Source organism: Pseudomonas sp. GW821-FHT09E04 (assembly GCF_059416185.1).
Genome location: NZ_JBWKOR010000001.1, coordinates 1,023,888 through 1,080,970, shown reverse-complemented (window position 1 = coordinate 1,080,970; position 57,083 = coordinate 1,023,888). Strand labels below are relative to the sequence as shown.

50 protein-coding genes (1 of these 50 only partly in view) are annotated in these 57,083 nt (G+C 61.2%); 24 read left to right on the top strand and 26 right to left on the bottom strand.

Annotated features, from left to right (window positions below; all coding sequences use genetic code 11):
- Together AC07N4_RS04890 and AC07N4_RS04885 are read left to right on the top strand one after the other, a co-directional pair.
- Positions 1–1,492: the 3' portion of an MFS transporter gene (locus AC07N4_RS04890; RefSeq protein WP_096822549.1), read on the top strand. Its footprint begins 164 nt before the window's first position; the window shows 1,492 of its 1,656 coding nt (coding positions 165–1,656); the start codon falls outside the window, past its left edge; its stop codon occupies positions 1,490–1,492.
- Complete coding sequence (locus AC07N4_RS04885) at positions 1,489–2,631, top strand: HlyD family secretion protein (protein ID WP_102621988.1); 1,143 nt, start codon at positions 1,489–1,491, stop codon at positions 2,629–2,631. Before AC07N4_RS04890 ends, AC07N4_RS04885 begins: the two co-directional genes overlap by 4 nt.
- A gap of 2 nt (positions 2,632–2,633) precedes the next feature.
- Here the strand turns inward: AC07N4_RS04885 and copD are convergent, their stop codons facing one another.
- Both copD and copC read right to left on the bottom strand, forming a co-directional pair.
- Positions 2,634–3,491 (bottom strand): copper homeostasis membrane protein CopD, encoded by an 858-nt coding sequence (copD, locus tag AC07N4_RS04880; RefSeq protein WP_493065079.1) that lies wholly within the window; start codon positions 3,489–3,491, stop codon positions 2,634–2,636.
- 3 nt (positions 3,492–3,494) lie between these two features.
- Positions 3,495–3,857, bottom strand: coding sequence for a copper homeostasis periplasmic binding protein CopC (gene copC / locus AC07N4_RS04875; protein WP_096822546.1), 363 nt, complete (start codon positions 3,855–3,857; stop codon positions 3,495–3,497).
- Between the two features lie 194 nt (positions 3,858–4,051).
- On the opposite strand from copC, the gene AC07N4_RS04870 reads away from it, so the two are divergent.
- Positions 4,052–4,672, top strand: a complete 621-nt coding sequence (locus AC07N4_RS04870; protein WP_007952885.1) for a TetR/AcrR family transcriptional regulator — start codon at positions 4,052–4,054, stop codon at positions 4,670–4,672.
- 249 nt (positions 4,673–4,921) lie between these two features.
- Here AC07N4_RS04870 and preA read toward each other — a convergent pair whose 3' ends face one another.
- The 3 genes from preA to hydA form a co-directional block, all read right to left on the bottom strand.
- Positions 4,922–6,196, bottom strand: coding sequence for an NAD-dependent dihydropyrimidine dehydrogenase subunit PreA (gene preA, locus AC07N4_RS04865; RefSeq protein WP_493065078.1), 1,275 nt, complete (start codon positions 6,194–6,196; stop codon positions 4,922–4,924).
- Positions 6,197–7,564 (bottom strand): NAD(P)-dependent oxidoreductase, encoded by a 1,368-nt coding sequence (locus AC07N4_RS04860; protein WP_493065077.1) that lies wholly within the window; start codon positions 7,562–7,564, stop codon positions 6,197–6,199.
- Between the two features lie 181 nt (positions 7,565–7,745).
- The gene (gene hydA, locus AC07N4_RS04855; protein ID WP_493065076.1) at positions 7,746–9,185 is read right to left on the bottom strand and encodes a dihydropyrimidinase; all 1,440 of its coding nucleotides are present in this window, start codon (positions 9,183–9,185) and stop codon (positions 7,746–7,748) included.
- Between the two features lie 621 nt (positions 9,186–9,806).
- Between hydA and AC07N4_RS04850 the strand changes: the two genes are divergently transcribed.
- The 3 genes from AC07N4_RS04850 (at position 9,807) to AC07N4_RS04840 (ending at position 13,597) form a co-directional block, all read left to right on the top strand.
- Positions 9,807–11,291, top strand: coding sequence for an NCS1 family nucleobase:cation symporter-1 (locus AC07N4_RS04850; RefSeq protein ID WP_096822542.1), 1,485 nt, complete (start codon positions 9,807–9,809; stop codon positions 11,289–11,291).
- A 30-nt stretch (positions 11,292–11,321) separates the two neighbouring features.
- Positions 11,322–12,605, top strand: coding sequence for a Zn-dependent hydrolase (locus AC07N4_RS04845; protein ID WP_493065075.1), 1,284 nt, complete (start codon positions 11,322–11,324; stop codon positions 12,603–12,605).
- Positions 12,606–12,676: 71 nt separating this feature from the next.
- Positions 12,677–13,597, top strand: a complete 921-nt coding sequence (locus tag AC07N4_RS04840) for a DHH family phosphoesterase (protein WP_493065205.1) — start codon at positions 12,677–12,679, stop codon at positions 13,595–13,597.
- Positions 13,598–13,602: 5 nt separating this feature from the next.
- Here AC07N4_RS04840 and AC07N4_RS04835 read toward each other — a convergent pair whose 3' ends face one another.
- A complete protein-coding gene (locus AC07N4_RS04835; protein ID WP_096822539.1) occupies positions 13,603–13,812 on the bottom strand; it encodes a hypothetical protein in 210 nt (69 codons plus the stop codon).
- A 420-nt stretch (positions 13,813–14,232) separates the two neighbouring features.
- On the opposite strand from AC07N4_RS04835, the gene AC07N4_RS04830 reads away from it, so the two are divergent.
- From AC07N4_RS04830 to AC07N4_RS04820, 3 genes are all read left to right on the top strand, one after another.
- On the top strand, positions 14,233–15,723 hold the full coding sequence (locus tag AC07N4_RS04830; RefSeq protein WP_493065074.1) for a helix-turn-helix transcriptional regulator: 1,491 nt from the start codon (positions 14,233–14,235) through the stop codon (positions 15,721–15,723).
- A 178-nt stretch (positions 15,724–15,901) separates the two neighbouring features.
- A complete protein-coding gene (locus tag AC07N4_RS04825; RefSeq protein WP_192558318.1) occupies positions 15,902–16,144 on the top strand; it encodes a DUF1652 domain-containing protein in 243 nt (80 codons plus the stop codon).
- Positions 16,145–17,079: 935 nt separating this feature from the next.
- Entirely contained in the window at positions 17,080–17,676 is a 597-nt protein-coding gene (locus AC07N4_RS04820; protein ID WP_256581051.1) for a trimeric intracellular cation channel family protein, read from the top strand.
- 44 nt (positions 17,677–17,720) lie between these two features.
- Here AC07N4_RS04820 and AC07N4_RS04815 read toward each other — a convergent pair whose 3' ends face one another.
- Together AC07N4_RS04815 and AC07N4_RS04810 are read right to left on the bottom strand one after the other, a co-directional pair.
- Positions 17,721–18,488 carry an SDR family oxidoreductase gene (locus AC07N4_RS04815; RefSeq protein WP_085687598.1) on the bottom strand — a complete coding sequence of 256 codons (768 nt, stop codon included), beginning with the start codon at positions 18,486–18,488 and terminating at the stop codon, positions 17,721–17,723.
- Positions 18,489–18,526: 38 nt separating this feature from the next.
- Positions 18,527–19,594, bottom strand: coding sequence for a phosphotransferase family protein (locus AC07N4_RS04810; protein WP_102622091.1), 1,068 nt, complete (start codon positions 19,592–19,594; stop codon positions 18,527–18,529).
- Between the two features lie 190 nt (positions 19,595–19,784).
- Here AC07N4_RS04810 and AC07N4_RS04805 point away from each other — a divergent pair, with 190 nt between their 5' ends.
- The gene (locus AC07N4_RS04805) at positions 19,785–20,180 is read left to right on the top strand and encodes a DUF4280 domain-containing protein (protein ID WP_085732036.1); all 396 of its coding nucleotides are present in this window, start codon (positions 19,785–19,787) and stop codon (positions 20,178–20,180) included.
- Positions 20,181–20,397: 217 nt separating this feature from the next.
- Here AC07N4_RS04805 and AC07N4_RS04800 read toward each other — a convergent pair whose 3' ends face one another.
- From AC07N4_RS04800 to tssB, 11 genes are all read right to left on the bottom strand, one after another.
- The gene (locus tag AC07N4_RS04800; RefSeq protein WP_493065073.1) at positions 20,398–20,940 is read right to left on the bottom strand and encodes a toxin-antitoxin system YwqK family antitoxin; all 543 of its coding nucleotides are present in this window, start codon (positions 20,938–20,940) and stop codon (positions 20,398–20,400) included.
- Positions 20,941–20,952: 12 nt separating this feature from the next.
- Positions 20,953–22,962 carry a type VI secretion system tip protein TssI/VgrG gene (tssI, locus tag AC07N4_RS04795; protein WP_493065072.1) on the bottom strand — a complete coding sequence of 670 codons (2,010 nt, stop codon included), beginning with the start codon at positions 22,960–22,962 and terminating at the stop codon, positions 20,953–20,955.
- An 11-nt stretch (positions 22,963–22,973) separates the two neighbouring features.
- On the bottom strand, positions 22,974–23,543 hold the full coding sequence (locus tag AC07N4_RS04790) for a hypothetical protein (RefSeq protein WP_192558316.1): 570 nt from the start codon (positions 23,541–23,543) through the stop codon (positions 22,974–22,976).
- Positions 23,544–23,640: 97 nt separating this feature from the next.
- Positions 23,641–24,303 carry a hypothetical protein gene (locus AC07N4_RS04785; protein WP_493065071.1) on the bottom strand — a complete coding sequence of 221 codons (663 nt, stop codon included), beginning with the start codon at positions 24,301–24,303 and terminating at the stop codon, positions 23,641–23,643.
- Between the two features lie 77 nt (positions 24,304–24,380).
- Positions 24,381–26,921, bottom strand: coding sequence for a type VI secretion system ATPase TssH (gene tssH / locus AC07N4_RS04780; protein WP_096820217.1), 2,541 nt, complete (start codon positions 26,919–26,921; stop codon positions 24,381–24,383).
- A gap of 1 nt (position 26,922) precedes the next feature.
- Positions 26,923–27,948, bottom strand: a complete 1,026-nt coding sequence (gene tssG, locus AC07N4_RS04775; protein ID WP_102622086.1) for a type VI secretion system baseplate subunit TssG — start codon at positions 27,946–27,948, stop codon at positions 26,923–26,925.
- Positions 27,912–29,705 (bottom strand): type VI secretion system baseplate subunit TssF, encoded by a 1,794-nt coding sequence (gene tssF / locus AC07N4_RS04770; RefSeq protein WP_493065070.1) that lies wholly within the window; start codon positions 29,703–29,705, stop codon positions 27,912–27,914. The genes tssG and tssF overlap by 37 nt, the downstream gene beginning before the upstream one ends.
- Positions 29,689–30,132 carry a type VI secretion system baseplate subunit TssE gene (tssE, locus tag AC07N4_RS04765; RefSeq protein ID WP_102622084.1) on the bottom strand — a complete coding sequence of 148 codons (444 nt, stop codon included), beginning with the start codon at positions 30,130–30,132 and terminating at the stop codon, positions 29,689–29,691. Before tssE ends, tssF begins: the two co-directional genes overlap by 17 nt.
- Before the next feature lie 15 nt (positions 30,133–30,147).
- Positions 30,148–30,645, bottom strand: coding sequence for an Hcp family type VI secretion system effector (locus tag AC07N4_RS04760; RefSeq protein ID WP_102622083.1), 498 nt, complete (start codon positions 30,643–30,645; stop codon positions 30,148–30,150).
- Between the two features lie 77 nt (positions 30,646–30,722).
- On the bottom strand, positions 30,723–32,207 hold the full coding sequence (gene tssC, locus AC07N4_RS04755; RefSeq protein ID WP_039767165.1) for a type VI secretion system contractile sheath large subunit: 1,485 nt from the start codon (positions 32,205–32,207) through the stop codon (positions 30,723–30,725).
- Between the two features lie 29 nt (positions 32,208–32,236).
- Positions 32,237–32,779 (bottom strand): type VI secretion system contractile sheath small subunit, encoded by a 543-nt coding sequence (tssB, locus tag AC07N4_RS04750; protein WP_064117633.1) that lies wholly within the window; start codon positions 32,777–32,779, stop codon positions 32,237–32,239.
- Between the two features lie 228 nt (positions 32,780–33,007).
- Between tssB and AC07N4_RS04745 the strand changes: the two genes are divergently transcribed.
- The 5 genes from AC07N4_RS04745 to tssA are packed head-to-tail and all read left to right on the top strand — an operon-like array spanning position 33,008 to position 40,512.
- The gene (locus tag AC07N4_RS04745) at positions 33,008–33,454 is read left to right on the top strand and encodes a type VI secretion protein (protein ID WP_493065069.1); all 447 of its coding nucleotides are present in this window, start codon (positions 33,008–33,010) and stop codon (positions 33,452–33,454) included.
- Between the two features lie 46 nt (positions 33,455–33,500).
- Positions 33,501–34,832 (top strand): type VI secretion system baseplate subunit TssK, encoded by a 1,332-nt coding sequence (gene tssK, locus AC07N4_RS04740; RefSeq protein WP_273535360.1) that lies wholly within the window; start codon positions 33,501–33,503, stop codon positions 34,830–34,832.
- Positions 34,833–34,850: 18 nt separating this feature from the next.
- Positions 34,851–35,615, top strand: coding sequence for a DotU/TssL family secretion system protein (locus AC07N4_RS04735; protein ID WP_192558310.1), 765 nt, complete (start codon positions 34,851–34,853; stop codon positions 35,613–35,615).
- Positions 35,612–39,433 carry a type VI secretion system protein gene (locus AC07N4_RS04730; protein WP_493065068.1) on the top strand — a complete coding sequence of 1,274 codons (3,822 nt, stop codon included), beginning with the start codon at positions 35,612–35,614 and terminating at the stop codon, positions 39,431–39,433. The genes AC07N4_RS04735 and AC07N4_RS04730 overlap by 4 nt, the downstream gene beginning before the upstream one ends.
- On the top strand, positions 39,430–40,512 hold the full coding sequence (gene tssA, locus AC07N4_RS04725) for a type VI secretion system protein TssA (protein ID WP_102622080.1): 1,083 nt from the start codon (positions 39,430–39,432) through the stop codon (positions 40,510–40,512). Before AC07N4_RS04730 ends, tssA begins: the two co-directional genes overlap by 4 nt.
- Here the strand turns inward: tssA and AC07N4_RS04720 are convergent.
- The 3 genes from AC07N4_RS04720 to AC07N4_RS04710 all read right to left on the bottom strand — a co-directional run bounded on the left by AC07N4_RS04720 (position 40,509) and on the right by AC07N4_RS04710 (position 42,744).
- Entirely contained in the window at positions 40,509–41,477 is a 969-nt protein-coding gene (locus AC07N4_RS04720; protein ID WP_493065067.1) for a 2-hydroxyacid dehydrogenase, read from the bottom strand. The two genes, tssA and AC07N4_RS04720, sit on opposite strands and share 4 nt — an antisense overlap.
- Positions 41,478–41,616: 139 nt before the next feature.
- Positions 41,617–42,141 (bottom strand): cysteine hydrolase family protein, encoded by a 525-nt coding sequence (locus tag AC07N4_RS04715; protein ID WP_493065066.1) that lies wholly within the window; start codon positions 42,139–42,141, stop codon positions 41,617–41,619.
- A gap of 219 nt (positions 42,142–42,360) precedes the next feature.
- Positions 42,361–42,744 carry a tautomerase family protein gene (locus tag AC07N4_RS04710; protein ID WP_096820206.1) on the bottom strand — a complete coding sequence of 128 codons (384 nt, stop codon included), beginning with the start codon at positions 42,742–42,744 and terminating at the stop codon, positions 42,361–42,363.
- A 272-nt stretch (positions 42,745–43,016) separates the two neighbouring features.
- On the opposite strand from AC07N4_RS04710, the gene AC07N4_RS04705 reads away from it, so the two are divergent.
- The 5 genes from AC07N4_RS04705 (at position 43,017) to AC07N4_RS04685 (ending at position 47,365) form a co-directional block, all read left to right on the top strand.
- On the top strand, positions 43,017–43,211 hold the full coding sequence (locus tag AC07N4_RS04705; RefSeq protein ID WP_096820205.1) for a hypothetical protein: 195 nt from the start codon (positions 43,017–43,019) through the stop codon (positions 43,209–43,211).
- A 47-nt stretch (positions 43,212–43,258) separates the two neighbouring features.
- On the top strand, positions 43,259–43,429 hold the full coding sequence (locus AC07N4_RS04700; protein ID WP_176504838.1) for a hypothetical protein: 171 nt from the start codon (positions 43,259–43,261) through the stop codon (positions 43,427–43,429).
- A gap of 254 nt (positions 43,430–43,683) precedes the next feature.
- A complete protein-coding gene (locus tag AC07N4_RS04695) occupies positions 43,684–44,964 on the top strand; it encodes an HAAAP family serine/threonine permease (protein WP_493065065.1) in 1,281 nt (426 codons plus the stop codon).
- 135 nt (positions 44,965–45,099) lie between these two features.
- Positions 45,100–45,717 carry a ParB-like protein gene (locus AC07N4_RS04690; RefSeq protein ID WP_102622077.1) on the top strand — a complete coding sequence of 206 codons (618 nt, stop codon included), beginning with the start codon at positions 45,100–45,102 and terminating at the stop codon, positions 45,715–45,717.
- The gene (locus AC07N4_RS04685) at positions 45,707–47,365 is read left to right on the top strand and encodes a SulP family inorganic anion transporter (RefSeq protein WP_493065064.1); all 1,659 of its coding nucleotides are present in this window, start codon (positions 45,707–45,709) and stop codon (positions 47,363–47,365) included. Before AC07N4_RS04690 ends, AC07N4_RS04685 begins: the two co-directional genes overlap by 11 nt.
- Before the next feature lie 66 nt (positions 47,366–47,431).
- Here the strand turns inward: AC07N4_RS04685 and acnB are convergent, their stop codons facing one another.
- Entirely contained in the window at positions 47,432–50,041 is a 2,610-nt protein-coding gene (acnB, locus tag AC07N4_RS04680; protein WP_096820202.1) for a bifunctional aconitate hydratase 2/2-methylisocitrate dehydratase, read from the bottom strand.
- Positions 50,042–50,510: 469 nt separating this feature from the next.
- On the opposite strand from acnB, the gene AC07N4_RS04675 reads away from it, so the two are divergent.
- Positions 50,511–50,981, top strand: a complete 471-nt coding sequence (locus AC07N4_RS04675) for a DUF1289 domain-containing protein (protein ID WP_085711613.1) — start codon at positions 50,511–50,513, stop codon at positions 50,979–50,981.
- A gap of 45 nt (positions 50,982–51,026) precedes the next feature.
- Here the strand turns inward: AC07N4_RS04675 and AC07N4_RS04670 are convergent, their stop codons facing one another.
- Positions 51,027–51,890 carry a universal stress protein gene (locus AC07N4_RS04670; RefSeq protein ID WP_096820201.1) on the bottom strand — a complete coding sequence of 288 codons (864 nt, stop codon included), beginning with the start codon at positions 51,888–51,890 and terminating at the stop codon, positions 51,027–51,029.
- 159 nt (positions 51,891–52,049) lie between these two features.
- On the opposite strand from AC07N4_RS04670, the gene AC07N4_RS04665 reads away from it, so the two are divergent.
- The 3 genes from AC07N4_RS04665 (at position 52,050) to AC07N4_RS04655 (ending at position 54,792) form a co-directional block, all read left to right on the top strand.
- Positions 52,050–52,658, top strand: coding sequence for a MiaE family protein (locus AC07N4_RS04665; protein ID WP_085610660.1), 609 nt, complete (start codon positions 52,050–52,052; stop codon positions 52,656–52,658).
- A gap of 139 nt (positions 52,659–52,797) precedes the next feature.
- A complete protein-coding gene (locus AC07N4_RS04660) occupies positions 52,798–53,505 on the top strand; it encodes a response regulator (protein ID WP_273535347.1) in 708 nt (235 codons plus the stop codon).
- Positions 53,506–54,792 carry an ATP-binding protein gene (locus tag AC07N4_RS04655; RefSeq protein WP_096820199.1) on the top strand — a complete coding sequence of 429 codons (1,287 nt, stop codon included), beginning with the start codon at positions 53,506–53,508 and terminating at the stop codon, positions 54,790–54,792.
- 27 nt (positions 54,793–54,819) lie between these two features.
- Here the strand turns inward: AC07N4_RS04655 and AC07N4_RS04650 are convergent, their stop codons facing one another.
- Together AC07N4_RS04650 and moaA are read right to left on the bottom strand one after the other, a co-directional pair.
- The gene (locus AC07N4_RS04650) at positions 54,820–55,719 is read right to left on the bottom strand and encodes a bestrophin family protein (protein ID WP_102622076.1); all 900 of its coding nucleotides are present in this window, start codon (positions 55,717–55,719) and stop codon (positions 54,820–54,822) included.
- Between the two features lie 28 nt (positions 55,720–55,747).
- Complete coding sequence (gene moaA / locus AC07N4_RS04645; protein WP_102622075.1) at positions 55,748–56,746, bottom strand: GTP 3',8-cyclase MoaA; 999 nt, start codon at positions 56,744–56,746, stop codon at positions 55,748–55,750.
- Between the last annotated feature and the right edge of the window lie 337 nt (positions 56,747–57,083).

The window sequence follows — 57,083 nt, the reverse complement described above, 5'->3', positions numbered from 1 at the left end:
CCTGCCTTACCTGCAAGGGGCGATTGGGGCGACGACGGCTGAAATGGCCTGGTTGCCGGCGGCGTATGTAATGACCAACGTGTCGATGAACCTGCTGCTGGTGAAGTTTCGCCAGCAGTTCGGTTTGCGGGCGTTCACCGAGGTGTTTCTGGTTTTGTATGCGCTGGTGACCTTCGGCCATTTGTTCGTCAATGACCTGAGCTCGGCGATTGCGGTGCGTGCCGCTCACGGCATGGTCGGCGCGGCGTTGAGCTCGCTGGGCCTGTATTACATGGTGCAGGCGTTCCCGGCCAAATGGCGGATGAAGGCGCTGGTGCTGGGGCTTGGCACTTCGCAATTGGCGTTGCCGCTGGCGCGATTGTTCTCCGAAGACTTGCTGCAGATCGCCGAATGGCGCGGCCTGTACCTGTTCGAATTGGGCATGGCGCTGCTGTCGCTCGGCTGCGTGTTGATGCTCAAGCTGCCGCCGGGTGACCGCTTCAAGACTTTCGAACCCCTCGACTTTCTCACCTTCGCCATCCTCGCCAGTGGCGTGGCCTTGCTGTGCGCGGTGCTGTCCCTAGGGCGGATCGACTGGTGGCTCGAAGCACAATGGATCGGCATCGCCCTTGCCGCATCGATTGCCTTGATCCTCGCGGGGCTGGCCATCGAACACAACCGCAGCAACCCGATGCTGATGACCCGCTGGCTCGGCAGCGGGGTGATGATCCGCCTCGCGCTGGCGGTGATCCTGATTCGCATGGTGACCTCGGAGCAATCCACCGGCGCAGTGGGTTTCATGCAGAACCTGAACATGAGCAGCCAGCAGTTGCACAGCCTCTACGTGGTGATGCTGATCGGCAGCGTCGCCGGGCTGCTGACCAGTGCGCTGACCATCGACCCGAAACACCTGCTGATGCCGCTGATCGTGTCGCTGGCGTTGATGGCCACCGGTTCGATCATCGACAGCTCTTCAAACAACCTGACCCGCCCCGAAAACCTCTATTTCAGCCAGTTCCTGCTGGCGTTCGGCAGCACATTCTTCCTCGGCCCGACCATGGTCCTCGGCACGCGCAACGTGCTGACCAATCCGCGTAATCTGGTGAGTTTTTCGGTGTTGTTCGGGATCTGCAACAACCTCGGCGGCCTGATCGGCGCAGCGTTGCTGGGGACGTTCCAGATCGTGCGCGAGAAATTTCATTCCAGCCATATCGTCGAGCAACTGGTGCTGTCCGATCCGTTGGTGGCCGCCCGGGTACAGAGCGGCGGTTCGGCGGTCGGCTCCCTGATTGCGGACCCGAGCCTGCGCAACCTGCAAGGCATTCGCAGCCTGGCCAACGCCGCCACCCGGGAAGCCAACGTGCTGGCCTACAACGATGTGTTCATGCTGATTGCGGTGATCGCGATCTTGACCATGATCTGGATTTCCCTCCGTGCGCTGTGGCTGATCAGCACCACCAAAGCCGTCGCCCCGACACCTTCCGTACCTTCCAGCGGTGCCACTTCTTCATGACCGAACCGACCACCACGACCACCAATGCCATCGCCGCCACTCCCGAGGGAGAGGCGCCGCCGTCATCACCGAACACTGAACCGCGCTCGTTGCGGGTGCGGATCATCTCGTCGCTGGGCTTTGCCGCGATTGCCATCGTCGGTGTGCTGATCGTGCTTTACGCCTGGCAGTTGCCGCCGTTCAGCAGCGCGGTCGAGACCACTGAAAACGCCTTGGTGCGGGGGCAGGTGACGATCATCGGTCCGCAGCTCAGTGGTTATGTGTTTGAAGTACCGGTGCAGGACTTCCAGTTTGTGAAGGAAGGCGATTTGCTGGTGCGTCTCGATGACCGCATTTATCAGCAGCGTCTCGATCAGTCGCTGGCGCAACTGGCGGTACAGAAGGCTGCGCTGGCCAACGTCGTCCAGCAGCGCAACAGCGCCGAAGCGACGATCAAGTTGCGGCAGGCGGTGGTGGCTGATAGCGAGGCGCAGTTACGCAAAAGCGAGGCTGACTTGCGACGCAACACGGCGTTGGTCAATGACGGCTCCGTCTCCAAGCGTGAGATGGACGTGGCGCTGGCCGCCAATGCGCAGGGCATTGCGTCGGTGGCGCAGGCCAAGGCCAATCTGGAAATCGCCCGGCAGGATCTGCAAACGGTGATCGTCAATCGCGGCTCGCTGGAAGCCGCGGTGGCCAGCGCCGAGGCGGCGGTGCAACTGGCGCGGATCGATCTGTCCAACACCCGGATCATCGCCCCGCGCGACGGCCAGCTCGGGCAGATCGGCGTGCGCCTCGGTGCCTACGTCAATTCCGGGGCACAGTTGATGGCACTGGTGCCGGATCAGAAATGGGTGATCGCCAACATGAAGGAAACCCAGATGGACAACGTGCGGGTCGGGCAACCGGTGACCTTCACCGTGGATGGCCTGAACCACCGCAAGTTCACGGGTCATGTGCAGCACATTTCGCCGGGCACCGGTTCCGAATTCGCCTTATTGCAGGCCGACAACGCCACCGGCAACTTCGTGAAAATCGCTCAGCGGGTGCCGGTGCGTATCACCATCGATCCGGGGCAGCAGGAGAGCGAACGGCTGCGACCGGGGATGTCGGTGGTGGTCAGCATCGATACGGCGGCGGGTGATACCCAGAAGCACTGACTTCAGGCGGCGATCATCGGGGGCAGGGTGCCGAGCACAGACACGGCCGCCACGGCACCGATCCCCAGCAACCACTCGAGCATCACGCTGTGCTTGAGGGTGTCGATCCGTTGTTCGCAATCACTGATGCGCAAGCGGTTGAACAGCGCCAGTGCGAGCATGCCGAACACCAGCAATGCCTTGATCAACAGAATCAGGGCAAATCCCGAGAACAACGGCGTCGGCCACCATTGGCCGGTGAGGACGCGCACGTTGATCAGCCCGGTGATCAGCAGGCCGGCGACCAACACGTAGCCGAGCCCGCTGAACCGCTGCAGGACCTCACGAACCGTTTCGCCGGACTGGCGCAGGATCATCACCAGCATCAGCAACCCACCGAGCCAGGCGCCGACGCACGTCAGGTGAACCACCTGATTGAGGATCAGCATCTGGCCGCTGAAGCCGTCGAGCATGGCCCCGTGACCGACCGGGGCGAGGGTCATCAGCAGCAACGCGCTCAGGCCCAGCCGCAATGGTTGGCTCGATCGCCACGGGGTAAACAGCAACGCCAATAGCAGTGCATTGATCAGCAGATGCCAGCGCCACACCTGACCGAAAAACGTATGGCCCAGCACTAGCTCAATGGTGTCCGGATCGAACGCTGCAGCGGCCGAACCGGCCATGCTCGCGGTGATCAGCAACGCCCAGGCAACGCCGCTGACCAGCGCAATCGCCGCCAGCCAACGGGCCAGCCGCGCCAGGTGTCGATCCAGCGCCGGCGCTTCACCCTTGAGCAGCAGCGGCCGGAACAGCCAGGCCCCGAACAGCATCAACACCACGATGAAATGCAGGAACCGGCACAACACCAACGCTTCACTCATGAATTACTGGCCAACCTTGAACTGATAGGCGCCTTCGCTCTTGTGCGTATCGACCGACACCGCGTGCCATTCGACCTTGTATTCGCCAGCGGTCAATGGTGCTTCGGGCGTGACGATCAGGGTTTTCTTGTCGCCTTCGGTGGTCAGCGGCTTGACCTTCACCGGCGCGCCATCGTGGGTCACGATGACTTTGGTGAAGCTGGCTTCGACGCCTTCGGAAAACACCAGGCGCAGATCCGCAGGCGCGGCGACGGTGCTGTCGGCGGCCGGGGTCTGGCTTTTCAGATGTGCGTGGGCGAACGCCTGGGAAGTGACGACCAGCGAGGCGAGCAGCGCGCCGGCGGTGAACAGGTTTTTCAGCTTCATGGGCAATCCCTTTTCAGTGAGTGACGGCGGACAGTATAGGGTGTGCCGTGCACGTTGCCTTGAGGTGAGACAAGGAGGCGGGTGGCGATCCTAAACCAGAAAAATGCCCGGGTGTGTGAAGAATCGTTCTCGGCTGTCGCCCCTTGCCCAGAGCGGATGCTAGTCTTCAACAACGTTGTCTTCAGGGAGCCCTCATGGGCAATCACAAGATCGAAATCCGCCGCACCAATGTCGACAAGATCCTGCTGGCGGCGGAAAAGGTATTCGCCGAAAAAGGCTTCGGTGGCACCGCCATGGCCGACATCGCCGCCGAAGTGCAATTGCCGCGTTCCAACCTGCATTACTACTTCTCGACCAAGAGCGAGCTGTACAGCGCGGTGCTGTTCGACCTGCTGGAAGTGTGGAAGCAGGACGCCCTGTGCTTCGAGATGTTCGATGATCCGCGGGTGGTGCTCAGCAGCTACATCCGCGCCAAGATGAACCACTCGCGCAGCCGGCCTTACGGCTCGAAAGTCTGGGCCAACGAAATCATCCACGGAGCGCCGACCCTGGGCGAGGCGCTGGATGTCAGCCTGTACGACTGGGCGAAGATGAAAGAGGCGAAGATTCGTCAGTGGGTGGAGGACAAGCGGATTCTGCCGGTGGAGCCGTCGAGCCTGCTGTACATGATCTGGGCGTCGACCCAGCACTATGCCGACTTCGATCACCAGGTGAACATTCTGAATGAGCATCAGCCGTTGTCGGACATGCAGTTCGAGCGGGCGGTGCAGACGGTGACGAGTGTGATTTTGCGGGGGATAGGTTTAGAACCCTGAAAAAAGTCAAAAGCTAACCCTCACCCCAGCCCTCTCCCGGAGGGAGAGGGGGCCGACTGAGGTGTCTTGCGAGCTACATCGACCTGCAAGACCGGGTCGATTATGGATTCACAGTGGAGTTCCAGCTGTTTCGGTTATGGATTCAACGCAGGATTTTCACGTCGGTGTAATTCGTCAATATCCCCCAATCAGTCCCCTCTCCCAGGGGGAGAGGGCTAGGGTGAGGGGACTTCTGGATCAGCAGGCAATCTAGACCGTAACGTGATACGGATTGCGCGGATCATGATTCCAGTCCAGAAACGGCTTGCCCGTCTCCATCGGCACCATCTCGATGCAGTCCGCCACCGGGCAGGTGATCTGGCACAGATTGCACCCCACACACTCATCATCGATCACTTCATATGTGTGCGTGCCATCGGCCTGTTTCAGGCTGCTGATTGCCTGGTGTGATGTGTCTTCGCAGGCAATGTGGCACCGCCCGCAACCGATGCACGCTTCCTGATCGATCTTCGCGATGACCTGATAGTTGATGTCCAGGTACTTCCAGTCGGTCGTATTGCCCACCGCACGCCCGGAGAACTCGGCGATGCTGGCGTAGCCCTGACTATCCATCCACCGCGACAAGCCATCCTTCATTTCATCGACAATCCGGAAACCGTGGAGCATCGCCGCCGTGCACACCTGCACCGCACCGCTGCCCAGTGCAATGAACTCCGCCGCATCGCGCCAACTGCCGATGCCACCAATGCCGCAGATCGGCAGGCCTTGAGTCTGCGGATCACGGGCGATTTCCGCGACCATGTTCAGCGCTATCGGTTTGACCGCCGAGCCGCAATAACCGCCGTGAGTGCTTTTGCTGCCGACGGTGGGCAGGGCGACCATGTGTTCGAGGTCGACGCTGGTGATCGAATTGATGGTGTTGATCAGCGACACCGCATCGGCGCCGCCCCGGTATGCGGCGCGGGCGGCGACGCGGATGTCGGTGATGTTCGGTGTGAGTTTGACGATCACCGGCAGCGAGCAATAGGTCTTGCACCAGCGCGTGACCTGCTCGACGTACTCCGGCACCTGACCGACTGCCGCGCCCATGCCGCGTTCGGGCATGCCGTGGGGGCAGCCGAAGTTCAGCTCGATGCCGTCGGCGCCGGTGGCTTCCACCAGCGGCAGGATGTTTTTCCACGACTCTTCGACGCAGGGCACCATCAGTGACACGATCAACGCGCGATCCGGCCAGTCTTTTTTAACCTGGGTGATTTCCCGCAGGTTGATTTCCAGCGAGCGGTCGGTGATCAGTTCGATGTTGTTGATGCCCAGCACTTCGCGGTTGGCGCCGTAATGCGCCGAATAACGCGACGACACGTTGACCGCCGCCGGGTCTTCACCCAGGGTTTTCCAGACCACGCCGCCCCAGCCGGCCTCGAAGGCGCGCACCACGTTGTAGGCCTTGTCGGTCGGAGGCGCGGAGGCCAGCCAGAACGGGTTGGGGGCTTTGATACCGGCGAAGACAATCGAGAGATCGGCCATTTACGCAGCCTCCACGTTGAGCATCAGTTGAGCGTTGATCGCCTCGGCGGCGCGCTTGCCGTGTTGCACCGCTTGCACGGTCAGATCCTGATCGAGGCTGGTGCAGTCGCCGCCGGCGTACACGCCGGGGATGCTGGTACGCAGGTTTTCATCGACCTGGATGCGTTCGCCCTGACGCTTCAGCTCGCGGGCCAGCGGGTCGGCGAGGGCGCTGCTGTCGAAGGCCTGGCCGATGGCTTTGAAGATCGCATCGGCGGCCAGCTCGAACGTCTCGCCAGTGGTTTGCAGGCGACCTTCCACCAGATGCGTACGGGCGAAGCGCATGCCGCGCACCTTGCCCTGAGCGTCGAGCAGCACTTCGTCCGGTTGCGCCCAGGTCAGCAGCCGCACCTGATTGGCCTTGGCAATGTCCTGCTCGTGGCCGGTGGCGCCCATGTCTGCCGCGCCACGGCGATAGACCAGGTTGACGTCGCGGGCGCCGAGGCGGGCCATTTGCACGGCCATATCGATGGCGGTGTTGCCGGCGCCGAGGACGATGCAGTGTTCAGCCAGCGGTAGTTGCGACAGGTCATCGACCTGGCGTAGTTCGCGGATGTAGTCGGTGGCAGCGAGCAGGCCGGGCGCGTCTTCGTGGGCCAGGCCGAGTTGCTTGCTGGCGTTCAGACCGAGGCCGAGGAACACCGCGTCGAACTGCTGATGCAGTTCGCTCAAGGTCAGGTTGTCGCCGAGTTTCTGCCCGTGGCGGATTTCGATGCCGCCGATCTGCAGGAGGAAATCCAGTTCCTTCTGTGCGTAGTCGTCGACCAGTTTGTATTTGGCGATTCCGTATTCGTTGAGCCCGCCAGCCTTCTCCCGCGCTTCGAAAATCACCACGTCATGCCCATGCATGGCGCTGCGATGCGCGCAGGACAAACCCGCCGGGCCGGCACCGACCACCGCAATGCGTTTACCGGTGGCGGCGGCGCGCTGGAACGGGTGCTCGGTGAAGTGCGCGTTATCCACGGCGTAGCGTTGCAGCAGGCCGATCAGCACCGGCGCGCATTCATGGGCGTTGTTGCGCACGCAGGCTTGCTGGCAGAGGATCTCGGTCGGACAGACCCGTGCGCAACTGCCGCCGAGGATGTTCGCCGAGAGGATTTTCTGCGCGGCGCCCGGCACGTTGTCCTGATGGATATTGCGGATGAACGACGGGATGTCGATCTCGCTCGGGCACGCATTCACGCACGGCGCGTCGTAGCAATACAGGCAGCGCGAGGCTTCCAGATGCGCCTGACGGTCGTTGAGCGGCGGCGCCAGATCGGTGAAATGGCCGGCGAGGGCGGCCGCACTTTCGTGCGGGTGCGGGAGATGGTTCAGGGTCTCGATCACGGTTTTTTGCCTCACGGTTATTTGAGGTTTTCTGCCTCTGTCGGGCAGTGGTTTTTTGTTGTCGATCGTTCCCACGCTCTGCGTGGGAATGCCTCAAGGGACGCTCCGCGTCCAGTGACGCGGAGCGTCACGGGCTGCATTCCCACGCAGAGCGTGGGAACGATCATCGGTAATCAGGGAATCAGCGTTTGACGGCCACAGGTCTGTGCAACTCAGCCCGCTTGCTCAACAAGTCAAACACCGCCGGATACGCCGGCCGCTCGATGTACCGGCCCGCCCCGCGCTCGGCGCGCAGGTCGCCGTCGGCCCAGACCAACCGGCCCTGGCTGACGGTATGGCTCGGCACACCGGTCACGGTCTTTCCTTCGAAGATGTTGAAGTCCACCTGCTGATGGTGGGTCTTGGCGGAGATGGTGCGGGTGCCTTGCGGGTCCCACAGCACCAGGTCGGCATCGGCGCCGACGCGGATTGCGCCCTTGCGCGGATAGAGATTGAAGATTTTCGCGGTGTTGGTGGAGGTGAGGGCGACGAAGTCCTGCATCGACAACCGTCCCGAGTTCACCCCTTCATCCCACAACACCGCCATGCGGTCTTCGATGCCGGCGGTGCCGTTGGGGATCTTGCTGAAGTCGTCGCGGCCGGCGGCTTTCTGCTCGGCGCAGAAGCAGCAATGATCGGTGGCGGTGGTGTGCAGATTGCCGCTCTGCAAGCCATGCCACAGCGCCTCCTGATGCCCGCGCGGGCGGAACGGCGGGCTCATCACGTAACCGGCGGCGGTCTGCCAGTCCGGGTGCTGGTAGACGCTGTCGTCCAGCAGCAGATGCCCGGCCAGCACTTCGCCGTAGACCGGTTGACCCTTGCTGCGGGCGTAGGTGATTTCGTCGAGGGCCTCCTTGGTCGAGACGTGTACCAGGTACAGCGGCGTGCCGATGGTTTCAGCGATGCGGATCGCCCGGCTCGCGGCTTCACCTTCGACCTGCGAGGGCCGCGACAGCGGGTGCGCTTCCGGCCCGGTGATGCCCTGGGCCATCAACTTGCGCTGCAGGTGATAGACCAGTTCGCCGTTTTCCGCGTGCACGGTCGGCACGGCGCCGAGTTCCAGGCAGCGCTCGAAACTCGCCACCAGCGTGTCGTCGGCGGCCATGATCGCGTTCTTGTAAGCCATGAAATGCTTGAAGCTGTTGATCCCGTGCTGGCTGACCAGTTCGGCCATTTCCTCGCGGACCTGCTCGCTCCACCAGGTGATCGCGACGTGGAAACCGTAGTCGGAGGCGGACTTCTCCGCCCAGCCACGCCACTGATGAAACGCTTCGAGCAGCGACTGCTGCGGATTGGGAATCACGAAATCGATGATCGAGGTGGTGCCACCGGCCAGGCCTGCGGCGGTGCCGCTGTAGAAGTCTTCGCTGGCCACGGTGCCCATGAACGGGAGTTGCATGTGAGTGTGTGGATCGATGCCGCCGGGCATCAGGTATTGGCCGCTGCCGTCGAGCACTTCGGCGCCGGCGGGAATATCCAGGTTTTCACCAATGGCTTTGATCACGCCGTCAGCGCAATAGACATCGGCGCGGTAACTTTCATCATGGGTAACAACGGTGGCGCCACGGATCAACAGAGACATTCCGAGTTCCTCGCAGGCATGACCGACTTGTGCCGGTTCTAGATGTTTTATTGTTTGCAGCGCCAATGCGTAATCTTGTCAGCGCTGTCAGGAATAGACGCTAGTCGCAGTTTTACAATTGAGCAAGAATATTTTTTATAAGCTTATATCTGTTTTAAGTTACTGATAAATAAAGATAAAAATACAAAATCACCAAAATGGTGAGGTGCTTCACCATTTTGACGCACTTGACAGGTTGGAAATATGAGCAAGATTTCCTATGTGAAATCAGCCGCTTGAAGTTGAGCTGCGGTTGATCGCCCACGACGAAAAAAAGTGCAGTGCACCAGATTGAGTCCTGACAGTTCGGACAACTTGCCTGGCATTTAGCCTGAGTGTTCAGTCAAGTTTTCGCGGCCTCATAAGGTGAATAATTAAAACTGATAAACATCAGTTGGTTACGCAAAGTTGAAAGCAAGGCCCGATGCGAAAGCGGGGCACCCGGCACGTTTATTGATGCCGCCGCTGACACCGTGGCCGGTGCAAGAAAGTTGTCAGTTCCTCCGGCCATCGTCCGGCTTGCACCCGCGTGTGCAGCCGCCTGATGAGCAAAAAAATAATCAGAAGAACAGTGGAGCGGCCATGCAACAGAACAGATCACAAGTGATCGAGCGCGACGGCTTGTTCGAGCTCGAAGCCGGCAGCGACGTCCTCGACAGTCCCCGTTACAACCACGACATGGCACCGACCAAGGTGCGCGAACGAACCTGGAACAAATGGCACATCACCGCGCTGTGGATCGGCATGTCGATCTGCGTGCCGACCTACACCCTCGGCGGGGTGCTCACCGCGTACTTTGGCCTGACCGTTGGCGAGGCCTTGCTGGCAATTCTGTTTGCCAACGTCATCGTCCTGATTCCTCTCACGCTCAACGCGTTTCCCGGCACCAAGTACGGGATTCCGTTTCCCGTGCTGCTGCGTTCGTCGTTCGGGATTCTCGGCTCCAACGTGCCGTGCCTGATCCGGGCGCTGGTGGCGTGCGGCTGGTTCGGCATCCAGACCATGTTCGGCGGGCTGGCGATTCACCTGTTTCTCGGCTCGGTGTTTGAGGGCTGGAAATCCCTCGGCGGGACGGGGGAGGTGATCGGTTTCATGATTTTCTGGGCGCTGAACCTGTGGGTGGTGATTCGGGGAGCCGAGTCGATCAAGTGGCTGGAAACCCTGTCGGCACCGTTGCTGGTGGCGGTCGGCATCGGGTTGCTGGTGTGGGCCATGCCCAATGTGTCGATGACTGAACTGCTGGCGATTCCGCCGAAGCGTCCCGAAGGTGCGAGCGTGGTCAGTTACTTCGCCGCCGGGCTGACAGCGATGGTCGGTTTCTGGGCCACCCTGTCGCTGAACATTCCCGATTTCAGCCGATATGCCCGCAGCCAGAAGGATCAGATCCTCGGGCAGATTTTCGGCCTGCCGCTGACCATGTTCCTGTTCGCCGCACTGGGCGTGGTGATGACCGCCGCGTCGGTGAAACTGGTGGGCGTCAGCGTCTCCGATCCGGTGACCCTGATCGGCCATATCCAGAGCCCGGTGTGGGTCGCGGTGGCCATGGCGCTGATTATCATCGCCACGCTGTCGACCAACACCGCCGCCAACATCGTCTCGCCAACCAACGATTTCCAGAACATCGCGCCCAAGGTGATCAACCGCACCAAAGCGGTGATCCTCACTGGTTTCGTCGGTCTGGCGCTGATGGGCCATGAGCTGCTGAAAAAGCTCGGATGGATCGTCTCCGATGTCAGCCTGGAAACCGTGTATTCGAACTGGCTGCTGGGTTATTCCAGCCTGCTCGGGCCGATCGCCGGGATCATGGTGGTGGACTATTTCCTGATCAAGAAACAGCAACTGGACCTGGCCGGCCTGTACCGCGACGACGTGTACCCGGCGTGGAACTGGGCCGGGTTCATCGCGTTCGGCGTGCCGGTGGTGCTGACCCTGCTGTCGCTGGGCAGCAGCGCATTCAGCTGGTTTTACAGCTACGGCTGGTTCACCGGCTCGGCGCTGGGCGGGTTGATCTATTACGGGTTGTGCGCGATGCGGACCAGCCCGGTGGTCGTCAAATCGCCGTTGTAATTCCCATAAGAACTGCCTGAGGAGATCCCCATGAACGCAGCCGTAGACGTTCTGCAATCGACCCATCAGCACATCAACCGCGACCGCTTGTGGGCGTCGCTCATGGAACTCGCCAAACTCGGCGCCACGGTCAAGGGCGGGGTCTGTCGCCTGGCCCTGACCGACCTCGACCGCCAGGCCCGCGACCTGTTCGTGCAGTGGTGCAAGGATGCCGGTTGCAGCGTCACGGTCGATGAAGTCGGCAACATCTTCGCCCGCCGCCCTGGCCGTAACCCGAACCTGCCCCCGGTGATGACCGGCAGCCACATCGACACTCAGCCCACCGGCGGCAAGTTCGACGGCTGCTTCGGCGTGCTGGCCGGGGTCGAAGTGCTGCGCACCCTCAATGACCTGGGCGTGGAAACCGAGGCGCCGCTGGAAGTGGTGGTCTGGACCAACGAAGAAGGCTCGCGCTTCGCCCCGTGCATGATGGGCTCCGGCGTGTTCGCGGAAAAATTCACCCTCGAAGAAACCCTGGCCAAAGTCGATGCCGACGGCGTTACGGTCGGCGAAGCACTGAACGCCATCGGCTACGCCGGGCCACGCAAGGTCAGCGGGCATAAGGTCGGCGCCTACTTCGAAGCACACATCGAACAAGGACCAATCCTTGAAGACGAACAGAAAACCATCGGCGTAGTACTCGGCGCGCTGGGCCAGAAGTGGTTCGACCTGAAACTGCGCGGCGTCGAAGCCCACGCCGGCCCGACCCCGATGCACCTGCGCAAGGATGCTCTGGTCGGCGCTTCGGTGATCGTCGGCGCGGTCAATCGCGCGGCCCTCGGTCACCAACCCCACGCCTGCGGCACGGTCGGTTGCCTGCAAGCCTATCCGGGCTCGCGCAACGTCATTCCCGGCGAAGTGCGCATGACCCTCGACTTCCGGCATCTGGAGCCGGCACGCCTTGACTCGATGATCAGCGAGGTAAAACAAGTCATCGAAGCGACCTGCGAAGAACACGGCCTGACCTACGAGTTGACCCCGACCGCCGACTTCCCGCCGCTGTACTTCGAAAAAGGCTGCGTTGAAGCCGTGCGTGGCGCCGCCAAAGGTCTGGGCCTGTCGCACATGGACATCGTCAGCGGCGCCGGACACGACGCAATCTTCCTCGCCGAACTCGGCCCGGCCGGGATGATCTTCGTGCCGTGCGAAGGCGGCATCAGCCACAACGAAATCGAAAACGCCGCGCCGGACGATCTGGCGGCCGGCTGTGCGGTGTTGCTGCGGGCGATGCTGGCGGCTTCGGCGGCGGTGGCGGGAGGGCAGCGCGCCGCCTGACTTGAAACTGTCATCTGTACGTGCGACGTTGCCGCCCCTGAAATGGAAGCCAGGGACGCGCAATGTCGCCCATCAAAGTCATCACCTCAGGCTCGGCGTATCTGGACATCGACGCCTACGCCTGCTGCATCGCCTACGCAGAACTGCTCAACCTGCAAGGCATTCCCGCCCGCGCCGTCAGCAGCGCAAAACCCAATGCCAGTGTTTCGAACACCGTGCTCGGCTGGGGCGCGGTGCTGCACGATTACCGCCCGACCTCCAACGATGAGTTCATTCTGGTCGACGTCTCCGATTACCACCATTTCGACCCGATGGTCGCGCTCGATCGGGTGGTGGAAGTCATCGACCATCATCCGGGCTTCGAAGACCATTGGGCACAGACACTTGGATCGGCCGCCGACATCCGCCCGATCGGCGCGGCAGCGACTCAGGTTTTTCAGCGCTGGAAAGCCGCAGGCTTGGTGCCAAGGATCAGCGAACAAAGCGCCGCGCTGCTGGCCACGGCGATTCTGGACAACACGCTGAATTTCACCGGGCAGATGACCACAACGGCGGACATCGATGCCTACGCCGAACTCGCGCCACACGGGAAACTCACGGCGGACTGGCCCGGGCAATACTTCCTCGAGTGTCAGGCCGCCATCGAATCAGACATGTCGGCTGCATTGGCCGCCGATCTCAAACGCATGAAACCCGAAAGCCGGTTGCCTGAGTTTTTTGCGCAGATGACCGTATGGGATGCCGACGCGCTGATCGAGAAGTATCGCAGCGAGATTTGCCGCTGGATGGACGGGCAGGGTGATGACTGGTTGCTGAACGTCATCTGCATCAGCCAGCACAAGAGTTGTTTGCTGGCCGAACCCGTGGTCAGCCAGCAGAAGTTGAGTCGTTTGCTGCCGATGGAATGGCAGGCTGGGTTGGCGGTTCTAAAACCCTCGATCTTGCGCAAGGAACTACTGAGCCTGGGGCTGAACGCAAACTCAGGCGGGTGAAGTGATTACCCGGGATTGTCGGTTTTACTCGCCGCGCCTTTTCGTCGTTCAACGCCATTCGGGTTGCCAACGTCCAGCAATCGTCTTTCCACCAGCACGTTCTCGAGCGCCTGGCGTTCGGCTGGCGCCATCTGGTGTTCGCGCTTTTTCAGCTCCAGCAGGATGGGGCTGGACCAGGTGCGATAGGTCTGTTCGATGAGGCGGTTGGATGTCATCAGTCTCTCCTTGATCAAGAGCCCGGTGTAGCTGGCAGGGGCTCAATCCGATGAGGTACTAACGTTAGTCGAGAAAGCCGAAAGTCGCGAACGCCGCCGGTGGGAGCTGACGAGACCAATCGTCGCACCGTCGCAGACGTCCGGGCCGAGCCATTCGTGTTTCGCGTCGGCTATGACGACCCGCAGCTGCGCAATGAATTGCTGATCCACGAGCCGATCCATGTGGTGATGCCGGCGGATCACCCGTTGGCCCGGCGCGACGTATCGGGCGGACGATGCCTCGCCGGTGCTCAAGCTGTTTCTGGATACGCTGCGGGAACTGGTCGATCACACATCGCGATAATCAGGGACAAAGTTGCCCGGCACGATCACAACGGCCTGCGGTCGTAAACTTCACATGCGTGCATTTGTGGAGAGCCAATGAGCCGGGACGTCCTGACCACCGAAACCAATCGCCGTCAGTTGCAGCAGATCATTGCCGGCCTGTCCGACGGGGTGATTCTGCTGGAACTCGACCAGACGATTCTCTGGGCCAACGAGGCGGCGCTGGCGATGCATGGCGTCAGTCGCATCGGCGAGTTGGGCAACAACGCCGGGGAATATGTCGAGCGTTTCAATCTGCGTTATCGCAACAACCATACACTGACGCTGGAGCAGTACCCGATCAGCCGTGTAGCCGCCGGCGAAACCTTCAGCGACGTGCTGGTCGAAGTCACCCCGCGCAGCGATGAGGAGCGCACCTGGGTGCACAGCGTGCGCAGCATGGTGTTGACCGACCGCGACGGCGAGACCGAGTCGTTGGTGCTGATCATGAGTGACGTCACCGATTGGGCCAACGCCGAGCAGCGCTTCGAAAAAACCTTCAATGCCAACCCGGCACCGGCAGTGATCTGCCGCCTCAGCGATCTGCGTTACATCAAGGTCAATCCGGGGTTCCTGGAAATGACCGGCTACACCCGCGATCAGGTGATCGGCGCCTCGACCTACGAACTGGATATTCTCGAACAGGCCGAGCGCAAGGACCTGGCGATCCAGCGCCTGCGCGATGTCGCGACCATTCCGCAGATGCAGGCTGAATTGCGTCTGCCGGACGGTGGCAGCAAGCAGGTGATCGTGGCGGGGCAGCCGCTGGTGCTCAATGACGAGGACTGCATGCTGTTTTCGTTCGTCGACATGGAGCCTCGGCACAAGGCCGAAGTCGCCTTGCGCCAAAGTGAAGAGCGGTTCGCCAAGGCCTTTCGCCTGACCCCGGTGCCGATCCTGATTTGCAGTGCCGACGAGCAGCGGCTGATCGACGTCAATCAGACCTTTCTCGATACCCTGGCTTACGAGAGCGACGACGTGCTCGGCAAGACCGTCGCGCAACTGGAATTCATCGATGAACCGGCGGAACGCGCCCGGTTGCTGGCGGCGCTGGAGAAGACCGGCCGGGTTGATCGCGTCGATATGCGGATCCGCAGGAAAGACGCCGAATTGCTGGAGTGCGCGGTGTCCGCCGACACCGTCAACATTCAGGACACGGTGTGCTATCTGCTGGTGCTGATGGACATCACCGAACGCAAGCGCACCGAGCTTGAGTTGGTGGCGGCGATTGAAGAGGTGATGAAGGACGCTTCGTGGTTCAGCCGTACGCTGATCGAAAAACTGGCGAATGTGAAGAAGGTCAATTCGCCGCAACTGCCGAGTGTGTCGTTCACCGATCTCACCGCCCGCGAGCGCGATGTGCTGGGGCTGATCTGTGAGGGACTGGCGGACAAGGAGATTGCTGCGCGGTTGAAACTGGCGCCGAACACGGTGCGCAATCATGTGGCGACGGTGTATTCGAAGCTCGATGTGCACAGTCGCAGTGAGGCGATTGTCTGGGCTCGGGAGCGTGGGTTGTTTTCGGGGGGCGGCCGGGGGCAGCGGTAAGGTGCAAATGCACTAGTTCATGGGGTGCAAATTCGGGTGTTTGATCGGGCGGGGTGTTCTTAGTCTGGTGAGGTGCGATGCATTTTTTGGTGATCGTGTCTCTTTGGAACCTGCTAATGGATCAGCCCTTTATGAATGTGTTGTTTGTTGTTGAGTCTGGTTGTGTGGAGCTGGCGCGATGATTTATCTGGCGCAGTTGCGGGCTCGGCTTGAGCGTAGTTTTTCGCCGTTGGCTTGTGAGTGTGTGGTGGATGGGGATCATTCGCTTACGGTGAAGTTGTATGAGCCGGTTTCGGGGCGGGTGGATCTGGTGATCAGTGGGTTGAGTCTGGATGCGTTGCGCACGGATGAGGCGGTGGATGGTTTGGTTGATGAGTTGCGGTATGAGCTTGAGAGTAATTCTTTGCGGTCGCCCGGGTGAGCTTGGCGGCCTTTGGGCCGACCATGCTCTGGGTGGGTTTGGGTGAATATCCGTTTCTTCGGGTGTTGCGGCTGGCGGTTCCGCTCTTACAGCGGGTCACTTTTGACAAACGCCTCAAAAGTAACCAAAAAGTCTTTACCCTGACGTTCGGCCCTCGCTGTGGCTCGGGTTCCTTCGCTCCGGGATTGATCCGGGGGCATCGCCTACGGTTTGCTTCGCTGCACCTCCTCTCGATGTGTTTGGCTTCGCCAAACGGTCGCTGCGCTCCCACCCCCGGATCAATCCCTCCACTCAGCCTGCCGACGGGCCCTGCGATCAAAAGCGGTACTCGAGCTAACGCTCATCGTGTTGAGTGGTGAGGAGCGCGAAGCCGACTTGTGTGCTCTTTGATCGTTCCCACGCTCCGCGTGGGAATGCAGCCCGGGACGCTCTGCGTCCCAATCTGACATTCACCTGTTGGCACTGGCTTGTCAGTGGTGGCGACGGATCAGTCGACTCGTTCAATTGATAGCTACTCATCCCAAAAATCGACAGCAAATCCCACCAGTTCAAGCCATTTCACTGGCACTCGCAGCCCACTGGTCTATAAGGAATGAGTGGTTCGGTTTCCATAACCGGGCATTTGTACGCTCGGCGACGGGAGTTTGTCTTCCATTCATCGCGGGTCATCCTATGAACAATCCTGGGAAACGCGTGTGTTCATCGTTGTTGTCGGCTTTCGGTCTGGTGCTGCTCAGTGGCTGCGCCAGTCCTCCACCCCCTCCGCCGGCCGCGCCGCCTCCGCCACCGGAGCGTACCTGTCAGGTGATCGAAAATACCGAGGTCGCCGGTGATGCGTATGCCGACGGTCAAGTGACTCGACATATCTCAACGACCCGTTGCGTCACTCAATAGCCCGGGCGCCTGTGAAGGCGCGGGTAGAGTGGATTGTGCTGGTGGCCGATCTGGTCGGCACGGCGGTGTTTGCGGTTGAAGGCGCGATTGCGGCGATGCGCAGTCAGCTCGATCTGCTCGGGGTGATGGTGATTGCCTTTATCGTCGCACTCGGCGGCGGGGTGACCCGTGATCTGTTGATCGGCGCTACACCGCCCAAGGCTGTGGCTGACTGGCGTTATCCGGCGCTGGCGTTTGCCATGGGCGGGGTGGCGTTTGTTTTTCATGAGCAGGTGCTGGGCTGGTCCGGTTCGACCTTGATCGTGCTGGACGCGGCGGGGTTGGCGCTGTTTGCCGTGGCCGGGGCGCAGAAGGCGTTGAATTTCGGGATCTCGCCGTTTGTGTCCATGCTGATGGGCACGATTACCGGCGTCGGTGGCGGGGTGCTGCGTGACATCGTGCTGGCGCGGGTGCCGGTGGTGTTGCAGGCGGATTTGTATGCCAGTTCGGCGTTTGTCGGCGCAGCGGTGTTGATCATCGGGCGCAGGCTGGGGGTTCCGCCAGTGGCGGCGGCGTTGCTGGCGGGGGCCGCGTGTTTGTTGTTGAGGTTGTTGTCGGTGCATTTCGGCTGGCAGTTGCCGAAGGTTCTGGAGGCATGAAAAAGGCAGCCCTAGGGCTGCCTTTCGTTTGCGTCAGAAGTGGATCAGGACAGGAAACCGCCGTCCACGTTCAGCGACACACCCGTGGTGTAGCTCGACGCATCACTTGCCAGGTACAGCACGGCGCCGGCCATTTCGCTCGGGTCGGCTACGCGCTTGAGCGGGATCTGCGTCAGGGCCTGTTTCAGGATCGCGTCGTTCTTCACCAGGGCCGAGGCGAATTTGGTGTCGGTCAGGCCCGGCAGCAGGGCGTTGCAGCGGATGCCGAACTGCGCACATTCCTTGGCGAAGACTTTGGTCATGTTGATCACGGCGGCTTTGGTCACCGAGTAGATGCCCTGGAAGATCCCCGGCGAAATGCCGTTGATCGACGCCACGTTGATGATGCTGCCGCCACCGTTTTCGCGCATCAGCTTGCCGGCTTCCACCGACATGAAGAAGTAGCCGCGGATGTTCACGTCGACGGTTTTCTGGAAGGCGCCGAGGTCGGTGTCCAGCACGTTGCAGAACTGTGGGTTGGTCGCGGCGTTGTTGACCAGAATGTCGAGGCGCCCGAACTGTTCCTTGATCCCGGCGAAGACCTGGCTGATCTGTTCCATTTCGCCGATGTGGCAGGCGACCGCTGTGGCCTTGCCGCCGGCGGCGATGATGGCGTCGGCCACGTGTTGGCAGCCTTCGAGTTTGCGGCTCGAAACGATCACATGGGCGCCTTGCTGGGCCAGCAGTTTGGCGATGGCTTCACCGATGCCACGGCTGGCGCCGGAGACGAAAGCGATCTTGCCGTCGAGGTCGAACAACTGAGTCTTGGACATGGGATTCCCTTGTAGTAAGCCTTGTTATAACGCCGTCATCAGAGGCTGGATTTGGCAATGACCTGCAGGCTCATGTGCTCCAGCAGTTTGTTCATGTGAATGAACTGCGCGAAGCGTTTGTCCTGGGTCTGGCCATGGAAGAAGCGGTAGTAGATCTGCTGCACGATGCCGGCCAGACGGAACAGGCCGTAGGTGTAGTAGAAGTCGAAATTGTCGATCTGGATGCCCGAACGCTCGGCGTAGTAGTCGACGAATTCGCGGCGGGTCAGCATGCCCGGGGCGTGGCTCGGCTGGCGGCGCATCAGTTGCACCGGTGCCGGGTCGTCGGCCTGGATCCAGTAGGCGAGGGTGTTGCCCAGGTCCATCAGTGGATCGCCGAGGGTGGTCAGTTCCCAGTCGAGCACGCCGATGATCTGCATCGGGTTGTTCGGGTCGAGGATGACGTTGTCGAAGCGATAGTCGTTGTGCACGATGCTGGAAGTCGGGTGATCGGCCGGCATCTTGTCGTTGAGCCAGGCTTTGACTTTCTCCCAGTGCGGTGCGTCCGGGGTCAGGGCTTTTTCGTAGCGTTCGCTCCAGCCTTTGATCTGGCGGGCGACGTAGCCTTCAGGCTTGCCCAGATCGCCGAGGCCGCAGGCGTTGTAATCGACCCGGTGCAGTTCGACGAAACGGTCGATGAAGCTCTTGCACAGGGCTTCGGTTTTCGCCGAATCCAGGCCCAGTTCCGGTGGCAGATCCGAGCGCAGGATGATCCCCTTGACCCGTTCCATCACGTAGAACTCGGCGCCGATCACCGATTCGTCGGTGCAGTGCACGTAGGCTTTCGGGCAATACGGGAAGCCGTCGCGCAACTGGTTGAGGATGCGAAATTCGCGGCCCATGTCGTGGGCGGACTTGGCCTTGTGGCCGAACGGCGGACGGCGCAGGACGAATTCCTGATCCGGGTATTCCAGCAGGTAGGTCAGGTTCGACGCGCCGCCGGGAAACTGGCTGATCTGCGGCGTGCCGGTCAGGCCCGGAATGTGCGCCTTGAGGTACGGATCGATCAGGCTGGCATCGAGTTCTTCGCCAGAGCGGATACGGGTGGACTGGTCAGTAAGCGCCATGCTTATCCCTTCTGCTTATTTTGGAGGCCAGACATCATTGGCTAATCTAATGGCGCGCTCGGGCGGTCACAAGCGCGGTTCGGTCTTATAGGTTAGCGTGTTGCACGATAATCACCTTTGGGAATGTGCGCGGCGGGCCGCAGGCGACTAAGGTTTAGCGCGAATGCCTTGTTCAGAAAGGAGCTTTGAAATGGGCTGCCCGCAAGTCTGTGCCAGCGCCACCCTGCAATGCAGTTTCGGCGCCGCGCCGGCGGTGCTCAACGTGCTGCCGGTCAACCGCACGCTGACCGGCGGAATGCCGGCGGCGAACATCATGGATCATATTCCGCTGGTCAACGTCACCACCTTCGGCATGTGCATGAGCATGGCCAACCCGATGGTTGCCGCCGCCACGGCTGCCGCGTTGGGTGTGCTGACGCCGATGCCGTGCATTCCCGCCACCGCCTCGCCGTGGATCCCCGGCGGCGCGCCGACCTTGCTGTTGGGCGGGATGCCGGCGATCGATGCCAACAGCACGTTGATGTGCAACTGGGCGGGGGTGATCAAGATCGTGATGCCGGGGCAGATGCAGATGTTGATTCCCTGAGTTTTGTATTTGGCGCGAAATCCAAACCCCTCACCCCAGCCCTCTCCCGGAGGGAGAGGGAGTCGACCGAGGTGTCTTTCGTTGTACATCGACCTGAAATACCTAGTCGATTATGGATTCACAGCAGACCGTTCACGTCGGTGTAATTCGCAAATATTCCCGGATCGGTTCCCTCTCCCTCTGGGAGAGGGCTAGGGTGAGGGGCTCTTCTGGGGTTTCAGGCCTGCGCCGGATCCGTCCACTTGCGATACCACCAGCGCACCCGGGAAATCGGCGTGCCATCGGCATCCAGCGGCCGCCCGTCCTCGGCGAACCCTTGCTCTGGCTCCATCAACTGCCCATTCAGATAACGCGCATCCACCGCCGGTTTGCCGTTCGGGTGAAAGCGCTGATAGCGACCCTCACGCACGCCGTCGCGATAGAACTCGGCCTCCGCCACTTGCCCGTCGGGAAAGTAATTGAACGCCTCGCCATGCAATAACCCGCGCCGGTAGGTGGCCTTGCGCTGCAACCAGCCCTCGGGCGCGTAGAAACTGGCGATGCCCTGCAGTTTGTCGCGCACGAACGGCATCTGCGCCGAGACCTTGCCGTTGGGGTGATAGAGCAGGGACGTGCCCTGCAATTCGCCCTGGCTGTAATTCAGGTCTGCCTGTTGGCGACCGTCATCCTTGATGCTCAACGGGCCATCGAGTTGCCCGTCCTGCAGACGCCCCTTGAGGTGTTTGTCATCCTGCTGCAAATCCAGCGGTGTGATCGCCATGGTGACTCCTTGTCAGTTGACCTGCACCAGCCCGCCCTTGATGGTCAGCATGCCGCCGCCGTCCACGGTCTGTGAGGCCGCGCCCTTGTTGGTCAGGCTGATGCCTGCGTCGTTGGTCAATGTTGTCCCGGCCTTGTTGTCCAGCGAGGTGCCGGCCTGGTTGGTCATGGCGGTGCCGGCCTTCTGGGTGATCGAAGTGCTGGCGGAGGTCGCCAGATCCGCGCCGCTCTTGATCGTGAAACTGCCGCCGCTTTGCAGGGTGAGGGTGCCGCTGACCTTGATTGTCAGGTTGCCGTCCACCGTCAGGCTGTAATCGCCCGTGACCTTGTCGGTGTAGTTGCCGCCGGTGCTGTGGGTCTGGTCGGCGCCGACCTTCACGGTGCGACTGTCCTTCACATCGAGGCTGTCGCTGCCGGTCTGGATGGTCACGCTGCGTTTGCCTTTCTCAAGCGTCACGGTTTCGTCGCCTTCCTTGACCGTGCGGGTGCGGGCGTTCTGCACCGTGAGGGTTTCGTCGTGGCCGACGGTGGCGGTGGTGTCGTTGAGCACGTTGATCTTCAGGTCTTTCTGCGCTTGCAGGAACACCTCTTCGGCATCCTTCTTGTCCTCGAAACGCAGCTCGTTGAAACCGCCGCCGCCCTTGGACGACTGGGTCTTGATCCCCGATTGAGTCTGGTTGGCGGGCAAGGCATAGGGCAGGGCGTTGTCGCCGTTGTAGACGCATCCGGTGACCAGCGGCCGGTCCGGGTCGCCGTCGATAAAGGTCACGATGACTTCCTGGCCGATGCGCGGCACGAACTGCATGCCGAAACCCTTGCCGCTCCACGGCAACACCACGCGCACCCAGCAGGAACTGGTTTCATCGTTCTTGCCGTCGCGATCCCAGGGGAACTGCAACTTGATCCGGCCGTACTCGTCGGTCCAGATTTCCTCGCCGGACTTGCCGACCACGAGGGCGGTCTGCGGATGCATGCGCGGTTTCGGTGTGGTGCGTTGCGGGCGAAAGGGCGTGGCTTTGGGGATTGCTTCGAAGCGGTTGCGATAGCTTTCGTGGCTGGCGTCGTGGGTGACGTGCGTGACCACCCAATCGATATTCAGGCTCGCATCGTCATGGCCGTCGAGGGTGAACCAGTGCCCCGGTATCAACCAGCGGCAGTCGCTTTCGCCGACAAAACGTTTCTCTTCACTGCGCAAACCGTCGACCCGTTGTTTGGTCAATGCATCGCCCCGAGCCTTGGCGTTGTAACCACCGGGATGCTCGTAGATCGAACGCGGCCCGGCCACGGCCTCCGCCTGGCCATAGAGCGAGGTGGTCGGCGTGGTGAACTCGTAATCCGTCGCTCGATACACGCCCGCGACAGCCTGCACGCACACCTGGCCGGAGCGGATGCCGTGCAGCTCACGTTCACCCATTTGCTGACCCAGATACTTGACCTTCGGACCGTTGGGGATCTGTACAAAGGCGTCATTGCTATCACCCAGCACCAGCGTGTGCTTGCCGTCTTCGTGGGTGAAAAACCAGAAGATGCCTTCCTCTTCCAGCAGTCGCGAGACGAAGGCGAAATCGGTTTCGCCGTACTGCACGCAGTATTCGCGTGGCGTGTAACTGCCGGTCAGCGACAGTTTGAAATCGCTGAAACCGTGAGCCTTGAAGATCGTGGTGACGATGTCCGACGTGGCGAGGTTCTGGAACACCCGGTTGTTGCTGGCCAGGGTCAGCCACCAGAGCCACGGGCGCAATACGAGTTGATAGCGCTCGGCGGTGGCGTCGGCAGGGAGTTGGCGGATTTCGGCGACCAGTGCGTCGAAGGGACGGAGTTGGGCGTCGTTGTGCAGGGTGGTGGTGACGTGAGTGGCGACAGCGCTGGTCAGGGTGAGGGCGGTGCCGTCGTTGAGGCCGTTGAGGGTTTGCGAGCCGAGTGAGTTGAGCGATTCGTCACCGGCCAGCGAATCGGGGTAAAGCGCCGACAGCGAGGGGGCGGTGAGGGAGAGCGTGGTATTGCTGTCGGTGGAGCGGGGCATCAAATGGCCTGCTATTGATAGTTCAACTCACGAACGACAGTACTGGCATTGCCATCCTGATAGTAGAAGTGCCACTTTGAGGTGAACGGCCAGTATCGGGCCACGTATTCACCCCAGATGACAGCATCTGTCCATGGGCCAAAATGCGTATAGGAAGTCGCGTTGTTCAGAGTAGCCGCGTTGTACTTGTCCGCCGGCAATAACCAGGAAATGTTAGTGCCGTATCTGGCCAGATCATCACGGGAGAAGACCGGTTTGTGATCGTCCTCAGTCGCCAGGTTGTAATGACGAACCCTGATAAAACCACCGTAATTCTGAATGCCTACGCAACAGCCCGTGAGATTTGCCGTAAGAAAAACAATCGGGTCGGTTCCGGTGGGGGCGGCAGGCAGGTCAATAAACAGTCCGCTGTCCTCACGCCACGCCAGATAGTAGGCCCGATAAGGCCCACCGGAATTGACCAGCATGTATTGCGGACCGGAAGACGGACGTTCCAGGTCGAAGTCAACTGTTCCTGAATGAGTTGTGTCTATGTTCATCATCAGGTGTGTTTTTGTTCTTTCGAGAATACTTTTCAACATGATGACTTTTCCTTATGTCTACCACGTGCTGCCTCATCGACTCCCGTTTGATTCTCTGGAGCTGTTCTCTTGCCGTCCGGTTTGCTTTTACCAGGCGTCAGTCCAGGAACGTGCCCAGTAAAGGCTCGTTCTTGTTAAGCCACGTGTAGTCAGATCCCCACATCAATACGGTACAGCGGTAAACCGACCAGCCGGCATCGGTTTTTACCGAGACAACCGTGTGTTCAAACCAGGTCTTCACAAACTTGTTAATGTCCTTCGCGCCTTCCTCGGCAGCCTGTTTGGCTTTGACGATAAATGCGCTGAGGTCGGTGGAGTCGCTTCCGGAAAAGTGTGCATCTGTGCGGCGAAACTTGGGGAGGGGCTCAACACCTTCAGGTAACGGATCGGGCATGTGTTTGCCGTCGGCATCATGAAAGAAGCGGTTGCCGGTTGCCGTTCCATGAACGGACAGCGCACAACCGTTCATTGAACACGTCACAACCAGCGTGCCTGTGTCCTGCCCTTTTGGGACCTCGATAGAACCTGCGTCAAAGTTTTTATAGGGGATATACCAATCGATGCCCGCCGCCGTGACGTTCAATTGCAATACACTTTTATTGCCCGTCGAGACGGGTGAAACACTGCAGTCCGGGGTGGCGGAGCCGCCTCGCACAATCAGGGCATGGCTGCCGAAAAAGGCTTCAGGGTTTGTGCGCAGCAATGACAGCAATGCTTCAGGCTGATCGGCCTTTTTTGAGTTTGATGAGGTATTGCCCATGGTTGAACGCCTTTTGAATAAATAAGCAGCGAATGACGAATAGCTCGGCCCGTTTGATTCCTTGCAAATGAAGGGTGCTATTCCAGCACCCATTCCGCTAACTTCCCGGTCACCTGCGTCATCAACACGTTCTCGACATCACGCGCCCCGGCCGCGCTGCATTTGGCGAGTACTGCTTTGACGATTCCTGCATCAAACTCGAACTGTTTGCCGGTCGCCGCCTTGTAGCGCCCGCGCAATTTCTCCAGCTTCGCCAACACAATTCCTTCCAGCGTCGCCTCATCCAGCGGCCGGTACGCAACCACCGTCATGCGTGCCAGAAACGCCGGGCGGAAGGCTTGCAAAAGGACTTTGTGCAGCGCCTCGTTGAAGGCTTCAGAGCCGATCTGTGACACGGGCGTATCGAGCAACAGTTCAGCGCCGACGTTGCTGGTGGCGAGCATCACGGTGTTCTTGAAGTCCACCACCAGGCCGGTGCCGTCCTCCATCAAGCCCTTGTCGAAGACGTTGTAGAACGCTTCCAGCACATCCGGATGTGCCTTCTCGATTTCGTCCAGTAACACCACCGAATACGGTTTGCGCCGTACCGCTTCCGTCAGCACGCCGCCACTGCCATAACCGACGTAACCCGGAGGGGCGCCCTTGAGTTGGCTGACGGTGTGGGCTTCCTGATATTCCGAGAGGTTGATACTGATCAGATTGCGTTCGCCGCCGTACAAGGCATCGGCCAGCGCATACGCGGTTTCGGTTTTGCCAACGCCCGTGGGCCCGACCAGCAAGAACACACCGACCGGTTTTTGCGGATCGGTGAGCCCTGCGCGGTAGGCCTGCAAGCGCTGGGCGATGGTCGCGAGTGCCGTTTTCTGGCCCATCACGCGCAAGCCCATGCGCTGTCCGAGGGTGCGCACGGCATGGGCTTCGTCGGCAAGCATTTTGCCGACGGGGATGCCGGTCCAGCCTGCGATCACGGCAGCGACGGTTTTGCTGTCGACCTGTTCGGGCACCAGCGGGTCGTCCTGGCGAATCGCATCGAGGCCTGCCTCAAGCCGCAACAATTCGGCTGCCAGATGATCAATGCGACTGTCGGTGGCTTCGTCGGGCTTGTCGCTGTCGGCGCGTTCACTGAGGTCGAGCAATTCGCGGCGGGTGTCGAGCAGTTCGCGAACGGCGACGCGCTCTTCGCTCCAGCGGGTTTCCAGTTCGCGGATCGCCTGGACGTTGGTCTTCGATTCACTTTCCAGCAAGGTGATGCGTTCGCGGTGATCGAGCCCTGTGGCTTGTTCGCGGCGCAGACGTTCGACTTCTTCTTTCAGGCTTTGCTGGCGATGGCGCAGGCTTTCCAGCGGTGGCGGCACGTCGTGCTGACCGAGGGCGACGCGGGCACACGCGGTGTCGAGAACGCTGATGGCTTTGTCCGGCAACTGACGGCCGGAGATGTAGCGGTGCGAGAGTTTCACCGCTTCATGGATCGCCGCATCCAGAACCTGCACGCCGTGGTGCTGTTCGAGTTTGGCGGCCACGCCACGGAGCATTTCCACGGCGGTGATTTCATCCGGTTCTTCGACCTGCACAAGCTGGAAGCGGCGGGCGAGGGCCGGGTCTTTCTCGAAGTATTTCTTGTACTCCATCCAGGTCGTGGCGGCGAGGGTGCGCAATTCGCCTCGGGCCAACGCTGGTTTCAGCAGGTTGGCCGCATCGCTGCCGCCCTCGGCACCGCCAGCGCCGATCAAGGTGTGGGCTTCGTCGATGAACAGGATGATTGGCTTGTCGGCGCTGCGAACCGCGTCGATCACACCTTTGAGCCGTTGTTCGAATTCACCTTTGACCCCGGCCCCGGCCTGCAACAGACCGAGATCGAGCACCCGCAGGCTGACTTCCTGCAAGGAGGGCGGCACGTCCCCGGCAGCGATGCGCAGTGCCAGGCCTTCGACCACGGCGGTTTTGCCCACGCCCGGTGCGCCGACCAGAATCGGGTTGTTTTGCCGGCGCCTCAAAAGAATGTCGATGCACTGACGAATCTCGCCGTCGCGACCAACGATGGGGTCGATGCGCCCGGCGTGAGCGTCAGCGGTGAGGTCCTGGGTGTACTGATCGAGCACCGAGTCCTGCCGTGGCGCAGGGTTTCCAGAGGCGACAGAGCGCGGGCCTGCGTGCTCGCGGGAGTTCTCCGTCCACTCCAGCAGGTTCGCGCGCAAGGCTTCTTTCGGAATTCGCAGCAGTGACGAAGCACTGTTGAGCAACAGACTGCGGCGCTCATCGCGATCGATCAATGCCAGCAACAGCAGCCCGGAACGAATGCTGTCGATGCCCAGCACACTGGCCTGCACCACCGCATCTTCCAGCAATCCCAGCGTGTGCGAAGACAGCGCCGGCGTGCGGGTGCTGCCAGCCTTGAACAGGTCCAGCGCCTTGTTGATTTCAGCCGTCAATGCATCCCGTTCCAGTCCGAAACGCGGCAGCAGAAAGGCAAAGTCTCCGCCCTCGATGTCGAGCAACTCCAGCAACAAATGCTCGATCTCGACAAAGTGATGCCCGCGTTGCAGGCATCGTTGCGCGGCGCGTTCGAGGGCGCGACGGTTGTCCGGGTTGAGGCGTCCGATCAGGCTGGCCAGTTCCATTTCAGGTGATCTCCAGCTGACGAAGACGGGTTTCGATCCGTTGTACTGCAAGGCTGGCCTGCCGTTGCAAACCGCCGTTCCAGCTCAACAACGCCGGGGTCTGGCGACCGAGTTTCATCGGTCCGGCGCCGCGTACCAGCATCACCAGTTTCACGTCCAGATCCGGGCCGAAATACAGCGCTGCCAGGCTGGCCAGTGCCGGGTGCGCCTCGCCGTCCGGCAAAAAGCGCCCGGCCTGCGCCGAGGATAAGGGGCCGAGCGTCAGGCGAATTCCGGCGTGTTCATCCCAGACCCGAGTGCCGGCGACCGCAGTGCGACCGAGTTGCAGATTGCGTCCGCCGGCCTTCATGACGCTGCGGCTGGCGGCCGGAATCTCACGCCATGCGCCTTCATAGGCGCTCAGCTCCACCGGCACGGCAAATTGCTCGCGGACAATGGCTGCGAACCCCGCCAGCGACCGGCGGCCATCGGCGTACAACGCCGTGCAGGCCAGAACGGCGCAGTCGGGAATCGCCTGGCGTTCCTGCAACGACTTGGGCAGCAACCCGGTCAGCGCCCGCAATTGCGCCTGCACCGGCGAAGCGCCGGGCGTGGTAAAGCCGAGGGCGATCCGGTGTTTGCGCATCACCTTGTAGAGCAGGCTGAGCAACCGATGCTGGAACAGGTCGAGGAACTCGGCGGGCGCGTGATCCTTGGCCCGGGCCCGTTGTTGCAGCCATTCCTGATAGGCGTAAGGCAACGGGCCGTCGGGGCCGCCGAGGCCGAACATCGGTGTGTTCAGGGTCAGCGGTTCGCCCGGTTTTTCCTCAAGGCTTTCGATCTGGCTGGCGGCGAACACGGGCGTCAACGGACCGCGCAATTTCAACGCTTCGGCCTGCGGCGACGTACCGGAACCCAGGGAGTCGGCCTGCGGCTGTTCGCGCTCCAGCAACAGCAACGCCTGCAACCATTCGAAGGCCTGCGGATCGCGGCGCAGTCGCTGACCGAGTGTCAGAGCGACAGGGGCATGCCGGCTTGGGGTTGCCATGCCTTGACCTCCTTGTCAGCCTGCATGAGCACCGTGCGCACAAAGCGATTGGCCGTGGCGTACACCGAAAAGAATTGCGCGAGCACCGCCGAGAACAGCACTGCGCTGCTGCCGACGAAATGCTGCGGATCAAGCTGCAACTGCACTTCAAGTCCGTTGCGCCAGCCGCGCCAGGCATCGGCACCGACGTGGCCGATCACCCGTTCGCAAGCGAGGCTCAGCAAGCCTTCGATCTGGCGCAGGGCGCTGGCTTCATCGCGCAGGTTATGCAGATGAAGAATTTCCTTCAGTGCGTCCAGCGCCTGTGGCCCTTCGACCAGCGACAGGTGATTGAGGGTCAGTTGCGACACCAGCCGCCAGCGCGAATCGCCGTCCAGTCGCGGCAAACTCTGCGGGCTCGGCGGATTGCGCAGGCGTGCCCACGCCACCGGGCCCGGCCGTTCGAATCCCAGTGGCGTACCGGCCGGCAGACTCTGGGCCAGATGCCGGTTGGTGCACAGCAGTTCGGCCGTGAGGCTGTAGTCGGGCAGATCGGTTTGTGGTTCAAAACGGGTGTCGACGACGCTGACCAACAGATCGCTGCCGAGCCGGTTCGGCGACTGGCCACTGACTCGCCGCGCATGCCAGTAACGCTGTTGATCGCCGCCGCTGTGCTGGCTGCCGTAATAGGCGGGCAGGCGTTGCACACCGGCGCTGGAGCTGGCGCGCATGCCTCGGATGCTGTGGATCTCGACGCTGTTTTCCCGGTGGCTGTCGGCGACCAGTCGGTACTCGCTGCGGGTGCCGTCGGGGCGCAACGGCTCGGAGGTTCGCGGGAACAGATTGATCACCGGCGCACAGCCCAGTGCGATGTCGCTGGCCTGCAAGTGCAGTCGGCCGGCCGGCGCACGGTCGAAAACGATGTAGAGGTAGAGCGTCTGGCTGTCGCTGGAAACGCCGCCGAGTGGCAGGTCGAAGAAGTGGAATTTTTCCGGGAAGGCAAAGTATTCCGCCAACAGACGCATGCCCGGGTGTACACCGTCTTCATCCGGCAGCAGCACTTCGTCGTCAGCGAACCCGACGATCTGCGGCAGTCCCTTCACCTTCGCCGGAATACTCCCCGGTGAGCCTGCAAGTACCTGCACCGCATGGGCGCCGAGCAGGTCATAGAGACCGGCATTGATCACGGGCGAGGCGGCCAGGTGAATGCGTAAACTGTCGATTTCCAGCTCGGACCATTGGCTTTCGCCCAGGCAACGCAGGCTCAGGCGCAAGGCCGAACGGGACTGCGCCACGCCGGTCAGCGCCTGGGCTTCGTCGCTGCCAAGCAGCAGCGCTTCAGTCACTTCGATCGGCCACAGCCGCACGGCGGCACTGGTGCGAAAGTGAATGCTTTCGCCCTTGCTGGTGGTGACGAACAGCGGCGTGTCCCGGGGCAGGGGATAGCCGCCGTCGAGTTTGCCTTTGCTCGGGTCCGGCTCGAACTGCACGATGGCGCAGGACGGCAGCGGGCGCACGGCCAAGGGATAGAGCTGCTCCAGCAACGCATCGCTGAACTCGGCGTAGTCGTCATCCAGACGCCGTTGCAGGCGCGCCGCGAGCAGGGCGAAGCCTTCGAGCAATCGCTCGACGTGCGGATCCGGGCATTCACCGGGCGACAGTTCCAGCCGCCGCGCGACTTTCGGATAGCGTTCGGCAAACTGGCTGCCGGCGTGGCGCAACCAGGTCAGTTCGCGTTGGTAATAGTCGAGCAGTTGCGGGTCAATCGAGTCGCTCATGGCGCACCTCCAGCCCTTCGTTGCCGGGCTCGATGACAAAGGCCACCGGCCAATGCTGCGAGCCGCTGCGCAATTCGCCGAGCAGACGGATGCTCAATCGCTGTGGCTGATCGGGGAGGGGATTGACCTGAACCTCGCCCAGCAGCAGGCGCGGTTCGAAATGGGTGATGGCCTCACGAATGTCCCGCGCCAGACGACGGCGGTCATCGCTGCGCTGCTGTTGCAGAGCGCTCCAGTCGGCGATGCCGTAGTCGATCACGCTGGGGGGCACCGTCAATGTGCGCGGGCCACGGCGGGTGTTGAACAGGCGCCCGAGCTCGGTGTGCACCGAGTCGAGCAAATCCTGCCGATCGAACTCCGGCGGCTCGTCGGCCTCGCTCCAGGCGAGGCGTTCGAACAGCGGTGCGCGTATGCCGGTGCCAGCCATGGCGAGGGCGTCCGGTTACTTGCTGGCCTTGTTGGCCGCCAGGTCCCAGACCGTGCCGGCGGTGCCTTCCTTGGTGCCGTCGTCTTTTTGCGCCGTGAGTTCCCATTTGATCTTGGTGAAGTTCAGGGAAATGGTTTCCACCGGTTTGCCACCGGTACCGCCGCTGACGCTGACGTTGGACAGCACTACGTTGGTCAGGGTGTAGATGATGAACGGCATCAGTTGCCCGCTGCCTTCGGCGGCGTTGCGGCCGATGGTGATCTTGGCTTCCGGGATCGGTTTGCCGGCGCAGCAATATTCGTTGAGGGAGGGCGTCGAACTGTCGACGAACTTGGTCAGGGTGAACTCGCCGATGTGTGGGCGGCCGGAGGTGCGCTCCGAGTTGCTGACGTCGTTGGTCACCTGCATCGCCACGTTGTGGCTGTAGGACATGACTTCGATCTTGTCCTTGTAACCCTCGAGCAGGCTGTCGCCTTTGATGTCGCCGCCGAGGTCGAGAATGATTGCATCCATCGCTTGAAACTCCTGAAAGGTGTCGCGCTAGACAAACAGGGGAGCGCCCGCAGGAACATCCTGCGGGCGTATGCGGGTCAGGCGGCTACCGGAGGCGGCAGCGTGGCGACCAGGCGGATCGATGCCGTCAGTTCTTCCAGCTGGAAGTGCGGCCGCAGGAACACGGTCGCGCGATAGGCACCGGGTTTGCCGGCGACTTCGGTGACGTCCACCCGTGCTTCGCGCAGCGGGTACTGCGCCTTGATCTCCTGCGGCGCGTTGTCGTTGATCAGCACGTAGTCGGCGATCCAGTTGTTGAGGTAGGTCTGCACGTTGTCGCGGGTCATGAAACTGCCGACCTTGTCGCGCATGATCACCTTCAGGTAATGGGCGAAACGCGAGGCCGCGAGCACGTACGGCAACATCGCCGAGATTCGCGCGTTGGCGTTGGCCTCGTTGGTGTTGTAGACCTTGGACTTGTTGGTGGTCTGGCCGCCGAAGAACACCGCGATGTCGCTGTTCTTCTTGTGGCACAGGGCGATGAAACCGAGGTCGTTGAGTTCCTTCTCACGACGGTCGGTGATCGCCACTTCGGTCGGGCATTTGAGCGACAGGTCGCCGGAGCTGGTGCGGAAGGTGTGCGCCGGCAGGCCTTCGACCGCGCCGCCGCCTTCAGCACCACGGATCGCCGCGCACCAGCCGTACTTGGCAAAGGCTTCGGTGATGCGTTGCGACAGCGCCCACGCAGCGTTGCCCCACAGGTATTTGCTGTGGTCGGTGCCGTTGGTGTCTTCGACGTAGTTGATGCCTTCCACCGGCGAAGTGTCCGGGCCGTAAGGCAGGCGCAGCAGGAAGTGCGGCAGCACCAGCGAGACGTAGCGCGAGTCTTCGCTCTCACGGAACGAGCGCCACTTGATTAGCTCCTGGCTCTCGAACACTTTCGACAGATCACGCGGCACAGCCAGTTCGGTGAAGCTGTTCATGTCGAACAGACGCGGGCTGGCGGCAGCGATGAACGGGGCGTGGGCGGCTGCAGCGACGTTCGACAGTTTCTCCAGCAGGCCGATGTCCTGCGGGTGGCGGCCGAAGGTGTAATCACCCACCAGCAGGCTGAACGGATGGCCACCGAAGGTGCCGTATTCCTCTTCGTAGATCTTTTTGAACAACGCGCTCTGGTCGAATTCGACGGCTTTTTCCAGGTCGTTCTGCAGCTCTTTCTGCGTCACGTTGAGCAGACGCAGTTTCAACCGGGTGCTGGTTTCGGTGTTCTGCACCAGCATGTGCAGGCCGCGCCAGGACGCTTCGAGTTTTTGCAGGTCCGGGTGATGCAGCACTTCGTTGAGCTGGGCGCTGATCAGCTCGTCGATCTGGCTGATGCGGTCGTTGATCATCGCCACCGTGTCCTTGTCGATGGCCATGCCTTCGTCGAGTACCTGGGTGGCGAATTCCGCGAGCATGTCGCGGGCGTAGTCCTGCTGGCTGTCGTCATGGGCCATGCGGCCCTCGGCGATGATCCGGTCAAGCAGGGATAAAGTCTCGGCAGCAGCATTTTCGCTGGCTTGATTCTGGGCGGCGGCGGGCATGGCGAATTCTTCCTCGGTCAGGTGGACGATCAGGCTTGCGGTTCGGCCGGAGCCTCGGCATCAGCTGCCGGGGTAGCGGTGTCCGGGCGGGCCGATTTGATCTCTTGCAAGCCTTCGGTGTTGGCGATGACATCGCGCAACAGCTTGTCCAGATCATCGTTGCCGTCGAGTTTGGTCAGCAGATCGCGCAGGCGCTGACGGGCTTCGAACAGGCGGCGCAGCGGGGTGACTTGCTCCACCACCTTGACCGGATCGAAATCGTCGATGTGTTTGAAGTTGAGTTCGATGTTCAGCTTGCTGTCGTCGCCGCTGAGGGTGTTGTTGACTTGCAGCGTGGCACGGGGGCCGATGGAGGCGAGCACTTCGTTGAAGTTGTCGCGGTCGATTTCGGTGAAACGTCGCTCAGTCAGTTTTGCCAATGGTTCGAGCGGTTTTCCCGAGAGGTCGGCCAGGATCCCGACGACCAGCGGCAATTCCTTTTTCTCGATGGCGTTGCCGATTTCGACGTCATAGGTGATTTGCACTCGAGGCGGGCGAACCCGGTCGAGCTTGTGCTGGGTACTTTCTGCCATGTCGGCGGACTCCGATGCGATGAGCGGGCGCAATGCATCGGGGAGGCCCGTTCATCGCTTTCCCTTGCTGGACCACAGGTTAGAAAGGGAGGCAGATGACCTGTCGTTCCTTTGACAAACCTTCCACATTCGGCTGTGGGAACCGAACTACCCAAGACGCTAGAACAGGTCTATAAAAATGCAAGCGAAAAACATTTTTGGACTGTCTCGCGAAAAGGAAAATTCATTTTGTCTGGACGACTTTTTCTAACACTCGGGTTTGCGCTACTCGCGGGCTGTTCGTTCTTCGGGCCGAAAGTCGACCTCGACAGCCTGACCCTCGACGTCGCGCCCAAGGCCAATGACGACACACCGATCGCCGTGGATTTCATCGCGGTCAACGATCCGGATCTGCTCAAGCAACTGTCGGGCATCAGCGCCCAGCAGTGGTTCGCCGGGCGCGAGCAGTACCAGCGCGACTATCGTCAGTTGATGAGCGTGTGGGGACTGGAGCTGGTGCCGGGGCAATTCATCGACCGCCAACCCTTCCCGCTGGGGGGCAAGCGGGCGGCTGGACTTTTAGTCTTCGCCAGCTATAACACACCCGGAGCGCACCGCTTGCGGCTGGACGATCAGAGCGATGCCTGGCTCAAGTTCGACAGCCGCGAGATGAGCCTGGTCAGCAAGGAAAACTGAAAAACACCGTCCGCCGCCGGTTCGCGGTGCAGTCGAAGGGAGTCGTATGAGTCTGCTACCTGACGCGGTCTGCTGGCATGAAGGCATGCAATTGCTGCCACAGCATTTTCAGTTGCAGGGCTTGCGGGCCGAGGCGCTCGGCGCGCATCTGGCCCAGGCGTGCAACCCGTGGTTCTTTGGTGTCGGCCACATGGAGTTCGACCCTTCGGCGATGAGTGCCGGGGTGGTGCGGGTGCTGTCGTTGCAAGGGACGATGCCGGACGGTTTGCCGGTCAATCTGCAGGCAGGTGTCGGGCCGTTGCTGGAGCTGGATGTCGGCCCGTCGATCAACGAAACCGACGATGCGACCGTCACCGTTTACCTGGCGATCAGTCCGCTGTGGCGCGCCGGTCAACTGTTGCCGCTCAAGGGGCGATTGCAGTCGGTGGTCGGCGAGGCGCTGCCGGATCTCACCAGCGGCGAATTCCCCGAATCGATTACGGTGTGGCGACCCAACCCGCGTCTGTGCACGCAACTGAACAAGGCCGATTCGATCTGCCTGCCACTGCTGAAAATCCGCAAGGAGGGTGGCGGTTTTCTACCGTTGCCCTATACGCCGCCGACGCCGGTCCTGTTACCGGAGTCGCCGCTGGGTCGGCGGATTGCCGGGCTCTGCGCGCGAGCCCGGGAGAAATGCCTGTTCCTTGGCGGGCGTCTGCGTCAGGCACAACAGTCCGGCAATCAGGACGATGCGCTGGAGATCCGCCGCCAACTGACCGCGTTATGGACGCGGCTGCCGGAAGTCGAAGGTTCGCTGAACAGTCGCATTGCCCATCCGCAGGGTTTGTACGTGCAGTTGCTGGGGCTGGCCGGCGCGTGGTCGGCGCTGGATCCGCTGGCGGGCGTGCCGTCGTTCGCGCCGCTGGACTTTTTCGAGTTGCAGCGCGGATACGAGCCGCTGCTGGACTGGTTGGAAACCACGCTGGAATTGATCCGCGCCGGTTACCGCAGCATCGCTTTCGAACGCAGTGAACACAGCTTTTCCATTCAGTTGCCGGACGAGCAACCCAGTCAGCGGCTGGTCATCGGCCTGCGCATGCCCAACGGTGCCAGCGAGCAGGCGGCCGGCGAGTGGCTGCGCGGTGCGATCATCGCCTCGGCGCCACACATCGCCTTGCTCAGCCGCCAGCGCATGAGCGGCCTGATGCATCAGGCGATGAGCCGCAGTGAGCAAGTGGCCTACAGCGTCGGCGATGACACCCGACTGTTTGTGGTGACGGCCGAAGGCAACTGGTTTGACGCGCAGTTGCCGCTGATGATCGCCGCGCCGGCCACCCGGCTGACCAGCAGTCCGTGGCAAGTGGTGCTGTTTGTCGCCCAGAACAGTGAAAGTGCCTGATCACACAAGGAACGCCGTATGTCGCAAGGAAGTGCCGCAAGCCTTGGGTTGCAGGACGCACCGTTGAGCAGCGCGTTCCGTCAGACGTGGCAGCAATGGCAACTGGACTGGACTCAATTGCCCAAGGACATCGAGGACGATGCGGCGCTGGTCGAAACCGTGGTCGAGCTGTCCACCCAGGCTTCACAGCGACTGTGGCGCACGGCGTTTTCGCGGGTTGGCGACTCGGCGACCGAACAGGTCAAGGCGCTGGTGTACGCCTTCGTTGCGCTGGTCGATGAAACCCTGCTGTTCAGCCCATGGCCGGGCCAGGGCGCCTGGCAGGAAAAACCATTGGAGTCGCGCCTGTATGCCAGTCGTCAGGCGGGTGAACAGTTACCGGCGGCGATTCAAACCCTTCTCGATGAACAACAACCCACCACCCGTGATCTCGCCAACGTCTATCTGCAATGTCTGATCCTCGGTTTTCACGGGCGCCTGCGTGGCGAGCACAGTCAGGCGCAATTGGAAAAGTGGCGGCTGGCGCTGTTCACCTTTGCCTGGCAGGACGAGGCCAGTTACGACGATGTCAGCGAACGACTGGTCCAGCCGTCGCTGGTCGCACCCCTGCAACTGCCGGTGCGCACGGCGTTGCCGGACGGTTTTCGTCTGGCGTTGGGCATTCTGGCGATGGTGCTGTTGCTGACCGGGGTCGGCCAGTTCTTGTGGAGCGACATTCGTTCCGAACTGGAACCGGTGCTGCAAACCACCGACTCGATGGCGGCGCCGGAGCAAGACTCATGAGTACCTTGTCGATCGTCGCGTGGGTGGTCGCGGTGCTGTTGCTGCTGGTGATCGTCGGTGTGGCGGTGTGGTGGCTGCGCACTCGAAGCGGCGCGGCGATCCGCAGCTTCTATCTTGCGGTGCGGCACATGGAGCAAGAGCAGGGCACTCACGATCGCTATCAGTTGCCATGGTTGCTGATGCTCGGCGATGAAGTCCAAGGCACGCAACTGGTGACCGAGTGGCGCCTGCAACCCACCGACAAACCGGCCTGGTTCGGCCGTTGGTGGTCGGACCCTGAGGGTGCGGTGCTGGTGGTGCCCCAAGGCTTGTTTCTGCTGGAAGACGGCATGCATTTGCAACGTGGCGGCTGGTGGCGACTGCTCGGGCTGATCCTGCGCCTGCGCAGCAAGCGTCCGCTCGACGGGGTGATCTGGACCGTGCCGGTCAGTCGCCTGGGCAATCTGGAACAGGCGACGCAGTTGGGGCTTGCGGCGCGCCGACGCTTCATCGATCTGCTGCAGCGCTTTGGCCTGAGTGTACCGGTGTACGTGATCGTCACCGGGCTTGAGGAACTGCCGGGGTTTCAGGACCTGATCAGTGCGCTGCCTGATGAGGCACGCGAACGCACCCTGGGCTGGTCATCGCCGTTTGCGCGGGATGCGGTGTGGCAGGGGCAGTGGAGTGATCAGGCGCTGGATCGCCTGCACCGCGCCGTCGCCGAAGCAGTGATTGAACTCGGCACCTTGTCCGGGCATTTGAGTGCTGACCTGTATGCCTTGCCGGAGCGTCTCGAAACGCTGCGACGGGGGCTGCAAAACGTGCTTGAGCCGGTGTTTCAGGGCAACGCGCAGGGCGAGGCACCGTGTTTTCGTGGTGTGTATTTCAGCGCCAATCAACCCTGCGAGGATGCGCTCGACGGGTTCAGCGCCGATGACAGCGGCTTGCAGCGCAGTGTGTTCATGCGTCAGTTGTGGCGTCAGCGCCTGGTCGGTGAGCGTGGTCTGGCGCAAGGGGTGCCACGGCTGTTGCGCCTGCGTCAGCGTTGGCAACGACTGACGGCCGGCGTGGCGCTGGTGGTCGGGGTTGTCTGGGCGCTGGCGATGTTCTGGGTGTGGAACCAGTCGGTCAAGGACGCCCATGAACTGGCGCGGCTGATGCAAGGCGCGCACAAGAGCTACGTCACGGTCACCGACGAGGCGCACCGCGTCGAGCCGACCCGGCGCAACGTGCAGAGCTTCTGGCGGGTACTGGAAAAAGCGCCGCACTGGCACTACGTGTCGCTGGCGTTGCCGTCTTCGTGGATTTCCTCTGTGGACGTGAAGATCGAACGGGCGGTGTTCCAGGCTGCCCAGCGTCATATGGTTCAGCCGCTGCATGCGTTGCTGGTGGCGGAGTTGACGAAGCTCAAGGCGATCCGCACCACTGATCGGCGCAACAGCGTCGAAAGCGAAGACCCGGCCCAGTGGCAGAACTACCAGAAGGCCACGGACCTGGTGGACCGGGCGTTGCGCCTGGAGCAACAGAACCAGTTGTTCGCTGAGGTGCAGAACAATCAGCGGGCACCGCTGGACGACCTGGTGCAACTGAGCAACAACGCGCTGTCGCTCAACCTCAACGCGGCGACGGTACCCCACGCCGCTTATTACAACCGGTTGTTGGCGGCAGGGGACAATGGTGATTTGCAGGCGCTGGATCTGAGTGTCGAGCGGCCGCTGATCGTCAGCAACTTCAACGGACTGATGGAGCGCTGGCTCGATCAGTATTTCCTGGCCGACAACTTTGTCAGCAAGGCCGGCTACCTCAAGCTGCACCTGGAGCAGCTTGAGGCCGGGAGTGGCAACAGCCTCAGCGAGCTGGAAGACCTGCGCGCGCTGATCGATGACCTGCAAGCGGCGATCGCCCTGACCAATTCGACCTGGAGTCGCGGCAAGGGCCAGGAACTGGTGCCGGGCTACCGCGAATTTCTCGACAAGGTGCGCAAGAGCACGTTGCTCGGGCCGGCGGTCGAGCAACAACTCGACGCCCAGGCGGGCAAGTTGCAGCAGAGTTTCCGTGATCAGTGGATCGCTCAGGTCGGTTCGCGCGGCAACTTGCTGGTGCAGCAGGGCAGCGGGCAACTGGCGTTGCAGGATCAGGTGGTGAAGCTCAATAACGCGGTGCAGGCGCTGTTCAAGCGCGACTTCGTGTCCATCGCCATGCGCGCCACCGAAGACAACGTCAACCTGCAAGGCCAGACCGTCGATGGCGACGATCTCAACACCTCGCTCAACTATTTCGCCAGCTACAAGAGTTATGTCGCCGAAGAACTGCCGCGCATTCCCCCGGCTTATCGCGGTGCGCTGCTGCAAGCGGCTGAAGGCGCGGCGGCGCAGGCCATGTGGCTGAGCCTGAAAGATCACAACGACCAGACGCATCCCTATGCGGTGTTCAATGTGCAGGCCGAGCAGGCCATGGCTTTGCAGAAGGCGTTTGTCGAAGTCCATCGCAGCGATCTGGCGGCACGTCTGCAAGGTGCGTTGAACCGTCGGGCCATGGCGCAGATCGTCAACGGTCTGGATGAAATCACCGCACAACCGCTGTTCGGCGGACGGACTGAAATCAGCCAGTGGGACGGCTCGAAAAACCTCGGCTTGCAGCTGTACGGCGCCAGCGATGTGCAGGACTTGAAGCTGAGCCTCAAGCAGCAATTCAACACCATGCTCGGCATCACCGAGCGGCGCACATCGGCGTTGCAGTGGCTGATGACCCAGCAGGGCAATCTGTCGGCGCTGGATTACGAACGGGTGACCCAGTTCAGCGCGCTCAACGACGAACTGCTCAAGTACAAGGATTCGAACCCGGCCAGTTCGCCGGCACAGATCGAGCAATTGGTCAGCCGCGATTTCATCGAGATGGACACCGGCTCCTGCGTACAGGTGTTGCAGACCGCCAATCTGGCGGGCGGGCGCGGCACTCTGGCAATGCGTGCGGTGGAGTTGCAACAGTCGGCCATGCAGCGTTGCCAGTACCTGCAACAGCAACAGGCAGCAGCGGCGTGGAATGAACTGGCCAACTATTTCAATCAGTACCTGGCCGATCGCTTCCCGTTTGCCAATGGTTTGCAGGCGCAGGATGCCGACCCCGCGCGGGTGCAGCATTTTCTGGAAATCATCGACAAACGCTTGCCGGTCGCCCAGGCCGGGCTGGTGCTGAGTCAGACCCCGGAACGACTGGCGGCGGAAGATTTTCTCAACCGTTTGAAGCAGGCGAGCCTGTGGCTGACCCCGCTGTTCGTACGCGACAAGAGCGGCATTCTCGGTGTCGAGATGGACGTTCGCTGGCGCACCGACCGCGACGATGAGCGCGGTGCCGATCAGGTGATCGCCGGAGGCTTGCTGGCGGGCAGTCAGCAGGTCAGCTATCCCGCCGCCGAGCAGACGAACCTGCGCTGGATGGTCGGCCAGCCGATCCGCCTGACCCTGCGCTGGGCGCGCAACGGTCGCGAGCGCCCGGTCAACGATCCGCTGCAACCGAACCTGGTGGTGCGGGACATGGAGGCGGGCTGGGAGTACGGCGGGCCATGGTCGTTGCTGCGGCTGATGCGCGCGCACTTCTCGGTGCAGCGTCAGCCGAGCATGGATTACACGGACTTTCCGCTGACCCTGCGCCTGCCGGTCACCGCGCTCAACGACAGCGTCACCACGGAGTTCACCCGGATGTTCGTGCGTCTGTCGTTGATGAGCCAGGGCTCGAAACTGCCGTTGTCGATTCCACCGTTGCCGACCCGGGCGCCGCGCTCGCCGTTTCAGGCAACGGGCACCACCGCCGCCATTGAATCCCGCGAGGAGGGCCTGTGAGCCTGCCATCTGCAACCATGCCGGACCTGATCGATCAGTTGCTCGCACCGATCAGCGCCGACGCGCCGTGTGGTGCGGATCTGCGTTACGAACGCGAGTTCGATCAATTGCGCGACCTGCGTCGCGAGGACGATGCGAGCCTGCCGACCGGGGTCTGGCAATCGACGCTGAAACAGGCGAACTGGCCGGAAGTGGAAAAACTCACCACGACGTTGCTGATCGAGCGCAGCAAGGACCTGATGCTCAGCGCCTGGCTCGGCGAGGCCTGGCTGCACCTTCAAGGGCTGGACGGATTGCCCGGCAGCCTGGCGCTGATCGCCGGATTGTGTGAGCGCTATCCCGAACAGTTGCACCCGCAGGCCGAGGAGGGTGATCAGTCGTGGCGGGTGATTCCGCTGGAGTGGCTGGTGCGTCGGTACAGTGAGGTGCTGCTGACCCGGGTGCCGCTGTTCGGTTCGCACAACAGCGATTTCGAGGCATACAACCTGGAAACCTGGCGCCGTTTGCAGGTGCAGCAGGTGCAGGTCAACGACAGCAAGAATGCCAAGGCCTCGGCGGAAACCGCACGCAATGAACAGAAGAAACTCAGCGATCAGGTGCGCGCCACGCCATTGGCATTCTGGCTGCGCCAACAGGGCAACCTGCTGCTGAGCCAGCAACACCTGCAGCGTCTGAACGCCTGGAGCGATACGTATCTGGGCGATCAGGGGCCGGGTTTGCAGCCCTTGCAGGAGATCATTCAAGCGCTGCTGAAACTGGTTCAGGAGTTCATCGCCATGCACCCACAAAAACCGGCGCCGGTCGCCCCTGTCGAAGCCCCCGTGGTGGAGGCGCAGCCGGTCGATGAAGCGCCCGTGGCGGCGCAGGTCTTTCGTGAGCCGGCGAACCGCGAAGAAGCCTATCGGCAATTGCTGCTGATCGCTGAATACCTGGCCCGCACCGAACCTCACAGCCCCGTGCCATACCTGATCCGGCGCGGGGTGGAGTGGGGCAACAAGCCGTTGAGCGAACTGCTCGGCGAGTTGATCTCGGCCGACGCCGAATCGCGGCGGCTGTGGACGTTGCTCGGCGTGCTTTAGTGCACGCGCTGGTTGTTTTGCTTCGGCGGCAGTGTCAGCGGTGTCAGCACCGGCTCCCCGGCAAAGAACGCCACCAGGTTTTTCCCCACCAGCTCCACGGTGCCCTGGGTGGCTTCCGGTGACAGCCCGGCGACGTGCGGGGTGAGAATCACGTTGCTCAGGGTTTTCAGTGCGTCCGGCACCCGGGGTTCGTGGTCGAACACATCCAGTGCGGCGCCGGCGATTCGCCGTTGCTCAAGTGCCGTGATCAGGTCCGCCGTGGCGATCACGCTGGCGCGGGCAATGTTGACGATAAAGCCTTTGGGCCCCAGTGCGTCCAGCACGGGACGGGTCACCAGATGCTGGCTGCCGATGCCGCCGGGCGTCGCCACCACCAGAAAGTCCGAGGCTCGCGCCAGTTCGGTGGGGGTCGAACAGAAGGCGTAGGGCACATCGCTGCGCACCTGGCGGTTGTGGTAGCTGATCTCCATGTCGAAGCCCAGATTCGCCCGTTTGGCGATGGCCATTCCCACCGCGCCGAGGCCGAGAATCCCGAGCCGCTTGCCCGCCAGGGACGGGCGCATGATCTTCGGCCATTCGCCACGGCGCACGGCCGCGTCACAGCGCGGAATGTCGCGTACCAGCGACAGCAGCAACGCCATGGCATGGTCGGCCACCGACGAGGCGTTGACGCCGGCGCCGTTGGTGACGGTCAGGCCCCGGTTGCTGGCGGCTTGCAGGTCCACCTGTTCGTAGCCGGCGCCGATCACGCAGATGATTTTCAGCGCGGGCAACGCGGCGATTTCTTCGGCGTACAACCCCAGCGGGCCACGGGTCAGCACCGCGTCGATGCGTGCGCCGTGGGTGGCAATGGCCTGGGCGCGTTCGGCGGGTGTGGGGGCGAGGATCAGGTGAAAGCCCTGTCGTTCGAGAATGGGCAGGTAGTCATTGATGGTTTCAACCAGTACCAGAACGGTGGCGGGCATTGCTCGGCTCCTGTGATCGTCGGCGTGTCGGTCGCGAAAGTCGTGTCAGAGTGCTGATTCCAGAGCGGTTTGGCAATGGCCGGCACTGCCCCGCACCAGCCAGTGTAGGAGCTGATACGGGGAGCGCGTGGGCGCTTCGTCAGAAGGCAACGTCGGCAGTGTTGATCAACCGCGCGAACGCCGCGCCAAGGGTTGCGTTGTGGTGCTCGATGATCGCTTGGGCCGGTAGTGCGGGTGTGTCCATGCAAGTGTGGGCATCGGCTACCAGCAATGGCTTGAAGCCCAGATCGGCAGCGGCGCGGCAGGTGCTGTCGATGCAGAACTGGGTTTTCATGCCGACGATGTACAGATCTTCGATTTTCGCGGCGTTGAGTTGTTGAGCCAGATCTGTGCCGTGGAAGGCATTGGGGCGGGATTTGTCGATGAAGGTGGCGTTTGCGGCGTCCAGTTCAAGCGCTGGCAATAACTGCCAGAACGCACTGCCGGCGGCAATCGGCGAGCCAACCGGCCCGGTGTGGCGCACGGCAAAGATCGGCACTTGCCGTTGGCGTGCCTGGGCGATCAAGTGCTGGATGTTGGCGAGCATACGTTCGCCGTCGTGGGGTTCTTCCTGACCCTGGAACAGGCCGACCTGCATATCGATGATCAACAGTGCTGCGGACATGGTGTTTCTCCTTCGGTACCAAACGTGCCACACGGACGGGAGAAACAACAAGGCCCCGTCCATTGCTGGCGGGGCCTTGGGTTTGCTGCGCTGGATTTACCTCAGGCGCAAACACCACGACCCGCCGGTGGCGGTCGTGGTGGTACGGGTGAGGTGCAACGCGCAAAGGTTCATGGGGCCGATCATGCTGGCGGCGTCAACGGGCTGTCAACAGATGCATCAACTGGCGTACTGGGCGATGCCGTTGCCGAATGACCAGTTTTCTTTCTTCACTTCCACCAGATTGATGAACACATCCTCCAGACGGATCGACAGGTGCGTGTTCAGGTTCTGGGCGATGGTCTGGTACAGCGCTTTTTTCTGCTCCAGCGTCCGGCCCTCATTGAGGGTGATCTGGATGATCACCAGTTGGTCGCTGCGCTGGATCCCCAGGTATTGCGTATCGAAGATGAAATGCTCGCCGTCGTGCTCGGCCAGGATCTGGAAGTTGTCGTGCTCCGGGACATTGATCGTGCTGCGCATCGCGGCGTAGATCTGCTCGCCGACGCGTTTGGCGAAGGTCGGGTCGGGACGTTTCTTGAGTTCGACACGGACGAGGGGCATGAAAAGGCTCCTTGGGGCAGGGGACTGGAAGCGGCTGTCAGTCGGTTCGCCATTGGGTATAGCCGAAAAATGCCAGTCGGTGAGGCTGTTTAAAGCCGTTCGACGATGTCAGTGCCGTCCTGCAAAAGTTACGGAAGCTGCCTACGGATGCTGTTGGATTTATCCGCTATCTGACGGGGTGAGAAATGCGAAATCATTCAGGCAAGACGGGATGCGCTCTTCAGGATGGGGCAGCAACCTGAACGGTGATTGCCATTAGCCAAGGAAGGCCAATGCTTCAGAACAACCGCGAAGAGCTGGAACTCGAAAGGTTACTGCATGAATCACGAAAACTCGTTGCTGAAAGGCAAAAGCTTTTGGCGGAGGTTAAAAAGCTGAACAGTGAAATATACCTGTATCCAATCGCAGTATTGGGTGGTGTGGTGACCGCAATCACTGCAGTAGCAAGTGTTTACTTCAAGTTTTGAGTATTCGCTACTCATAAAAAACAGACCCTTGACCCGAAGGAGCCAACATGAACACATTTGACCGCCAGGCCATCATTGAACAAGCAGATCGAGAGTACGATGAGTGGGTCGAAAAAATGCGAATCAAAGACAAAGAGGGCAGGTACCCGGTCTGGAGCATGCTGGGTTTCGGTCTCTTCTGCATGTCACTTGGCTTCATAGTGGGCCGATCGATCTGACCAGGTTTTTCTGATCGCATTCGGCACCGGGACGCGTCATAAAACGACATCAGGCGTACCTGTTGCCGACAGTAATATTCCAAAAAACGACATCGCTCCAATCTGCCCCGCACAACCATTCCTCAGCTAAGTCTTTGCTTCCGCTCATTTATCGCGGAGAATCGCGCCCCTGTTTCGGCCGGAGCATGTCTGTCGGTTTTTTCCGACGCGTCCTGACCGAGTGGCAAGTGACCGGAATGCGGAGATCCGACCGGATGAATGATCAGGCCAATAGCGTCGAACAACGCTTTGAAGCGGCAGCACCAGCGCAACTGTCGAGCTGGAATCGCCATGACACTACCTGGATGTTGGGACTGTTTGGGACGGCCATCGGCGCCGGTACCCTGTTTTTGCCGATCAACGCAGGTCTGGGTGGCTTCTGGCCGCTGGTGATCCTCGCGCTGCTGGCCTTCCCCATGACCTTCTTCGCACACCGCGGTCTTACCCGCTTCGTGCTCTCCGGTCGCGAAGGCGCCGACATCACTGAGGTGGTGGAGCAGCATTTCGGCATCAAGGCCGGTGCGCTGATCACGTTGCTGTACTTCTTCGCGATCTTCCCGATCCTGCTGATCTACAGCGTCGGCCTGACCAACACGGTCGCCAGCTTCCTCGAACACCAACTGCACATCACGCCGCCACCGCGCGCGCTGCTGTCGTTCGTGCTGATCCTCGGCCTGCTGGCTGTGGTGCGCTGCGGCGAGCAAGTGATCGTCAAGGCGATGAGCCTGATGGTGTATCCGTTCATCGTTGCGCTGCTGTTCCTCGCCGTGTACCTGATTCCGCACTGGAACGGCGGCATCCTGTCCACCGCTTCGCAGGTGCCGGCGCCGTCGGCGCTGCTGCACACGCTGTGGCTGGCGATTCCGGTGATGGTGTTCTCGTTCAACCACTCGCCGATCATCTCGGCGTTTGCGGTGGACCAGAAGCGTCGTTACGGCGTTCACGCCGACGAGCGCAGCTCGCAGATCCTGTCCCGCGCCCACCTGCTGATGGTGGTGATGGTGCTGTTCTTCGTCTTCAGCTGCGTGCTGACCCTGTCGCCAGAGCAACTGGCTGAAGCCAAGGCGCAGAACCTGTCGATCCTGTCGTACCTGGCCAACCACTTCAGCAACCCGACCATCGCTTTCGCAGCGCCGTTGATTGCGTTCGTGGCCATCTCCAAGTCGTTCCTCGGTCACTACATCGGTGCCAGCGAAGGTCTGAAAGGCCTGATCGTCAAAAGCGGCAAGCGTCCGGGCGCCAAGGCGCTGGATCGCATCGTTGCGGCGTTCATGCTGGTGGTGTGCTGGATCGTAGCGACCCTGAACCCGAGCATTCTCGGCATGATCGAGACCATCGGTGGCCCGGTCATCGCGGCGATCCTGTTCCTGATGCCGATGTATGCGGTCCGCAAAGTGCCGGCAATGGCCCGCTATCGTGGCCAGGCGTCGAACGTGTTTGTCACCGCCGTCGGCCTGGTGGCGATTTCGGCGTTGATCTACTCGCTGACGGCCTGATTCCAGACCAGCAGCACCAAGCGGGGGCGAGCGATTCGCCCCCGTTTTTGCAAGACCTTCCGGTGCCTGATCCAGGGCACACATCCCACGACATAAACGGCTACGCTTGAAAGGCACTTTTCCCGGAGATGCCCCATGCCCCGTGCCCGACCGCAACTGATCAGCGCCAAACTGGAAAAACTCCATCCCACCCAGCTCACGGTCGGCCTCGCCGAAGTCGCCGACAAGCGTCAGGAATGGAAGAAGCTCAAACGCAAGGAGCGGGCGGCAGCGCTGGATAATCACTGGTTCCCCAGTGTGCTCGGGCCTGAAGGCGTCTATTACATCGTCGATCACCACCACTTCGGTCTTGCGCTGATTGAGGAAGAGGTCAAGAAGGCTTCATTGCTGGTGCTCAAGGACCTTTCCTTTGTCGACCCGGTGACGTTCTGGAGCGTGATGAACTTCAACCAGTGGGCGCATCCCTATGATGGTCGCGGTGCCAGGCGCTCCTTCGAAGCCATTCCCAAATCCATAGTCGATCTGCAGGACGATCCTTATCGCAGCCTTGCCGGACGCTTGCGCCGGGCCGGTGGCTACGCCAAGGACGCTACGCCCTACAGCGAATTCCTCTGGGCGGACTTCTTTCGCAGCCGCATCGCCAGCGACCAGATCAACGATCTGAGCCAAAAATTACAGACCAAAGCCATGAACCTGGCGCGCAGCCAGGAGGCTCGGTATCTGCCGGGGTGGGTGGGTCCGATTGTCAACTGAACCCCTGAGCGCTGCTTCCCGACCCGAAGTACAAAGTCGCAGTCAGGATCTGCTGGCCGGGTTGTCGATTGCCGGCCTGTTGCTGCCCGAGGCGGTGGCCTACTCCAGCATTGCCGCGCTGCCACCCCAGGCCGGGGTGATCGCGTTGTTTGCCGGGTTGTTGTGTTACGCGCTGATGGGCACCAGTCGGTTTGCCGTGGTTTCGGCCACCTCATCCTCGGCAGCGGTGCTGGCAGCGGCGACGGCTTCGCTGGCCGGTGGTGATCCGGCATTGCGCCTGAGCCTGGCGGTCGGTCTGGTGTTGATGACCGGCGTGCTGTTTCTGCTGGCGGGACTGTTCAAGCTCGGCAGCGTGACTTCTTTCATCGCCAAACCGGTGTTACGCGGGTTCGCCCTGGGGCTGGCGGTGACGATCATCCTCAAACAGGTGGCGAGCGTCGTCGATGTTCACCTGACGGACAGCAACCTGATTCGCTTCCTGCCGCAGTTGCTGGAGCAGTGGCCGCAATGGAACGTGGCGGGTGCCGGGATCGCGCTGGTGGCGTTGCTGGTGTTGATGCTCTGCGCGCGGTTTCGTCGAGTGCCGGGTGGACTGATCGTCGTAGCGTTGGGTATTGCCGCCAGTCAATGGCTGAACCTGCCGGCTCACGGGGTGAAACTGATCGGGGTCATCGATCTGGCGCTGGAGGTGCCACGCCTGCCAAACATGCCGTTTGCCGACTGGCTGCGCCTCGGGGAGCTGGCGTTTGCCATGGTGATGATTCTGTATGCCGAGTCTTATGGCTCGATCAGCTCGTTTGCCCTGAAGCACGGCGACAAGGTCTCTTCGAACCGCGATCTGTTGGCTCTAGGCGCGTCCAATCTGTTGTCGGGGCTGTTTCATGGCATGCCGGCCGGAGCGGGGTATTCGGCAACATCGGCCAATGAAGCGGCAGGCGCCACGTCGCGATTGGCGGGTATTGTCGCGGCGGCAGTGGTGCTGCTGATCGTGTTGACGGTGCTGCCGTACATCGCTCTGACCCCGGAACCGGTGCTGGCCGCTATTGTGATCCATGCCTTGGGACGGGCGTTGAGCCTGCAACCGCTGGGCCGCTACTTTATCTGGCGCCGCGATCGCTTGTTGGTGATCTGCGCCGTGGCGGCGGTGTTGGTACTGGGCGTGCTCGACGGTTTGCTATTGGCGGTAGCGATCAGCGTGGTGCTGATGCTGAAACAGATGTCATCGGCGGATATCCAGGTGCTGGGGCAAATGGGCGGTGGTCACGACTATGTCGACGTGCAGCGCCATCCGGATGCCCGGGAAATCCCCGGCGTGCTGATTGTGCGGCCAAGTGAGGCGCTGTTTTTCGCCAATGTGGAGCGCATTCTCGGCGGCGCGCTGCGCTTGGCCCGTCATGCGCCGGCAGCGGTGCACACGATCATCCTGAGTCTGGAAGAATCGCCGGACCTGGACGGCACCAGCATCGAAGCGCTGGAAGCGTTCTTCCTGCAGGTGCGGGCCGAGGACAAACTGTTGATTCTGGCGCGCCTCAAACATGAGGCGCAGACCGTGCTGGCGCAATTGCCAGAACTGGAACGCGAGCAGGTACTGCTGAGCGGTTTGAGTGTGGACGAGGCGGTACAGCAGGCACTCAAGCTCAATGCATGAGTTTCCGGAGGCATAAAAAACGCCGCACATCTCACGATGGGCGGCGTTTTTCATTGCGTTGCAGCGTTAGGCTTGAACGACCGGAATGTTGGCGTTCGCAGCAGCTTCACGGAACTCGGCAATCTGGTCGAAGGACAGGTAGCGGTAAACGTCGGCCGCCATGCTGTCGATCTTGCCAGCGTATTCCATGTACTCCTCGACGGTCGGCAGGCGACCCAGGATCGAAGCAACGGACGCCAGCTCAGCCGAAGCCAGGTAGACGTTCGCGCCGTCGCCCAGACGGTTCGGGAAGTTACGGGTCGACGTCGACACCACGGTGCTGTTCGGCTCAACGCGTGCCTGGTTACCCATGCACAGCGAGCAGCCTGGCATTTCCATGCGTGCGCCGGCCTTGCCGTAGATGCCGTAGTAGCCTTCTTCGGTCAGTTGGTGAGCGTCCATCTTGGTCGGCGGCGACAGCCACAGACGAGTTGGCAGCTGACCTTTGACCTGATCCAGCAGTTTACCGGCAGCGCGGAAGTGACCGATGTTGGTCATGCACGAACCGATGAACACTTCGTCGATCTTCTCGCCAGCAACGCTGGACAGCAGACGGGCGTCGTCCGGGTCGTTCGGCGCGCACAGCACAGGCTCGCTGATGTCGGCCAGATCGATTTCGATGATTTCGGCGTATTCGGCGTCGGCATCGGCTTCCATCAGCTCAGGGTTGGCAACCCAGGCTTCCATCGCTTGAGCACGACGTTCCAGAGTACGCGCATCGCCGTAACCTTCGCCGATCATCCAGCGCAGCAGGGTGATGTTGGAGTTCAGGTACTCGGTGATCGACTCTTTCGACAGCTTGATGGTGCAACCGGCAGCCGAACGTTCGGCCGAGGCGTCGGACAGTTCGAAAGCCTGTTCCAGGGTCAGGCCTTCCAGGCCTTCGATTTCCAGGATGCGGCCGGAGAAGGCGTTTTTCTTGCCTTTCTTCTCGACGGTCAGCAGGCCGTTCTGGATGGCGAAGTAAGGAATGGCATGAACCAGGTCACGCAGGGTGATGCCAGGTTTCATTTTGCCTTTGAAGCGCACCAGGATCGATTCCGGCATGTCCAGCGGCATGACGCCGGTGGCAGCGGCGAACGCGACCAGACCGGAACCGGCCGGGAACGAGATGCCCATCGGGAAACGGGTGTGCGAGTCACCACCGGTACCCACGGTGTCTGGCAGCAGCATACGGTTCAGCCACGAGTGGATGATGCCGTCGCCCGGACGCAGGGAAACGCCGCCGCGGGTCATGATGAAGTCAGGCAGGGTGTGGTGGGTGGTCACGTCGATCGGCTTTGGATAAGCCGCGGTGTGGCAGAAGGACTGCATCACCAGATCAGCGGAGAAGCCCAGGCACGCCAGGTCTTTCAGTTCGTCACGGGTCATTGGACCGGTGGTGTCCTGAGAACCTACGGTGGTCATCTTCGGTTCGCAGTAGGTGCCAGGACGAACGCCTTTGCCTTCTGCCAGACCGCAAGCCTTGCCGACCATTTTCTGCGCCAGGGTGAAGCCCTTGGTGCTTTCGGCCGGAGCTTCCGGCTTCTTGAACAGGTCGAACGCAGGCAGACCCAGTTCAGCGCGAGCCTTCTCGGTCAGGCCACGGCCGATGATCAGCGGGATACGGCCGCCGGCGCGGACTTCGTCCAGCAGAACCGGGGTCTTCATTTCGAAGGTGGTGATGACTTCGTCGGTACCGTGCTTGCAGACTTTGCCAGCGTGCGGGTACAGGTCGATCACGTCGCCCATGTTCATGTTCGATACGTCGAACTCGATTGGCAGTGCGCCGGCATCTTCCATGGTGTTGTAGAAGATCGGAGCAATTTTGCTGCCGAAGCAGAAACCGCCACCGCGCTTGTTCGGCACGTAAGGGATGTCGTCGCCGAAGAACCACAGGACCGAGTTGGTCGCGGATTTACGCGAGGAACCGGTACCGACCACGTCACCGACGTAGGCGATCGGGAAGCCTTCGCCGCGCATGGTTTCGATCTGCTTCATCGGGCCGGTCTTGCCTTGCTCGTCCGGAACGATGCCGTCACGGGCCATTTTCAGCATGGCCAGGGCGTGCAGCGGGATGTCTGGACGCGACCAGGCGTCTGGAGCAGGGGACAGGTCGTCGGTGTTGGTTTCGCCGGTGACCTTGAAGACGCGCAGGCTGATCTTGTCGGCCAGCACAGGGCGCTTCTTGAACCACTCGCCGTCAGCCCAGGATTGCAGCACGGCCTTGGCGTGAACGTTGCCGTTCTTGGCTTTTTCAGCCACGTCGTGGAAGGCATCGAACATCAGCAGGGTGTGCTTGAGTTCTTCGGCAGCCACTGGCGCCAGCTCGGCGTTGTCCAGCAGGTCTACCAGGGTCACGATGTTGTAGCCGCCCTGCATGGTGCCGAGCAGTTCTACAGCGCGCTTCTTGTCCAGCAGAGGGGAGGAGACTTCGCCCTTGGCCAGTGCGGAGAGGAAACCGGCCTTGACGTAGGCGGCTTCGTCCACTCCTGGTGGAACGCGATTGGTGATCAGGTCAACGAGGAAAGCTTCTTCGCCAGCCGGAGGATTCTTCAGCAGCTCGACCAGGCCTGCAGTTTGTTCGGCGTTAAGCGGCTGGGGAACGATACCCAGGGCTGCACGCTCTTCGATATGTTTGCGGTAGGCTTCAAGCACAGTTATTACCCTCATCAGTGGTCCCAAATGGGTGTCCGGGACGCTCATCCCGAAATTGCCGTACTCATGCTCCTCACGACGTTGTGGGTCGTTCGGCCAGAATTACAGGCAATTCCTTACAGAAGCTGCTTTCAAAGTTTTACGCCTGCAGAACGGGGAGCTGATGAGGGTTGGCGTATGGCTTTTCCCCGCTGGAAAAACCTTACGCCAACACCGCTCTGAAGGAACGACTGTGCTCGTGACGCTTTGAAAACAGCTTCTAACGGACATTGGCGCCTAAAAAGGCTGGCTGATTCTACGGCAAAAAAAATTTAAAGGTAAGTCGCGCTCTATTGGACTTTGGTTGCGTTGTGCACGGGTGGGGCAAACCTTGATCCAGCACTTGTCCCTGACGTTTGAGGGGTGATGAATGCCGGACAAAGGGCTAACATGCCGACCTGTTCCGCGTTTCAAGTGTTTTGCCCATTCTATGCCCAATCAGACCATCAAGACCCCCTGCGTCGGCCTCTGCTCCACTGTTTACGGTGATCTGGTGTGCCGTGGCTGCAAGCGTTTCCACCACGAAGTGATCCACTGGAACGGTTACAACGAGGAAGAAAAACGCGCGGTGTGGCTGCGTCTTGAGCAATTGCTGTCACAAGTGATGGCCAGCAAGGTCGAAGTCTTCGACCCGGCGCGGCTGCGCCAGCAACTGGAACAGCGCAAGATCCGCTTCGTGCCGCACCAATCGGAATATTGCTGGGCCTATCAGCTGATCGCCCGGGGCGCGCGGGTGATCATTAATCTGGAAGCCTACGGGATGGTGTTGCTGCCGGAGTTTCGCGACTGGAACCTGCCGGAACTGCGCGATGCCATTGATCGGGAATTTTTCCTGCTGTCGGAAGCGCACTATCAGCGCTACATCGCGCCCGGTTTTCTGAAGGATGCGCTGGGCGAGTGAGCATTACCTGTGGCGAACACGCTCGCCACAGGATGACAACAATGCTTAATGTTTCACCGCCAACTCCACCAGATGGTCTTCAACCTCCTGCGGCTTGAGCACCAGCACATCACTCTCCAGCGCATCCAGCACCACTTCGGCGGTATTGCCGATCAGCGCCCCTGACAACCCGGTGCGCGCCACGGTGCCAATCACGGTCACGGCCGCCTGCAGCTTGTGCGCCATAAATGGAATCAGCACATCCGCCGGGCCTTCCTCGACATGCAAATGCTCGTCGTCGACATCGAATTCAGCCTGGAACGCCCGGCATTGCTCGCGATAGCGCGCCTCGATGGTTTCCTTGAGCTGGAAGGTCGGGTCTGCCGCCGATAGCATCGGTGACGGATGGGCGGTAATGACGTGCAGATGCCCCTTGGCCAGGCTCGCGATGTCATAGCCGTGATCAATGAGGGTGGTGTGCAGGTGGCGGTGCTCGCCATCGGCATTGCCCACATCGACCGCCACCAGAATCACTCGGTCTTTCCAGGAGGCCGAGGTCTTCACCAGCAGCACCGGGGTCGGGCAGTGGCGCAGCAGTTTCCAGTCCGCCGGGGTCAGCAGGGCCTTTTTCAGCGAGCTGTCGGGGAAATGCTGTTTGATCACCAACCCGCAGCCTTCGGCTTGCTGCACATCGATGATGGTTTCGTGCAGGCTCTCGTTCCACGCCTGTTCGGTGGTGACGCTATAGCCGTCCGCCAGCAGCGCGGCCTTGAGCACGCTGAGCATGCCGGCGTGATCGTGCTTCTTGTCGCAGACCAGCAGGTGCAGATGGGCCTGGGTCACCCCGGCGATCAGCTTGGCGCGCTTGAGCGCCAGGCTTTCCGCGTGTTCGGGTTCGATGACCACCAGAATGCTGCGAATGGCTTGCATGAGTGAGTCTCCAGCAATGAAAAGGCACGGCGTTGCACAACTATAGTTGCTGCTCATCCGTCTGCGACTTGATGCATATCAACGCGGGCGGCTGGTGGTCTGCGGGCAGGCCGGTATAATCGGCGCCCTTCGCTCGAACACCTTTTGACCGTGAGCCCCATGATCCTTCCCGAAATCCACGAATTCCTTGGTTGCCGCACGCCTGACGCTTGGGTCCAGGCCGCGCTGGCCGATCAGGAAACCCTGCTGATCGACCACAAGAACTGCGAGTTCAAGGCCGCCAGCACCGCGTTGAGCCTGATCGCCAAGTACCATTCCCACGTCGATCTGATCAACATGATGTCGCGTCTGGCCCGGGAAGAACTGGTTCACCACGAACAGGTCATGCGCATCATGAAACGGCGCAAGATCGAACTGCGCCAGCTCCACGCCGGCCGTTATGCCTCGAGCCTGCGCAAAGTGGTGCGCAGCCACGAGCCGGTGAAACTGGTCGACACCCTGGTGGTCGGCGCCTTCATCGAAGCGCGCAGTTGCGAGCGGTTCGAAGCACTGGTGCCGCATCTGGACGAAGAACTCGGCAAGTTTTACTTCGGCCTGCTGAAAAGCGAGGCCCGGCATTTCCAGGGTTATCTGAAACTGGCTTACCAGTACGGCGACGCCAAGGACATTGCCCAGGTGATCGAGAAAGTCCGCGCCGCCGAGCAGGACCTGATCGAATCGCCGGACGAGGAATTCCGTTTCCACAGCGGCGTGCCCGTCGCGGCATGAATTGTTAAAAACTCTTAAGAGTATGAAACATCAACGAAAACCGGCCCAAGTGGCCGGTTTTTGCTGCCTGCGATAAACGTCTGGCCCGCGAATGCCGCCATAATGGCGCCCACTTCACTGAGGGTTGGCGACGGTTGTTATGGATAACCTGGGTTTTGGCAGAGTCCTGCTGGTGGAAGACGATGAGCGCCTGGCCGCGCTGATCGCGCACTTTCTCGAACAACACGGCTACGAGGTACGCACGGTGCATCGCGGCGATCTGGCCGTGGCCGCGTTTCTCGAATTCAAGCCCAAAGTCGTGGTGCTCGACCTGATGCTGCCGGGGCAAAGCGGCCTGCACGTGTGCCGGGAAATCCGCAGCGTGTCGGACACGCCGATTGTCATCCTGACCGCCAAGGAAGATGACCTCGACCACATTCTGGGCCTGGAGTCCGGGGCCGATGACTACGTGATCAAACCGATCAAACCGCCGGTCCTGCTGGCACGCCTGCGTGCCCTACAACGTCGGCAAGTGCCGGACAGCGGCGTGGTCAGCTCGCTGGAGTTCGGCCATCTGATCATCGATCGCAGTTGCCGCGAAGTGCGTCTGGCGGGCGAGTTGATCGAGCTGACCACCATGGAATTCGAACTGCTGTGGCTGCTGGCCAGTGCCGCCGGCAATATCCTGTCGCGCGATGACATTCTCAATCGCATGCGCGGCATCGCTTTCGATGGCCTCAATCGCAGCGTCGATGTGTACATCAGCAAGCTGCGCAACAAACTCAAGGACAATCCCCGCGAACCGGTGTGCATCAAGACCGTGTGGGGCAAGGGCTATCTGTTCAATCCGTTCGCGTGGGAGCTGTAGATGTTGCGGTTATTTCTGGGACTGTTTCTGGTGATGACAGTCGGGTTGGTGGCGGCGCTGCAAACCGTCGAACACACCTTCAACGCGTTGCTCGACAACCAGATGCAGGCCTACAACCGCGAGGCGGTGCGGGGCCAGGCCTGGTCGCTGATCGAGCACATGCGCGACCAGCAAGGTGCGGCGCGCGAGGCGCAGCTGGAGGCGTTGCGTCCGCATTACGGGCTGACGTTGAACCTGATCGAGTCCGATCAACTGGCCCTGACGCCCGAGGAAAAGGCTGAACTGGCACAGAACCTGTTGGTGATTCGCGACAACTACACCCAATTCATCAGCAACATCGACGGCGGTTCGCAGGTACTCAGCATCAAATTGCCGCCCGAGCCGAGCCTGATGCCGTTCTACATCGCAGCGGCCTATCTGATGCTGGCGGTGCTGCTTGGCATCGTCTTGTACTTCTGGGTCCGTCCGCACTGGCGCGATCTGGAAAAACTGCGACTGGCCGCCGAGCGTTTTGGCGACAACGACCTGTCATCGCGCATCCAGCTCTCCAAACGCTCGAACATTCGCGATCTGGCCGAACACTTCAACCTGATGGCGGCGCGCATCGAAGGCCTGATCGCCAATCAGCGCGAACTGACCAACGCCGTGTCCCATGAACTGCGCACGCCGATTGCCCGGCTGTCGTTCGAACTCGACCAGCTCAAGCAACAACCGGACGCCAGCCAGAACCGCGAACTGATCGCCGACATGTACGCCGACCTTGGCGAGCTGGAAGAAATGGTCTCCGAGCTGCTGACCTACGCCAGCCTCGAACGCGGCGCGACCGTGATCACCCGTGAAAACATTCAGGCCGCCAACTGGCTCGACAGTGTGGTCGGCAGCGTCGCCCTGGAAGCCGAGGCCGCCGGGGTGCAATTGCTGATCGGCGAATGCCGGGTCGAAGAAGTGCGGATCGAGCCGCGTTTCATGGCGCGGGCGGTGATCAATCTGCTGCGCAATGCCATTCGTTATGCCGAGCAGCGGGTCGAGGTGTCGCTGGTGCGCATCGGCGATCAATACGAAGTGCAGGTCAATGACGACGGCCCGGGTGTACCGCTGGCCGGTCGGGAGAAGATTTTCGAACCCTTCTCGCGCCTGGACGCGAGTCGCGACCGCCGCACTGGTGGTTTTGGTCTCGGGCTGGCACTGGTGCGGCGGGTTTCGCAATCCCATGGTGGTCGGGTCGAGGTTGGCGACTCACCGTGGGGTGGGGCGTCATTTCGTATGACCTGGGCGCATCTGGATTGATTGCATTTCCTCTCCCGAGGTGTCCAATCAACTGAGCACGTAGTCCACCGGTTTCAGCGCTGGCGGCAACGGCTCAGTCCCCAGCTCCGACAGAATATCCCGCTCGATGCCACGCACCAGCGCATCGGTCGGCAGGTCGTTTTCATCCCGGCCGAACGGGTCTTCCAGTTCATCGGCAATCGCATCCAGACCGAAGAAGGTGTAGCTGACAATCGCCGTGAACAGCGGCGTCAGCCAGCCCAGCGGTTCGGCCATGGCGAACGGCAGCAGGATGCAGAACAGGTAGATCGTGCGGTGCAGCAGCAGGGTGTAAGGGAAGGGCAGCGGCGTGTTCTTGATACGCTCGCACACGGCTTGCGCCTGGGTCAGGCTGGTCAGGTGATTGGCCAGCAGCATGTAGCGCCATTCACTGAGATCGCCTGCCTCATGCAGATCGGAACATTGCTGGCCGACGGTTTGCAAAATGCGCCCGCTGTAGTCCGGCACCAGTGCATCGTGTTGTGGCGTGATCCATTCGGCGCTGGCGGCGGCTTCGTTTTCCCGGCGCAACCGCGCGTTCAGGGCATGGGCAAAGCCGCAGAGGTTGAGCAGCAACAGCCGACGCTGCGCCGACTCGCGGATGACGTGGGTTTCGCGGATCACCGAACGTACATGCACGATCACCTCACCCCAGGCCTTGCGCGCTTCGTACCAGCGGTCGTAGCAGGCGTTGTTGCGAAAATTCATGAAGATCGACAGTGACAGACCGAGCAAGGTGAATGGCGTGGCGTTGACCTTGGTGAAGTTGCTCGGGTGGAGCATTTCCACCAGCACGATGGCCGACGCCAGCAGCGTGACCATCAGGGTGCGCAGGGCGATGCGCTTGGCAATCGACCCCTTGAGGGTAAACAGGACGGCGAACTGATTGATCTTGGGCCGGATGATCATGCTTTTTTTGCCTTGAAAACGTGGCGGTTCAGCCGCCGGTCATGTTCATGAAACGCACCACTTGCACGTCGTCGTTCACTTCAAAGTTGTGCCGGTAAGGCTTGAGCTTCATCGCTTCGATGATCGCTTTCTCCAGCCGCTCCGGTTGACCCGGATGGGCGCGCAGCACCGCTTTCAAATCCACCGAATGCTCGTTCCCCAGACACAGTAGCAAACGCCCCTCGACCGTCAGCCGCACCCGGTTGCAGGTGCCGCAGAAGTTGTGGCTGTGGGGCGAAATGAACCCCAGCCGAATGTGCGGTGCCTCCGCCAGCCGCCAGTAGCGCGACGGGCCCTGGGTCGACTCGGCGGAATCGATCAGGGTGTAGCGTTCGGCGATCTTTTCGCGCACCTGGGTGCTGGAAAAAAACGACTCGGCGCGACTGTGTTCGCTGATGATGCCCAGCGGCATTTCCTCGATAAAGGAAATATCCAGATCCCGTTCGATGGCGAACTGCACCAGGTCGTTGATCTCGTGATCGTTGCGGCCCTGCATCACCACGCAGTTGAGTTTAGTGCGGGTAAATCCGGCCTCACGGGCGGCATCGATGCCGTTGATCACTTGTGCCAGGTCGCCGGTGCGGGTCATCTGCTTGAAGCGCGCGGCATCGAGGCTGTCGAGGCTGACGTTGAGGCGCTTCACCCCAGCATCGAACAACGGGCTGGCGAGTTTGCCGAGCTGCGAGCCGTTGGTGGTCAGGCACAACTCGCGCAGGCCGGGCAGGGCAGCAATCTGCTTGCACAACCCGACGACACCGGGACGAATCAGCGGCTCACCGCCGGTCAGGCGGATCTTGCGGGTGCCCAGCGCAACGAAGCTCTGCGCCAGTTGATAGATCTCCTCCAGCGTCAGTACCCGTTGGCGTGGCAGAAACTGCATGTCTTCAGCCATGCAATACACGCAGCGAAAGTCGCAGCGGTCGGTGACCGACATACGCAGGTAGTCGACGCGGCGGTTGTAACCATCGATCAAGACGCGCTCTGACATGACAGCCTCGCTTGGGTGAAATCCGCTATTGAAGGGATTGGGTCGGCGCAGGTTATGAGCAACTTCGAACTGCGTCCAATCACTCTTAATGACCGGCCGATTGATGCTGTCGATGATGAAATAATTATTCCGGTTTTTGCGCTTCTTAGTTTTGCAAGTGCCCGTATTTAAAGGGTTTAACGCCGTGATAGATGATTTCGATAACGCAGTCATTAATAGCGATTAGACAAGTTTTTGCGGTGGTTCATATCCTTGGCTCCGTCAAACGAAACGACCGCTTTTGAACTTGAAAGTCAGTCGTCGCTGTTTAAACCCGATCAGGTTTTTGCCTGTGTGC

What these genes read in the sequence shown, in the direction of transcription:
- AC07N4_RS04715 (WP_493065066.1), bottom strand. Translation starts at nt 42,141, where the DNA reads ATGTCCGCAGCACTGTTGATCATCGATATGCAGGTCGGCCTGTTCCAG.
- preA (WP_493065078.1), bottom strand. Translation starts at nt 6,196, where the DNA reads ATGGCCGATCTCTCGATTGTCTTCGCCGGTATCAAAGCCCCCAACCCG.
- tssB (WP_064117633.1), bottom strand. Translation starts at nt 32,779, where the DNA reads ATGGCAGAAAGTACCCAGCACAAGCTCGACCGGGTTCGCCCGCCTCGA.
- AC07N4_RS04655 (WP_096820199.1), top strand. Translation starts at nt 53,506, where the DNA reads ATGTTGCGGTTATTTCTGGGACTGTTTCTGGTGATGACAGTCGGGTTG.
- tssE (WP_102622084.1), bottom strand. Translation starts at nt 30,132, where the DNA reads ATGGCTGGCACCGGCATACGCGCACCGCTGTTCGAACGCCTCGCCTGG.
- AC07N4_RS04805 (WP_085732036.1), top strand. Translation starts at nt 19,785, where the DNA reads ATGGGCTGCCCGCAAGTCTGTGCCAGCGCCACCCTGCAATGCAGTTTC.
- tssG (WP_102622086.1), bottom strand. Translation starts at nt 27,948, where the DNA reads ATGGCAACCCCAAGCCGGCATGCCCCTGTCGCTCTGACACTCGGTCAG.
- AC07N4_RS04825 (WP_192558318.1), top strand. Translation starts at nt 15,902, where the DNA reads ATGATTTATCTGGCGCAGTTGCGGGCTCGGCTTGAGCGTAGTTTTTCG.
- AC07N4_RS04760 (WP_102622083.1), bottom strand. Translation starts at nt 30,645, where the DNA reads ATGGATGCAATCATTCTCGACCTCGGCGGCGACATCAAAGGCGACAGC.
- AC07N4_RS04650 (WP_102622076.1), bottom strand. Translation starts at nt 55,719, where the DNA reads ATGATCATCCGGCCCAAGATCAATCAGTTCGCCGTCCTGTTTACCCTC.
- AC07N4_RS04845 (WP_493065075.1), top strand. Translation starts at nt 11,322, where the DNA reads ATGAACGCAGCCGTAGACGTTCTGCAATCGACCCATCAGCACATCAAC.
- tssH (WP_096820217.1), bottom strand. Translation starts at nt 26,921, where the DNA reads ATGGAACTGGCCAGCCTGATCGGACGCCTCAACCCGGACAACCGTCGC.
- AC07N4_RS04735 (WP_192558310.1), top strand. Translation starts at nt 34,851, where the DNA reads ATGTCGCAAGGAAGTGCCGCAAGCCTTGGGTTGCAGGACGCACCGTTG.
- AC07N4_RS04690 (WP_102622077.1), top strand. Translation starts at nt 45,100, where the DNA reads ATGCCCCGTGCCCGACCGCAACTGATCAGCGCCAAACTGGAAAAACTC.
- AC07N4_RS04720 (WP_493065067.1), bottom strand. Translation starts at nt 41,477, where the DNA reads ATGCCCGCCACCGTTCTGGTACTGGTTGAAACCATCAATGACTACCTG.
- AC07N4_RS04705 (WP_096820205.1), top strand. Translation starts at nt 43,017, where the DNA reads ATGCTTCAGAACAACCGCGAAGAGCTGGAACTCGAAAGGTTACTGCAT.
- hydA (WP_493065076.1), bottom strand. Translation starts at nt 9,185, where the DNA reads ATGTCTCTGTTGATCCGTGGCGCCACCGTTGTTACCCATGATGAAAGT.
- tssC (WP_039767165.1), bottom strand. Translation starts at nt 32,207, where the DNA reads ATGCCCGCCGCCGCCCAGAATCAAGCCAGCGAAAATGCTGCTGCCGAG.
- AC07N4_RS04815 (WP_085687598.1), bottom strand. Translation starts at nt 18,488, where the DNA reads ATGTCCAAGACTCAGTTGTTCGACCTCGACGGCAAGATCGCTTTCGTC.
- AC07N4_RS04835 (WP_096822539.1), bottom strand. Translation starts at nt 13,812, where the DNA reads ATGACATCCAACCGCCTCATCGAACAGACCTATCGCACCTGGTCCAGC.
- tssF (WP_493065070.1), bottom strand. Translation starts at nt 29,705, where the DNA reads ATGAGCGACTCGATTGACCCGCAACTGCTCGACTATTACCAACGCGAA.
- AC07N4_RS04885 (WP_102621988.1), top strand. Translation starts at nt 1,489, where the DNA reads ATGACCGAACCGACCACCACGACCACCAATGCCATCGCCGCCACTCCC.
- AC07N4_RS04830 (WP_493065074.1), top strand. Translation starts at nt 14,233, where the DNA reads ATGAGCCGGGACGTCCTGACCACCGAAACCAATCGCCGTCAGTTGCAG.
- AC07N4_RS04660 (WP_273535347.1), top strand. Translation starts at nt 52,798, where the DNA reads ATGGATAACCTGGGTTTTGGCAGAGTCCTGCTGGTGGAAGACGATGAG.
- AC07N4_RS04790 (WP_192558316.1), bottom strand. Translation starts at nt 23,543, where the DNA reads ATGTTGAAAAGTATTCTCGAAAGAACAAAAACACACCTGATGATGAAC.
- AC07N4_RS04800 (WP_493065073.1), bottom strand. Translation starts at nt 20,940, where the DNA reads ATGGCGATCACACCGCTGGATTTGCAGCAGGATGACAAACACCTCAAG.
- moaA (WP_102622075.1), bottom strand. Translation starts at nt 56,746, where the DNA reads ATGTCAGAGCGCGTCTTGATCGATGGTTACAACCGCCGCGTCGACTAC.
- AC07N4_RS04870 (WP_007952885.1), top strand. Translation starts at nt 4,052, where the DNA reads ATGGGCAATCACAAGATCGAAATCCGCCGCACCAATGTCGACAAGATC.
- tssI (WP_493065072.1), bottom strand. Translation starts at nt 22,962, where the DNA reads ATGCCCCGCTCCACCGACAGCAATACCACGCTCTCCCTCACCGCCCCC.
- copC (WP_096822546.1), bottom strand. Translation starts at nt 3,857, where the DNA reads ATGAAGCTGAAAAACCTGTTCACCGCCGGCGCGCTGCTCGCCTCGCTG.
- AC07N4_RS04730 (WP_493065068.1), top strand. Translation starts at nt 35,612, where the DNA reads ATGAGTACCTTGTCGATCGTCGCGTGGGTGGTCGCGGTGCTGTTGCTG.
- AC07N4_RS04675 (WP_085711613.1), top strand. Translation starts at nt 50,511, where the DNA reads ATGCCCAATCAGACCATCAAGACCCCCTGCGTCGGCCTCTGCTCCACT.
- AC07N4_RS04700 (WP_176504838.1), top strand. Translation starts at nt 43,259, where the DNA reads ATGAACACATTTGACCGCCAGGCCATCATTGAACAAGCAGATCGAGAG.
- tssK (WP_273535360.1), top strand. Translation starts at nt 33,501, where the DNA reads ATGAGTCTGCTACCTGACGCGGTCTGCTGGCATGAAGGCATGCAATTG.
- AC07N4_RS04850 (WP_096822542.1), top strand. Translation starts at nt 9,807, where the DNA reads ATGCAACAGAACAGATCACAAGTGATCGAGCGCGACGGCTTGTTCGAG.
- AC07N4_RS04785 (WP_493065071.1), bottom strand. Translation starts at nt 24,303, where the DNA reads ATGGGCAATACCTCATCAAACTCAAAAAAGGCCGATCAGCCTGAAGCA.
- AC07N4_RS04810 (WP_102622091.1), bottom strand. Translation starts at nt 19,594, where the DNA reads ATGGCGCTTACTGACCAGTCCACCCGTATCCGCTCTGGCGAAGAACTC.
- copD (WP_493065079.1), bottom strand. Translation starts at nt 3,491, where the DNA reads ATGAGTGAAGCGTTGGTGTTGTGCCGGTTCCTGCATTTCATCGTGGTG.
- AC07N4_RS04695 (WP_493065065.1), top strand. Translation starts at nt 43,684, where the DNA reads ATGAATGATCAGGCCAATAGCGTCGAACAACGCTTTGAAGCGGCAGCA.
- AC07N4_RS04665 (WP_085610660.1), top strand. Translation starts at nt 52,050, where the DNA reads ATGATCCTTCCCGAAATCCACGAATTCCTTGGTTGCCGCACGCCTGAC.
- AC07N4_RS04670 (WP_096820201.1), bottom strand. Translation starts at nt 51,890, where the DNA reads ATGCAAGCCATTCGCAGCATTCTGGTGGTCATCGAACCCGAACACGCG.
- AC07N4_RS04710 (WP_096820206.1), bottom strand. Translation starts at nt 42,744, where the DNA reads ATGCCCCTCGTCCGTGTCGAACTCAAGAAACGTCCCGACCCGACCTTC.